Genomic DNA, 57,671 nt, shown 5'->3' with positions numbered 1-57,671 from the left:
CTTGAGCTGCGGGATCGAGGCCGAGATGTTGGGCAGCTTGATGATGTTCGCGCCGGGGGTCTTGGCCAGCTCGCCCAGCTCGGCGAGGGCGTCCTCGATGCGCTGCTCGGCTTCGAGACGCTCGGGGAAGCTCGCGATGATCCGGCCGGCCAGCGAGATGTCCCGCGTCTCCACGCGCACGCCGGCGGTCGAGGCGTACGCCTGGACCACGGGCAGGAACGAATGGGTGGCCAGGGCCGGGGCCTCGTCAGTGTGCGTGTAGATGATGGTCGAGTCAGTCACCGGATGCTCCGCTCCACAGTCTGCGTCTCTCGTCTGCAACATTGCTCGACATCAAGATATCTCGTGATCGGCCCGGCTCCGACAGCCCCCCGCCCCGGCTTCCGCGAGAGACGCGTCACCCCGGCCCCGAGGGGCCCCCGGGAACGGCGAGAGCGCCGCGCCCGACGGGGTACGTCGGACACGGCGCTCTCGGTGTCACCAGTGGTACGGGTGGTGCGGGTGACGGTGGGGGGAGCTCAGACCGCGAGCTTCGGGTTCGGGCCGTACTGGTTCGGCTGCGCGTCGCCCTCGATGGCGAAGAGGACGATCAGCGCGATCCAGCCGAGGAGGGGGATCAGGTACAGCAGCAGGAACAGCGCCGACTTGTTGGTGTCGTGCAGGCGGCGGGCGCCGAGCCCCAGGGCCGGGAGCAGGATCGCGAGGGAGTACAGCCCGGAGAGGATGCTGCCGGCGCCCAGGGCGGTGTCGATGATCCCGACAACGATCGAGACGGCGATGTTGATCAGGGCGAACATCCAGAATTCCTGTCGGCGCGAGCGGCCGGAGAAGTCGATGTAGCGCTTGAGCACGTCGGTGTACCAGTGCATGTGTCCCCCCAGAGGACGGATTTCGGCGGCCCGTCCTGGTGGAGCAAGCCGGGGCAGAACTTATGCCCCCTTTACGTGGCGGTCAAGCCATCACGCAAGACGTCCCAAGAGCTACTTTCCCCGCCCTTCCATGGCCAAAAACCATGTATCCAGGCTCCACTTCCGGGTGACGGAAGTCTTACGGCGGGCGCGGGGAGCCCCGTTCGCGCCCGGACCTCCGTAGCGTCCGGCCCATGCGAGTACTCGTCACAGGCGGAGCCGGGTTCATCGGCTCCCACATCGTCGGGGCGCTGCGGCGCCGTGGACACGATCCGGTCGTGCTGGACGCGCTGCTGCCCGCCGCTCACCCCGGTCCGCCGGAGCTGCCCGACGCGGAGTTCGTACGGGCCGACGTACGGGACGCACAGGCCGTGCGGGAAGCCCTGCGCGGGGTGGACGCGGTCTGCCACCAGGCCGCGATGGTCGGGCTCGGCAAGGACTTCGCGGACGCGCCCGCGTACGTCGGCTGCAACGACCTGGGAACGGCGGTCCTGCTGGCGGAGATGGCCACGGCGGGAGTGCGCGCCCTCGTACTGGCCGGATCGATGGTCGTCTACGGCGAAGGGCGCTACGACTGCCCCGCGCACGGCGTGGTCCACCCGGCCCCGCGCCGGGCGGCGGACCTGACGGCGGGTCGGTTCGAGCCGAACTGCCCGTCTTGTGGTGCGGAGTTGACGCCGGGTCTGGTGGATGAGGACGCCCCGGCGGACCCGCGCAACGTGTACGCGACGACGAAGCTCGCCCAGGAACACCTGGCGGCCTCCTGGGCCCGCTCCGTGGACGGCCGTTCGGTGGCCCTGCGCTACCACAACGTGTACGGGCCGGGCATGCCGCGCGACACCCCGTACGCGGGGGTGGCCTCCTTCTTCCGCTCGTCGCTGGCCCGCGGCGAGGCGCCCCGGGTGTACGAAGACGGCGCCCAGCGGCGGGACTTCGTCCACGTCCGGGACGTCGCGGAGGCGAACGTGACGGCACTGGAGGCGGTCGGCGGCCGCGCGCCGGGCACGGCGGTCGCCTACAACACCGGCAGCGGGGACCCGCACACGGTGGGCGAGATGGCCACGGCCCTGGCCACCGCCCACGGCGGCCCGGCCCCGGTGATCACGGGCGAATTCCGCCTGGGCGACGTCCGCCACATCACCGCCGACTCCCGCCGCCTGCGCCAGGACCTGGGCTGGCACCCCGACATCACCTTCACGGAAGGCATGACGGAATTCGCCCACGCGACCCAACGCACCTCGGCGGGGTGTTCCAGCCCCGCCGGCGTTTGAGGCGCGGGGTCCGGGGCGGAGCCCCGGCACCACCCGACCCCGAGGACCACCTCCAGCCCCGCCGGCGATTGAGGCGCGGGGCCCGGGGCAGCACCCCGGCACCACCCGACCCCGGGGACCACCTCCAGCCCCGCCGGCGTTTGAGGCGCGGGGTCCGGGGCGGAGCCCCGGGAAGGCCGCGCCTAGCGCACCGGCACCGGCACCGGCAAGGTCACCTCGAACCGACAACCCCCCGGCACATTGCGGACCTCGGTCCGCCCCGCATGCGCCTCCACGATCCCCCGCACGATCGCCAGCCCCAGCCCGGCCCCCGCGGGCGGCACCGGCCCGGCCCCGGCGGGAGGCGTCCGCGCCGCCGTGCCCCGCCACCCCGTGTCGAAGACCCGCGACAGGTCCTCCGCGGGAATGCCCCCGCACCCGTCGGTGACCGACAGCACCACCCCGTCCCCGCGCCGCTCCGCGGCGACCGCCACGGTCCCGTCGGCCGGGGTGTGCCGGATCGCGTTGATCAGCAGGTTGGCCAGCACCCGGGTCATCTCCTTGCCGTCGACCTCGACCGGCACCCGCTGCACGCCCTCCCCCACCAGCCGCACCCCGTGTTCCCGCGCCAGCGGGTCCACCCCGGACAGCGCGTCCCCGACCAGGTCGTAGGCCGACATCCGGCTCGGGGTCAGGGCCAGCGCCCCGGCATGGATGCGGGACAGTTCGAAGAGGTCGCCGACCATGGAGTTGAGCCGCTCCACCTCGGTGCGGATCTGCCGGTGGTAGCGCGCCGGGTCGACGGCCATGCCGTCCTCCAGCGCCTCGGACATGGCCCGCAGTCCGGCCAGCGGGGTCCGCAGGTCGTGCGAGATCCAGGCGACCAGCTCGCGCCGGGAGGTCTCCAGGGCGCGTTCCCGTTCCCGCGAGGCAGCCAGTTTGGCGCTCGTCGCCGCCAGCTCGCGCGAAAGTCCGGCCAGTTCGGCGGTGGCCTGGCCGGGCGGCGCCGCGAAGCTGCCGCCGTCTCCGAAGTCCCGTGCAGCCAGCGAGAGTTCACGGCTGCGGGCGACCACCCAGCGGCCCAGGACGAGCGCGGTGGCCAGGGAGACGACGGCGGCCATCGCGGCGACCAGGGTGACCACGCCCAGGTCGTGCCGGGACAGGAACATCGCCTGCGCGACCGCGAGCGTACCGGCGAGCATCGCGGTGACCGTGACGGCGCCGACCACGGTCAGGGACACGGTCACCGAGCGGTGGCGGACCAGCCGCAGCACGGCCGCGCCGACGAGCCCGGCGCAGGCCGCCCCGCCGAGGGCGAAGAGCGCGATGAGCGCCGTGTCCTTCATACCGACCCGTCCTTCATACCGACTCCCGCGGACCGCCGACGGACCCGTCCGGCCCGGCGTCGAAACGGTAGCCCACGCCCCACACGGTCTGGATGAGCCGGGGGCTGCCGGGATCGTCCTCGATCTTCGCCCGCAGCCGCCGTACGTGCACGGTGACCGTGGACAGGTCCCCGAAGTCCCAGCCCCACACCTCCCGCATCAGGTCCTCGCGGCCGATCGCCCGCCCGGGGTGGCGCAGGAAGTGGGCCAGCAGATCGAATTCGCGCAGGGTCAGGGCCAGCTCGGTCCCGTGCTTGGTGGCCCGGTGCGTGGCCGGGTCGAGCGCCAGACCGGCGCCCGTGAGCACCGGCGGGGCGGCGACCGCGGCCGGACCCTGGGCCCGTTCGGCCGCGCGGCTGCGCCGCAGGACGGAGGTGACCCGCAGGACGAGTTCGCGCGGGCTGAAGGGTTTGGTGACGTAGTCGTCCGCGCCGACCTCCAGTCCGGCGATGCGCTCGTCCTCGTCGCCGCGCGCGGTCAGCATGATCACCGGTACGGGCCCGCTCGCGCGCAGCCGCCGGCACACCTCCAGCCCGTCGATCCCCGGCAGCATCAGGTCCAGGACGACCAGGTCGGGCCGGTGGCGCTCGGCGCGGGCCAGGGCGGCGGGGCCGTCGGCGGCCTGCTCCACGGCGTATCCGGCGCGGTGCAGGTAGCCGCTGACGACCTCGGCGACGGTCGGGTCGTCGTCCACGACGAGGATCCGCGGGAGAGGGGGGTCCATGCTCATGCGCCCAGCCTCCCACCGGCGTGCCGCCGGCGGGGCGGCCGGACCGCCCGGTGGGGGTGACGTCCGCGTTTCGTAAGGAGTCGATCGCCCTTTCCCGGCCGTCCGGTTCCTACGGTGAAGCCCGTGACAGCAGACTCATCAGATTCAGCCTCCGGTCCCCCCTCCGTGGACGTCGTCCTTCCCTGTCTGAACGAGGCCGAGGCGCTGCCCTGGGTCCTCGCCCGCATCCCGGCCGGGTGGCGCGCCCTGGTCGTGGACAACGGTTCCACCGACGGCAGCGCCGACATCGCCCGCGCGCTGGGCGCCACGGTGGTGACCGAGTCCCGGCGCGGTTTCGGCGCCGCCTGCCACGCCGGTCTGCTGGCCGCCGAAGCGGACATCGTCTGCTTCTGCGACTGCGACGCCTCCCTCGATCCCGGGCTGCTGACGGGGTTCGTGGCCGCCGTCGCGGCCGGTGGGGCGGACCTGGTGCTCGGGCGGCGCCGCCCGCGCAGCCTGGGCGCCTGGCCGCTGCACGCGCGGGCCGGGAACCTGGCACTGGCCCGGCTGCTGCGCCGCCGGACCGGGCTGGCCCTGCGCGACCTGGGCCCGATGCGGGCCGGGCGGCGCTCCGCGCTCCTGGGTCTGGAGCTGAGCGACCGGCGCAGCGGCTATCCGCTGCAGATGGTGGTCCGGGCGGCCGACGCGGGCTGGCGGGTCCGGGAGGTGGACGTGCCGTACTTGCCGCGCTCGGGGAAGTCGAAGGTGACCGGCACCTGGCGCGGCACCTGGCAGGCCGTGCACGACATGAGCCACGTCCTGGCCGAGCCCCCGCTCGCGCAGCCCCCCGCCGCCGGACCGCCGGACGCCACGCCGGACGCCGAGCCCTCGCGCTCCGCGTCGTCGGCCGCCCCCGCCGGGGGTGCGCTGTGACCACGCTGCTGGTGATCGCCAAGGAGCCCGTGCCGGGCCGGGTGAAGACCCGGCTCACCCCGCCCTTCAGCCCCGCCGAGGCCGCCGCCCTCGCGGAGGCCTCGCTCGCCGACACGCTGGACGCCGTCGCCGCGACCCCGGCCGCGCGGCGGGTGCTGGTGCTGGAGGGGCGGCCCGGGCCCTGGCTGCCGTCCGGCTTCGAGGTGGTGGCGCAGTGCGCCGGGACGCTGGACCAGCGGCTGGCGGCCGCCTTCGCCGGATGCGCCGGGCCCGCGCTGCTGATCGGCATGGACACGCCCCAGGTCACGCCGGAGCTGCTGGGCCGCGCGGCCGATCCGGCGGGCTGGGCGACGTACGACGCCTGGTTCGGGCCGGCGGTCGACGGCGGGTTCTGGGCCCTGGGCCTGGCCGCACCCGACCCCCGGCTGCTGCTCGGCGTACCGATGTCGGTCCCGGAGACGGGCGCCGCGCAGTACGAGCGGCTGCGCGCGGCCGGGCTGCGGGTGGGGCGGCTGCCGCTGCTGCGCGACGTGGACAGCGGCGAGGACGCCCTGCTGGTGGCGCGGCAGGCGCCGCGGGGCCGGTTCGCGGCCGTGTACGGGCGGCTGACCGCTGCCCCGGCGGACGCGGCGGCCCGCCCGTGAGCACCGTCGACACCGTGGGTACGGGCGCCACGGCCACGGACGCCACTGCTACGGGCGCCGCGCCGGCGGCGGCCTGGACGGCCGACCCCTATACCCGCGCCCTGCGCAGCGGCCGCGGCCCGCTGTTCCTGCGGCGCGGCGACGGCTGGCTGCTGCCGCTGGACGTGGAGCGCTGGTGCGAGGCCCCCGACCGGGCGGACCGGACGGTGCTGGACCGCTGCCGCGGCGCGTCCCTGGACATCGGCTGCGGGCCGGGCCGGCTCGTCGCGGCGCTCGCCGTACGGGGCCACCGGGCGCTGGGCATCGATGTGAGCCCGGAGGCGGTGGCCCGTACGACCCGCTCCGGCGGGGCGGCGCTGCACCGGTCGGTCTTCGAGCCGCTGCCCGGGGAGGGCCGCTGGGACACGGCGCTGCTCATCGACGGGAACGTCGGCATCGGCGGGGATCCGGCCGCGCTGCTGGAGCGCCTCGCCCAGCTGACCGCCCCCGGCGGCGCGCTGATCGTCGAGTGCGCATCGGGCGCCGGGCCGCAGAGCGACGCGCTCGACGAGCGGTACGTGGTGCGGGTGGACGACGGCCGGGGCGCGGTCGGAACGCCGTTCCCGTGGGCCCGGGTCGGCGCCACCGCACTGGACGGACACGCCGGGGCGGCGGGCTGGAGCGCGGCGGAGCGGTGGACGGCTGACGGACGGACCTTCGTCCGGCTCGTCCGGCCCGCCCGGCCGTCGCGGGCACCGCGGGCATCGCGGCCCGTACAGCCCGTCCGGCCGGTGCTCCAGGGGCTGGGACGGCCGCAAGTTACTTAGACGTATCTAGTGACTTACCACGCAAGCGACAGTAGAACTTGTTCCCACTCCGCCGAGAGTGAGGAAGATCACATGAGTGACTCCACCATGCCCGACAAGGGATCCAAGGGGTTTTCGCGCCGCGGGTTCATCGCAGGAACAGGTTCCATTCTAGGCGCCATGGCCGTCGCCGGTCGAGCCAACGCGGCGACCGTGCGAAGCGGCGCCGCGTCGAGCGCCGCCACGGCATCCGTCGCCTCCGCGCCGATCACCGACGGGGCCCATGTCCCGGTACTGGTGATCGGCACGGGGTACGGCGGCTCCGTCGCCGCGCTGCGGCTCGCCCAGGCCGGCGTCGACGTACAGATGATCGAGATGGGCATGGCCTGGGACACCCCCGGGCCGGACGGCAAGATCTTCTGCAACACGCTCAACCCCGACCAGCGTTCGTACTGGCTGCGCACCAAGACCAAGGCGCCGCTGAACTACTTCCTCGGGTTCCCGATCGACAGGGACATCCCCAAGTACACCGGCATCCTGGACGCCGAGGACTTCGCGGGCATCACGGTCTACCAGGGCCGCGGCGTCGGCGGCGGTTCGCTGGTCAACGGCGGCATGGCGGTCACGCCCAAGCGCGAGAACTTCGGCGCCGTGCTCCCGTCGGTGGACGCCGACGAGATGTACAACACCTACTACCCGCGGGCCAACGCCGGGCTCGGGGTGGGCCTGATCGACCCGGCCTGGTTCGACACCGTGGACTGCTACCAGTTCGCCCGGGTCGGCCGCAAGCACGCCCAGCGCTCCAACTTCCCCTACGTCTTCGTCCCCGACGTGTACGACTGGGACTACATGAAGCGGGAAGCGGCCGGCACCGCCACCAAGTCGGCGCTGGACGGAGAGATCCTGTACGGCAACAACAACGGCAAGAAGTCCCTCCAGAAGACCTACATCGCGGCCGCGAAGGCCACCGGCAAGGTCTCCATCTCGCCTCTCCACAAGGTCACCACCGTCTCCCCCTCGGCCGGTGGCGGCTACACCGTCGTCATACAGCAGCTCAACACCACCGGTGACCCCGTCGCCACCAAGAGCGTGACCGCGGACAAGGTGTTCTTCGCCGCGGGAAGCGTCGGCACCAGCAAGCTGCTCGTCAAGCTGAAGGCCACCGGCCTGCTGCCGAACCTCAACGACGAGATCGGCAAGGGCTGGGGCGACAACGGCAACGTCATGTGCGGCCGCGCGAACCACATATGGGACCCGACCGGCAAGCTCCAGGCCACCATCCCCTGCGGCGGCATCGACAACTGGGCGGCGGGCGGGGCGTTCGCCGAGGTGGCGCCGCTGCCGACCGGCATCGAGACGTACGCGTCCTTCTACCTGTCGATCACCAAGAACCCCAACCGGGCGCAGTTCACGTACAACGCCGGCACCGGCAATGTGGACCTGGACTGGCAGACGGCTTGGAAGCAGCCGGCCATCGACATGGCCAAGACCATCTTCGACAAGATCAACTCGACGGAGGGGACGATCTACCGGACCGACCTCTTCGGCACCTACAAGATCTGGGGCGACCACCTCACGTACCACCCGCTCGGCGGGGCCATCCTCAACAAGGCCACTGACAACTACGGGCGGCTGCACGGGCACCCGGGCCTGTACGTCATCGACGGAGCGCTGATCCCCGGAAACACCAGCGTCAACCCGTTCGTGACGATCACCGCGCTCGCCGAGCGCAACATCGAGAAGATCATCGCCACGGACCTGTGACCTGGCCGGACGTGGAGAAGGTGCGGGGCCGACCGGACGCCACCGGTCGGCCCCGCACCTTCTCCCCGTTACCGGTCGGCCGGTGGGCCGGGTCACCGACCGGGCAGCATGCAGACGCTGTCGAGGCCGAGCACGTGGTTGAGTCTGCCGAAGGCCAGCCACGAGCCGATGCTCATGCTCAGCTCGACGATCTCGACCTGGGTGTAGCACGCCTTCATCCGCTCCCAGAAGTCCTCGTCGAGACCGTGGTGGTCGAGGGTGTAGCGCTCCGCGTACTCGGCGGCCAGCCGGGTGCGCGCGTCGAAGGCGTCCGTCGTGCGCCACGCGGTGACGGCGTCGGGGAAGTCGTCCTCGACCTTCTCGCCGTCCCGGTCGGTGCGCCAGTCGAGGCAGAAGACGCACCCGTTGATCTGCGCGACGCGCAGCCGGGCGGCCTCGAACTCCCGCAGCCCCAGGGTGGTGTGGGCGTAGACGGAGAGCGAGAAGTTCGCGGCGGCCATGCCGATGCCGGGGACCATGTCGCCCCAGACGTACTCGATCGGGTGCTGCCCCGCGGGGATGTCGATCTGCATGTCGTTCACGGCGGCTTCCTTCGCGGCTGCTTCCTTCGCGGCTGATTGCTGCACGGCTGTTTGCTGCACCGCTGCTTCCTTCACGGCTACTTCCTTCCGAGTTTGCCGACCGCCGGGCGCAGCGGTACGTCGAGCGCGTCGTAGAGGCCGGGCGCGGCGGCCGCGAGCCAGTCGATGGCCCCCACCAGCCGTCCCACGGCGGTGGCGTTGCCGCCCGCCGACCGGTTGTCGCCCTCGTCGGTGCACTCGATGGTGACCTCGATGCGCGGGCGGCCCTCGATGACGACGCGGTGCGCGCCGGAACCGTCGGGGGGCGTGGGCCAGTCGGGGGCGCAGGAGGCGTGGATCCGGGTGACGTGCTCGATGATGATGCGGGGTTCCCCCTCGACGATCCCCTGCACCTGGAAGCGGATGGCGCCCTGGGTGCCGGCCTCGAACTCGCCCATCGTGGCGGTCGTCACCGTCGTGTCGAGCGCGCGCCGCTGCGAGGTCTCGCGGATCTCGTCGAGTTCGACGCCGAGGGCCCGGGCCATCATCCGTATCTGCCCGCCCCACACCATCGTCGGGATCGACGGCATGAGCATCATCGGCTCGAAGTCCATCGGCTGGCCCATGCCGACGAGGAGGCGGACGGAATCCGGCTGGTCGTAGGTGGAGTAGTCGAAGATCTCCTGACAGCGGATCGCGTCGACGGTGGTGCCGAGTCCGCTGATCAGCAGGGGCAGTACGTCGTTGCCCCAGCCGGGGTCGACGCCCGAGGCGAAGAGCGAGCCGCCGCCCTCCGCGACCGCGGCGAGCACCGGATCGCGGAATTCGGGCGGGGCGCTGCGGTGGTCGTAGAGCGGGTAGAGGGCGGGGCTGACGACGACGGCCCCGGACCGGACCGCCCGGACGATGTCGTCGAGGGCGTCGTCGGGGCGGACGTCGCCGGAGGCGGCGTACACGACGGCGCGGTGTCCGGCGGCCAGGACGGCGGCGACGTCGTCGGTCGCCGGGACCCCGAGTGCGTGGGGGAGCCCGGCGAGTTCGCCCGCGTCGCGGCCGACCTTGCCGGGGTTGTGGACGAGTACTGCGGCGAGTGTGAGGGCCGGATGGGCCTCGACGGCACGGATGGCCGCGCGGCCGACGTTGCCGGTACCCCAGACAACCGTGGAAATCATGCGCGGAGGGTAGCGAGCGGGCCTGCAGGTTCCTAGGGCCACGACCCCGAAAACTAGAACCGGATTCAGTCTTGGGGCGTCGCGTCCCCGTTGCCGTTGCCGTTGCGGGTACGGCTACGGGCGCGGCGTCCGGCGGCGAGGGTCGCGCCCGCCACCAGGGTGAGGGCGAGCACCGCGCCGAGCACGAGCAGCAGGTTGCGCCCGTACGGCAGGGGCAGGGCCGACGGGTTGGGCGGCGCGCCGGGGCGCAGCAGCAGCGGGAGGGTGACCATGACGAGCACTCCCCCGGTGAGCAGGGCCCCGCGTACGAGGCCCCGCGCGGCGGCGGACCAGCCCGCGGCCCGGGCCCCGGCGGCCAGGAGCAGGCCGACCCCGAGGACCAGCGGGGCGATGATCCCGTCGTGCAGGACGAGCCCGCCGCCGAGCCAGATCGCCACGTCCAGCGGGTCGGGCAGCGCGATGACCTGCCGGATCCCGACGGCGATCAGCAGCAGTCCGAGCCCCCCGAGCAGGTACCGGGCGGTGCGGGCGGTCATCAGAGCACCTCCAGCAGGGTGACCCACTTGGTCTGGAGCACCCCGGGCCGGTTCGGCGCGATGATCCGGGCCGGGAAGCCGTGGTCGGGCGAGAGTTCCTCGCCGTTCAGGGTCAGGGCGAGCAGGGTCAGCGGGTCCCGGGCGTACTCGCGCCCCATCTCCATCACCCGGTACGCGCCGCCCCGTTCCAGCGAGGTGACCCGGACGGCCGAGCCGGGCGGCGCCCCGGCCCGGTCCAGCAGGTCCCGGATCCGTACGCCGCCCCACTGTGCCTCCACGCTCCAGCCCTCGACGCAGGAGATGGGCAGCCGGGCCACCGTCTGTGGCAGCGCCAGGAGTTGAGCGTGCGTCAGGCTGTACGGCACGGCCCCCCGCACCTCCAGCCGCCAGTCCCGCAGCATCCCGGCATCCACCCCGGCGGCGGCCGCCGTGCGGTTGATGGGCAGGCCCTGCGGCCCGTGCCCGGGGTGGCGGGGAGCGAGCAGGTCGAGGCGCGCGAGCGGGGTGAAGGACTGGCCGACGGTGGTCAGGGTGACGGCGCCGACCGCCGCACCGAGTCCGAGCATCAGCGCCCGCCGGTCCGGCCCGTCCTGGGCGGGAAGTTCAAGGGTGCCCGGCGACCGGCTGCTCCAATGGGCCCTGATCTCGGGTGCTTTGACAGCGATGTGCAGCAGGATCGACCCGGCGGCCACCCAGGCGACGGCGAAGTGCACGGGCACGAAGGAGAACGGCCAGGGATACCACTCGACGATGTTGAGCAGCCCGCTGAACAGCTCGAAGACGGCGGACGCGACGAGCAGCGCCACCGAGAGCCGCTCCAGCGCGTGCCGCACCGACCGCACCGGCGGCCAGACGAACAGCCGCGGATAGACCGCCCACAGTTTGACCAGGAGCAGCACGATGGCGGCGAGCCCGCTGCCCACGTGCAGCCCCTGGCTGAGCCGGTACCCCCACACGGGACGGCTCGGCAGCGAGTTCGCCGCCCAGGAGGGCGGGTGCTGGAGGTAGTGGCTGATCAGCCCGGTCACGAAGCACACGGCGAAGGCGGTGCCGAGCCACCGGCCGACGGCGGTGGCGGTACGGGCGTCGTGCAGGCGGCCGGAGAACGAGGGCGGCTTCGGGCGCGGCAGGGAAACCCGGCGCCGGGTCGGTGCGGTCATGCCTTCCATCAGAGCGGCACGGGCCGCCGGACGGGGGTTTCGACACCTTACGAAACGCGGACACCGGGCCCCGCCGCCCCCGCCCCGGCCCCCCGCGCTGCGAGGCTGGCCCCATGCCCCGCCCCAGCCCCCGCACCGCCCGCACGCCCCTCGCCATCACCCTGATCACCACCCTCCTCATCGCGCTCGTATTCATCCTCACCATCACGATCCGCAAGGACGCCTACTTCACCGACCAGGCGGCCCTGACCTGGGGATACGGCGCCGCCTGGCTCCTCTTCGCGGTGGCCGTGGGGGTCCTGCGCGCGGTGCCCGCCCGGTGGGTCGTCCCCCTGGTGCTGGCCGGCGCGGTCGCCGTGGCCGCCACCGGCCTGGTGGCGCCGCCGCGCACCAGTACCGACTCCTTCCGGTACGCCTGGGACGGGCGGGTACAGGCCGCCGGGATCTCTCCCTACGACCACGCCCCGGCCGATCCCGCACTGCTGCGGCTGCGCGACGACTGGCTGTTCCCGCAGGGGGCCGCCGCCTGCGCCGGCCCGGACCGGGCGGCGGTCTCCGACGGGGTGTGCACCCGTATCAACAGGCCCCGGGTGCACACGATCTACCCGCCCGTGGCGGAGGCCTACTTCCTCCTCGTCCACGCCCTCTCCCCGCCCGGCGTCCGGCACAAGGCCCTCCAGCTCGGCGGGGCCCTGCTCGCGGTGGGCGTGACGTGGTTCCTGCTGCTGATCCTGCGCCGCCGGGGCGGGGACCCGCGCGGCGCCGCCTACTGGGCCTGGTGCCCGGCGGTCCCGGTCGAGGCGGTGAACAACGCGCACGCCGACGTCCTCGCGGTGCTGCTCTCGGTGGCCGCGCTGGGCCTGGTGACCCGCCGACGCGCCCTGGGCGGAGCCCTGTTCGGCCTGGCCGTCGCGGCGAAGATGCTGCCCGCCGTACTGCTCCCGGGCGCCCTGTCCGGCGTACGCCGTTGGCGCGACGCGGCGTCCCTGCTGCTCCCCACGGCCGGGGTGGTGGCCCTGACGTACCTGCCGTACGTCCTGACCTCCAGCTCCTCCGTCTTCGGCTACCTCGGCGGGTACGCCGAGGAGGAGGGCTACGACGACCCCGCCGCCAGTCGGCGCTACGCCCTGCTGCGCCTCGTCCTCCCGGACTCCTGGTGCCTGCCGGCCGTGGCCGTGGTCCTCCTCGCGGTGGTCGTCCACGTCTGGCGCCGCGGCGACCCGGCCCGCCCCTGGCACGGCTCCCTGCTGGTCACGGGCACCGCGTTCCTCCTGCTCACCCCGGGCTACTCCTGGTACGCCCTGCTGCTGATCGCCCTGGTCGCCCTGGACGGCCGCTGGGAATGGCTCCCGACCGCCGCGGCGGGCGCCGCGGCCTACCTCGCCTCCTCCCCCGCCGCCACCGTCCTGTCCCCCACCACCACCGCCACCACGTCCTACGCCATCGCCGCCACCACAGCCCTGACGGCCACGGCGGTGCGGTACCTACGGGCCCGAAGCCGGGCCCGAAGCGGCGGATCCGTCGTCACATCGCCCGACCGCGCTCTCGCAGCGGAGCCTCGGCACTGAACCTCTCGAACAGTTCCGAGAGCCGGTCGAAGGAGGGCCGGGACGCCGTTCCGTCGTCCGGGCCGTCGGGAAGGCGGTCCCAGGGAACGGCGGGAGCGGCATCGGCGTCCGCGATCCAGGCCGCCAGGGCATCGTGATCGACCGGATCCTGGGGTGCGATCACGTCGTACATCAGGGTGCCGGCCGCCGTGTTCACCGCCGTGCACAGCGCGTTGACCCGGTCGCCCAGGCGGGTGGCACCGGAGTCGGCGAGCCCCTTCAACACGCGGACCATCGCCAACGCGGTGGGCTTGTGGTCGATCACGTCCAACCGCAGAGCCGTGTTGATCATGTCCTGGTTTCCGCAGGCGATCTCGACGGGTCGGTAGTCGTGCCCGTCACGGAACATCTCCGCCGCCCACCACAAACGGGCGAAAGCCTGGGTGTGGTGGGGCCCTGCGAACCTCGGAGGGCTGACTTTGGCCACCGATCCGTCCTTCCCCTCACCCCCGGCGAGGTGCCGCCACAGGACGTGGTCCGGCGCGACCGCCAGAGCGAGGAAGTTCCACAGTTCGGGGCGCGCCGCCTCGGCACGCGTCATGCGCAGCGTGGCGTGCAGCCGGGGGGCGAGCCAGGCGTCCGCGGCGGCGCGTTCGTCGGCGAACCGGTGCGCGGCCTCGTCGAAGAGTTCCGTGAGCGGCGCGGTGTCCCAGCGCGCGGACGCGTCGTCGATCGGGACGCTCGCACGCAGGATCGCCACCCGCGGCAGCCTTTCCCGTCCCGCCCGCACTGCGCCGGTCAGGAACCCGGACACCGTCGCGGCCGGCAGCAGGGCCAGACGTTCGGGACCCTCGCTCTCGTACCGGATCATCGGATCGAGCCCTCCTGTGCACGCGAGACGGCACGAATCGCCGACGTCAGGTTCTTGGGCACCTGGCCCCGACGCGAAGCCGCGTACTGGATCCGGGACTGGAGTTCGGCCCAACCGTCGCCTTCCTCACGCCGGTTGTATGCCTCGCTCAGCGCATCCGAGATCGGCATTCCCGGCAGGATCTCGGGGAGCATGACACGGAGCACGGACTCCCGCCACCCACCCGGGAGTTGCGGAGCCCCGTCCTCATCGATCTCCAATTCGCCCAGGGCGGAGTGGAACATCACCGACCAGGCCTCACCGACCAGCTGCGCGGCCACCAGACCGGCCGCGGCCTTCTCCAGCGGGCCGCGCGCGCCCTTGAGCAGCTCCGTGAAACCCTCGAAAGAGGTGTTCAGCAGAACGACGGGCATGTCTCCCGTGGTGTCGATGAACCACGGCGCCTCCTTGTACGGCCGCAGCCACGCGCGGGGGCCGTCGCGGAAGTCCTCCTCCACGATCTCCAACTCGCGCTCGCGGGCCGTCGAGCGGGCGAGGAAGTCGATGATCCACGGTGTGTCTCCGGCCCCGATGACGCGGCCGTCGACACCTCCGTGGGTGCCCACCACGAACACCTCGAGCACGGCGCGCACCAGGTGCGCGGAGCGGCGCACGCGCATCTCACCGCGCCAGTGGGTGTCGTTGCGACTCCGCTGGAGGCGGCTCACCACGCGGGTGTTGGTGGCCCGCTCGGTCAGGACCGCGACACATCCGACCCCTGCCCAGGGACCGTCGGCCAGCTCCTCTTGGGGCAGCGAGACTTCCAGTTCGAGGAAGCCTTCCACCCAGTCGTCGCGTTCGATCTGGTGGAAGGCGACCACCCGTTCCTGCTGGGAGATCAGGGACAGGTGCAGCGACCTCCCGTCGATGGTCGCCTGTCGCACGGACACGTCGACGCTGCCCACGAGGGTCGGGTAGGGGTAGACGGTGTTCACGCGGAGCCCTCCCGTGCCTGCTGGATGTCCACGACCACGCCCGCCATCGTCGCGGAGACCGGATGGCTGCCGACCTCGGTGACCCCACCGAAGCGGACGGTCCGGACATCGGGGGCCACCACGAGGGTGCCGTCCACCACGGCGCAGTTCTCCTTGCCTGTGAGTTCGGCCCATTGGAGCGTGGGGCGACTGCCGGAGCGCACGTCGAACTTGGCCACGGGCACCAGGCGCCACGGGTCGTCCCGCCGCGGGACGGACACGGTCACATCCAGCGTCCAGGCCCCGGCGGCGTCCACTCGCCCGACGACGCGGTCGACGACCGGGTAGCCCTGCATACGGCGGCCCGCGCCCACCGCGGGGGCGTCCAGACGCAGCATGCTCCGCAGGACTTCCGGACCGAGAGCGTCGCCGCGGGCGACACCGCGCCCGACGACACCGCGCAGGGCGGTGTCCATGCGGGTGTTCAGGTCCGTGAGTCGTCGGGGTGCGTTGGGATAGAGGGCGGTGAGTTCCTCCGTCGCCCCCCATCGATCGTGCTCAGGTGGCTCCGCGGCCCTGAGGAACGCCTCGGCCGCACGCGCCTCCGGGCCGTCGTCACCCGTGGCGAACCCCGCGAGCAGCACCGCCTGGAACGGGTCGATCCCGAGCCCGAGGCCCCTCGGGCGTCGGGTCGTGACCGTCATACGGGTGCCTCGCATGCAGACGATCCGGCTGTGCTCCTCGTCCGTGTCCGACGCCGGGGTGACCAGGAGCACCGCACGGTGGGCGGCGGGCGCGGCGCCGCGCCCGGCCGATCGCGGCGCCGGGACGTCGAATCGCACCTCCGCCGCGGCCACCTGATCGGCGGCCGTCAGCTCGGCGACGGTCTCGCCGTCGAGGTGCGCACGGAAGGCGCGGGCCAGCGCCGGGTGGTGATCGTGCGGGTCGACCCGGCGCTCGGCGACGAGGGTCTCCTCGTTGCGCAGGGCCCGTACGGAGGCCTCCAGCATCGGCGGTGTGGATCCGCCCGAGGTCATGGCCGCCCAGAAGTTGTCCGCGAGGGCCGCGCTCAGGACCTGGTGCATGTCCTCCAGGGTGTCGCTGCCGCCGGCCGCGTCGTGGGCACCCACCACGAGGAAAGAGGTGCCGGGGTCGTCGCCGTCACGGTCGAGTCGCAAGGCCGCGACATCGCGCTCGTCGGCCCACCAGGACCGGGAGACGCTCTCGCGTTCCTTCTCCGTGTCCGGTTCCCCCAGCCAGGCGGGTCCGGCGTAGGCGATCCCCTCGACCTCGCGCCACGGCAGGTCCAACCGCCCGATCACACGGCGCGCGGTCCGCCCCTCGTGGTTCTCCGACAGGGTGCTGTTGATCAACACCAGGCCCAGCCGGCTGGCCGCCCAGAGAGTGGCCTTGCCCAGGCCGAACGAGCCACCCGCCCGGTCGTTCCGCTTGTGACTGTCCAGCTGGCGGCGCACCACCGCCGCGAACCGCCCGTCACCGTACTCAGGGCCGGTGAGCCCGGCGGCGTTGTAGTCGTCCACGCGTAGGAGCAGCAACGACGACTCCTCGCGCAGCGCCCGCAGCCCTTCGGTCAGGATCCGCCCGACCTTCTGCCGGGATTCCGCCGCCGCCTCGTAGTGGGGTTTCAACTCGTTCCACTTCAGTGCCGCGAGGAACGTGCTGAGGGTCTCCCCCGTCAGCTCCTGCAAGGTGAAACGGACACGCACCGGGCGCGTGGGGTCCAAACGCTCGTCGAGGGAGTTCTGAACCGCCTCGCGCGCGAGCACGGCCAGACTCGCCTCGAAGGCGAAGGCCGCGGCGTTGCCGTACTCCCGTCCACCGTCCCGGTGGGCGAGACGGTGGTGCCATGTGATCGGCTGTGCGGACCCGGCGTCGGTGTCCCGGTCGACCACGGTGGCGACGTCGGTACGGAGGATCTCCGCGATCCTGGGCATCAGCTCGGCCCGCGGCTGCGCCCGGCCGGTGACCCAGGCGGACACCGCTGCCCGCGTCAGGCCCAGCCGCTTCCCGAACTCGGCCTGCGACAGATCGTTGCGCCGCAACTGGCGCCCGAGCCAGGCGCCGAAATCCTCGCCGTCCTCCATCGTCTCCTCTTCCTTGCGGGTCCTGCGTATACGGGGGACCCTACCAGGGGGATTTGACGTGAGGGCAGTCGTCAAACGGTAAATTTGACGCCGCGTCGGTTGCGCGCCAGCACCTGTCGGGATGGAAAAAACGTCCCGCCCCCTTGGAACCAAGAACCACTGGACGGACCGTCAGAAACTCTGCAAGGCTGTGCAACAGCACATCGCACCGTGCCGAACTCCGGATGCAACGGATCGGCCACAGCTCTGTCTTGAGCCAGGACCAGGCACAACCCTGGCTGTCACGCGGCGTTTTTCAGCACAGACCCGTCCCGCACCACAGGCCTGCTTGCTCTCGGGAGACCCTTCATGTCCATGAACAGCGACGAAGAAGCCCGTTTCATCCAGCTCTATCTGCGTACGTCCGACAACCTGAAGCCCGCCGTCCGTCGCGCGCACCGCATCCGCATCGGACACCTCAACCGCCTGCTGCGCGAGGTGGAGCACCGCACCCCGACCGCGGTCCGGCGGACCACCCGCACCCCCGCCAGCCGTCCGGCGAACCGGCACGACCGCCGTCGTCCCCGCGTCCGCACGGCGCACTCGACGCTCCCGGTGATCAAGACGATCACCGTCACCTTCACCATCGAACTGGGCTGATCCGTACGCACGTCCGCCCGGGCACTCGCACGTTCCGTGGGGCCGGCATGCCCAATCGCCGGCCGGCCCCCACGCACCCGCATGACATCGGTTCGGATCTCCTCGAGACAGGTACTCCATGACTGACCGGCAGTTCGCCGACCCCTCGCACTCCGCCGTGATCGACACCGTGCTGCGCCAGTCCGCAGTTGTGCTGCAGACGTACAAGGTCGACCCCGGCCTGGTACAGGAGCATGCCAACGGCGAACGTCGCATCACGTCGGGCGGGTACGGCGAACGCCAGCTCTTCGAACTCGTCCAGAACGCCGCGGACGAGATCGCCGCGACCCCGGGCGGCAAGCTGCACGTCGTCCTCACGGACCGGTACTTGTACTGCGCGAACGAGGGCTCCCCCGTCACCCCCGACGGCGCCGAGACGATCCTGCGCATGAGCGTCTCCCGCAAGCGCGGTGGTCAGATCGGCCGCTTCGGTGTCGGCGTCAAGTCCGTGCTGTCCGTCAGCGACATGCCACAGTTCTTCAGTCTCAGCGGCAGCTTCGGCTTCGACCGCGACTGGTCGGCAGCGGAGATCGCGCACGCCCTCGGCGTGGACGACGGCGTCGACATGGACACGCCCGTCCTGCGCATGGCCCGCCCCCTGGACGTCGAGCAGGAGCGAGAGGACGACTCCGAACTCGACAGGCTGCTGCGTTGGGCGACGACCGTGGTCCGTCTCCCCCTGCTGCCCGGCGCCGCGGAACGGCTCGCCCGTGACATCAACGGGCACAAGAGCCGGGACGGGCGGGAGACGGACGCGTTCCCCTCCCACTTCCAGCTGTTCTCGTCCCACGTCGGCGAGGTGCTCCTGCACGACGAACGCAAGCGCCCCCCGGTCCGGCGGGAGATCTCCGTCGAGCCCGACGGCGTGAACCGCACCCTGCGCGAGGTGGCCCGCGGTGCCAAGCAGACGGTCGAGCAGTGGAAGGTGTTCTCCGTCGCGCACGCGCCCACCGCCGAGGTCGAGGCCAGCGCGGGCGAGCTGCACAACCGCCCCGAACTCGACATCTCCTGGGCCGTGCCCGAGTACAGCGTCCGCGGCGGACTGCACACCGTACCCGTCGGAAAGGGCGCCTTCTGGGCCTTCTTCCCGACGAAGTACGAGGTGTCGCTGACGGGCATCCTGAACGCGCCGTGGAAGACGAACGAGGACCGCCAGCACCTCCTGGACGGCACCCCGTTCAACCTGGAACTGCTGCGCGTGGCGGCCCGGTTGGTCGTGGACACCCTCCCCGCCCTCGTGCCCGCGGAGGACCCCGCCGCCTACCTTCCGCTGCTCCCGGGCCGTACGAAGGAGAAGCTCAACTGGGCGGACGACTACTTCCTCCGGCAGGTCTGGGCTTTCGCCGCCGAACAGCCCTCCCTGCCGGACCAGGACGGCACGTTGCAACGGCCCAAGGAGTTGTTCGTCCACCCGGCTCAGCTCGACACCGAGTGGCTGGACATCTGGTCGGGCTACCCGGGGCGCCCCGCCGGATGGGTCCATCCCTCGGTCGACGCGGATGCCGGCAAGCTGCGTCGCGGCAAGATGAACCACATCCTGGAAGCCGCGGGCAAGAAGCCGGAGTCCGTCAAGGACTGGCTCGAAGCGCTGGTGTCCGACGGCACCCCCGAGGCGTCGTGCCACGCCATCGAGATCCTGTCCTCCATGGTGATCAAGGACCAGTCCAACCGTCTGCGCACCGACTCGGACATCACCGCCGAGGCCCGCCGGGCCAGGATCGTCCTCACCGCGAACGGCGAGATGATGGCGCCCGTCGCCGGTGAGATCTTCCACCGGACGGCGGCCGACAGTCTGCGCGACGACATGGACTACGTCGACACACGGATCTCCGAGCGTCCGGAGATGGCCCGCCATCTTCACAACATCGGGATCCGTGTCGCCGACGCTCAAGGCCGTTTCGAGGGCGTACTCGACCAGGGGTTCGCCCACTACGACAACGAGGCGTGGTCCAACTTCTGGCTGCTGCTGCGCAGTGCGGGCGGCAACGCCCAGGTCGATCGCATCCGGGCGAAGGTGACGAAGCCGCTGGAGATCCTGCGGGTGCGTACGCTCGACGGGCACTACCGCGCCATGCGCGACTGCCTGCTGCCGGGGCCGGTGGTCCCCGCCGACGGCAGTCGTGACACCTCGATCACCGTGGACCTCGGCTTCCACGACGGTGACCGTCCGGTCTTCCGCGACCTCGGACTGGGCGACCGTCCGACACCCGGCCACCGGCCGGACCGCGAATGGTGGTTCGACGAATACAAGCAGAGCATCCACGAACGTCATCTGCGCCGGTTGGCCCCCAACGCCCCCCGCCCGAACATCTCCCGACTGACCATGGAGGGCGCGGCGACCGCGGGCCCCCTGCACCTGCTCCCCAAGCTGTCCGAAGAAGGTCGTGCGGCCTTCGTCGCGCAGCTGCCGGAGACCGGAGTGGTGGAGAACTGGAGCGGCCGGTACGGCGTGTCGGCCAACTCCCGCGAGGCGATCGTCTCCCCTCTGCGCTGGATGGTCGCCAAGCACGGCCTGGTACGGACGACCCTCGGACTGACCCGCGTCGCGGATGCCGTCGGGCCCCAGCTCAAGGAATACGGCACCATCCTCCCGGTCTCGGAGATCGACCCCGTGGTCGCCAAGAAGCTGCGCATGGCGACCACTCCGGAGGAGGTGCCGGCATCCCGCTGGGGCAAACTCCTCGACCGCGTCCTGGTGAGCGAGGACGACACCTACATCGGTCGCGCGTACGCCCTCCTCCTGCGGGTCTCGTTCGAGTTTCCCGAGGACGTGAGCACGCGCTGCCGGGTGGGAGACGTCTGGGAGACCCGCTCCGACGACGAGATCGCCGTCGCCACCAACATCACGGACTTCAACGAACTCGTCCGCGAGCGACTGCCCGCGATCCTGGTCGCCGACAAGGCGGACGCGGCCGCCGCGAAGGCGATGGTCGACGAATGGGGCATGCTCAAGGTCTCGGACGTGATCTCGAAGGAGATCCGCCACGTCAAGGCCGGTCCGGCCGTACCGCTGTTCGACGAGTTCCCCACCGTCCGCACCCGGATCGGCAACACGGGTACGTCGCTCAAGATCCAGAAGTGCTCGGAACTCGAACAGATCGTGCGCACGACCATGGGTGTCAAGCCGAACCCGCTCAAAGCCACGCGCAAGGGGCAGACTCTCTACGTTCTCGATTCGCTCGACCGCCTCCAGGTCCTGCGCGCCGCGGACGAGGAGTTCAAGTGGGGCTTCGACACGAAGGGGTGCGAGCAGGCGCTCGCGCTCCAGGACCGTCAGGCGCAGGACCAGAAGCTCCAGGCCAAGCTCCGGGCGGTACGGGAGAGCGAGAGCATCATCGACAAGATCGCTCTTCTCATCGGCGAGGAGGCGCTGCGCGGCGAGCTGCCCCCGGGGCTCATGGCGAGCGAGCTCAACGAGCAGGGAACCGAGCCCGACGCGCGTCGCGTCGCGGAGATGGCCTTCAACGCACACGGCGAGTCCATCCTCCGCGTGCACGCCCGCGACCTCTCCCTTGAGTTCCCGACCCGGGCCCCCAGCAGCTTCACCGGGAACGACAAAGCGCTCAGGTTCGTCACCGACCTCGGCTTCCCCGACTCCTTCGCCGGCGCCCGGGTCCCGGCGCTGGAACCCCGCTTCGAGGTCGACGGCCCGTCCGAGTTCCCCGCCCTGCACCCGTACCAGGAACAGCTGGCCCAGACCCTGCTCGCTCTGCTGGAAAACCCGGTGCCCCAGCGTGGCATGCTCAGTCTGCCCACCGGCAGCGGCAAGACACGGGTGACGGCGGAGGGCGTCATCCGCTGGATCCGTGACCGCGAGACGCTGCCCGGTCCCGTGCTGTGGATCGCGCAGACCGAGGAGCTGTGCGAACAGGCCGTGCAGAGCTGGCGGTTCGTGTGGGCCAAGGTCGGCCCCCAACTTCCCCTCGTCATCACCCGGTTGTGGTCGTCGAACGAGGCGACCCCGGTGAACGGCCGCCCTCATCTGATCGTCGCCACCGACGCCAAGCTCGAACGGTGCCTCGGTTCGGAGGAATACACCTGGCTGCGCGAGAGTGCCTCCCTCGTCATCGTCGACGAGGCGCACACCGCGATGTCGCCCCGCTACACGGAACTGCTCTCCCATCTGGATCTGACCCATCACAAGACGAGCCGGCATCTCATCGGACTGACCGCCACCCCGTACCGCAACGACAAGGAACTGACGCGGCTGCTCGTGCAGCGCTTCGGCAGTCGACTCGACACGGGCGTGTTCGAGGGGGATCTCTCGGACGCCATCCGCCAGTTGCAGGACATCGGCGTCCTGGCCCGGGTCCGCCACCGGGAGCTGGATGGTGGTCGGCTCGTCCTGACGCCCGACGAACTCGCCCGGTCCGAACGGTTCTCCACCCTGCCCAAGGGCGCGGAACAGCGACTCGCCGACGACCACGACCGCAACCAACGGATCATCGACGAGATCACCGGCATGCCCGCGGACTGGCCCGTGCTCGTCTTCGCCACGTCGGTCGCCCACGCCAAGTTCCTCGCGGCGAAACTCGGTGACCGCGACATCAAGGCCGCCGCGATCGACGCGGCCACACCGACCGCCGAGCGTCGCAAGCGGATCGAGGACTTCCGGAAAGGTCGGATCCAGGTGCTCACGAACTACGGCGTGCTCACCCAGGGCTTCGACGCACCGGCCACCCGCGCGGTCGTCGTCACCCGCCCGACGTACAGCCCGAACATCTACCAGCAGATGATCGGGCGTGGCCTGCGCGGACCGAGGAACGGCGGCAAGGACACCTGCCTGATCCTCAACGTCCGTGACAACATCACCAACTTCGGCGAGAGCCTCGCCTTCACCGAGTTCGAGTACCTGTGGGGTGAGGACCGATGACCTCACCCGTTCTGGCTGAACACCGCCTCACCACCGAACAGCGGTCCGTGGTGGACCAGCCGTGGGACGCCCGTGTGCTCGTCACCGCCGGCGCCGGCGCCGGCAAGACCCACACGCTGGTGCGACGGCTCGATGCCCTCGTCGGGCGGGAGGAGTTGGAGGCCGGAGAGATCCTCGTGCTCAGCTTCTCGCGTGCCGCGGTGCGCGAGCTGACCGAGCGGATCGAACGGTACGCCGGCGCCGCACGCCGGGTCCGGGCCCAGACCTTCGACTCGTGGGCCTCGTCCCTGCTGAACCGCGCTTATCCCGACACGGACTGGAGCGCGTACACCTTCGACGAGCGCATCGAATCCGCCACCGACGCCATCGACCGGGGTGCGGTCGAGGTGGGTGAGCAGGGCGCGCCGGCCCATGTGGTCATCGACGAGGTCCAGGACCTCGTCGGGGTCCGCCGGGACATGGTCGAGTCGCTGCTCGACCGGTTCCAGGAGAACAGCGGCTTCACCGTCGTCGGTGACGCGGCGCAGGCGGTCTACGGGTTCCAGGTGTCCGACCCGGATCAGCGCGCGGAGGAGACGAACAGGTTCCTCGACTGGGTACGGGCGAGTTTCGGCGAGGACCTGATCGAACTGCACCTGGAGGACAACTTCCGCGCCCGCACCGAGGCGGCCCGGGTCGCCCTGCCGTTCGGTGTGCCCCTTCAGCGTCTGCCCCGTGACCCGGCCGAGGCTGCGAGCGAGGCGGAGCGGATCCACGGCGACCTGCGGGCGCGGCTCCTGGATGCGCCGAACTTCGGCAGCCTGGAGGACGAGTACGTACGTGCCTCACTACGGGACTACCCCGGCAGTACCGCCGTGTTGTGCCGGGACAACGGCCAGGCCCTGACGCTCTCCGGACTGCTTTCCGACGCCGAGGTCCCGCACACGTTGCAACGCTCCGCGAGGGAACGCTCGGCGCCTCCGTGGATGACGGGCCTGCTCGCCTCGACGGACGCCTCTGTGCTGGGCCGGGAGCGCTTCGACGAACTGCTGACGGACCTGCGCCTGCCGGCCGACGTCTCGCCCGAGTCACTGTGGCGCTCCATCCGGAAGGTCGCCCGCGGACCCCGCGCCTCGATCGACGTCACTGCCTTGCACCGCGCCGTGGCCGAAGGCCGGCTGCCCGACGAACTGACCGCACCGCAGGCCTCGCCCCTGGTCGTCTCCACCGTGCACCGCGCGAAGGGCCTCGAATTCGACCGGGTGCTGCTGGTCGAACCGAGCCTGCTCAAGGAGCCTCGACGGGTGGTGAAGAAGCGGTACGACTACGATCCCGCCGCCGAGGCCCGCCTGCTCTACGTGGCCATGACCCGTGCCCGGGACGATCTGTACCTGTTCGACGCGCCCAATTGCTGGATGGTGCGCAAGGACCGCCGGCTCGATCGCTGGTACCTCGGCGGGCGCAGCACGTGGGCCCGCAACGGGATCGAGTCGCTCGCCCGGGACGTGTGCCACGAGCAACCTCCGGGGGTGGAGGACGTCGGGACGGACCCGGCTGCGTTGCTGACACATCTGCGGGACGGCGTCACTCCTGGTGCCCCGGCCGAATTGCTGCTCCTCCACGGCATCCCGGTCGCGGCCGACCAGTCACCGCCGTACGCGGTGGTGGTCGACGGGCGTCGGGTCGCCGTGGTGTCGGAGCGGTTCCGCACCGATCTGCACCGCTTGCTGCGACGCACGGTCCACTCCCCGGTGGACCGGTGGCCGCCGTTGATCACAGGGCTGCGCATCGACGGGGTGGAGAGCGTCGCGGGCACCCCGGCGGCGACGGAGCGGGCCGGTCTCGGCCCGCACGGAGTGTGGTTGGCGCCGCGGCTGTGCGGCCTGGGGCGATTCGACTGGAACGAGCACGAGGCATCCGGCCACGCCGGGAGCGAGGGGGAGGAAGCATGAACGATTCACGCCACGCGGCCCACTATCGGGTTCGGGATTCCCTCGTGGAATCACTGCGCACGGACCTCTTGGGACCTGTGGGGGGCGAAGAGGAGATCCTCCAGGACGACGCGCCGATCACCGTGTATCCGGTCGGTGTGCTGTTCCCCCGCCCGAAGCCACAGGACGAGGCGGCGGAGCTGCCGGAGCCCCAGGCCGCACAGGACGGACAGGACACCCCGTCCGTACCCGCTCGGGGCGGTCGTGAGGAGGATGTCACCGATCTCGGGGTCTCCCTGGCCCACGTACGCATGCCGTCCTCGCTCGGACTGACCTTCGCCGTCGATCCCACCGTGTCCCGTCGCATCCGCTTCACCGTCCGGGCCGCCGTCTACCTTCCGCAGGATCCGGCCGGAAACCCGGTGGCCGCGCGACGCACCGAGGCGCGCAGCACCAAGGCCCAGGACGAGCACTGGCGTCGTGTGCCGCTCCGCCCGGAACCCGTCGTCGTGGACGTGACCGTGCCGGGCTCCCTCCCTCCCGTCACACTGCACGAACCTGGCCTGGAATTGCGGGTGTTGGTCCGCCCCCCGACAGCGTCGGACGGTTCGGTCTCCGTGACGGCCACCGTCGTCAACAGCCTCCAGGTCGGCATGTACGACCTGCGGGACGCCCACTGCTTCTACCAGCCGGTGATGGAGGTGACCGCGGAGGAGTCGGGCCTGGCGCCCTTCGTGGCACGCCGCACCGGCTCTCGCGCGGTCGATCCGGAGCAGGCCCTCAGTCGCCTGCTGCACCGGCACGCGCCGAGCTTCGCCACGGGTCACGGCTGCGCCGCGGCCTGGGACTGGACCCCGTCCGCTCTGGGCGCAACGAGCGTCGACCGGGCGGCCGTGGCAGCCCTGCGGACCGAGTTCGTACCGTCGCACGAGGTGCTCCTGACCGATTCCAACCCCGGAATCGAGGATGACGCCCTCACCATGCGCGAACTGGGCAGCGCCCCGGCCGAGCGGGTGGTGGAAGCCCTGAGCCGCCTGCTGGACGGCTACCAGGAGTGGATCACCGCGCGGGAGGCGCAAGCGGCCGGACTCGCGGGCACGGAGCACGAGGAGACGGCCCGGGAGCAGCTGCGGTTGTGTGCGCGTGCGCTGACCCGGATGCGGGCGGGGGTGGCACTGTTGGCGGACCGCGACCGGCCGGAGATCCTCCGGGCATTCCAGCTGGCGAACAGCGCCATGGCCGACCAGCGGGCCAGGACCTCGTGGATCAAGGCCGGGAAGCCGGACGCACCCGATCCGGGCGCGGGGAGGTGGCGTCCGTTCCAGGTGTCGTTCGTCCTGTTGTGCCTGGCGGGGATCGTGGATCCCGGGCACGAGGACCGCGAGGTGTCGGACCTGTTGTGGTTCCCGACCGGTGGCGGCAAGACGGAGGCCTACCTGGGCCTGATCGCCTTCACCACCTTCTTGCGGCGTCTGCGTGACGGAGCGGCAGGGGCGGGGGTGACCGTGCTCATGCGCTACACCCTGCGTCTCCTCACCCTCCAGCAGTTCGAGCGCGCCGCGGCCCTGATCTGTGCCATGGAGCGCCTGCGTGCGGCGGATCCCGACGCTCTAGGACAGGAGGAGATCTCCATCGGCATGTGGGTGGGACGGTCGGCGACGCCCAACACACTGGAGGTCGCCGCGGCCAAGCTCGTCGAACTCCAGGCGAATCCGCTGAAGTCGATCCAGACGGAGAATCCCGTACAGCTGCGCAACTGTCCGTGGTGCGGCGAGTCGTTGACGCCGTCCGACTACGCCGTCGATCCGGACGCGGTACGGATGCGCATCCGCTGCCCCGCACCCTCCTGCGATTTCCATTCCGGCCTGCCGGTGCACCTCGTCGACGAGGCCGTCTACCACGCCCGCCCCACCTTGGTCATCGCCACCGTCGACAAGTTCGCGTCCATGCCCTGGCGTCCCGCGACGGCCGCACTGTTCAACCGGGACCGTTTCGACGGCACCCGTCCCCCCGAACTGATCGTGCAGGACGAACTGCACCTGATCTCGGGACCGCTCGGCACACTGACGGGTCTCTACGAGACGGCCGTGGACGCCCTCGCGGGCCGTCCGAAGGTCATCGCCTCGACGGCGACCATCCGCCGGGCCGACGAGCAGGGAACCCGACTCTTCGCGCGCGACGTGCACCAGTTCCCGCCCGCGGGGCTGGACTCCCGCGACACGTGGTTCTCGGTGGAGACTCCCCGTGAGGGCAAGGCGACGCGTCGCTACGTCGGCCTGCTCACGTCGAGCACCAGCCAGTCGACCCTGCTGATCCGCGTGTACGCGTCCCTCCTGCACCGCGCCATGGCCTGTGACGCACCACCGGAGGTGAAGGACGCCTACTGGACCCTGGTCGGGTACTTCAACAGCCTGCGCCTGCTGTCCTCGGCGGAACTCCAGGTGCTCGACGACGTCCACGACCGCCTGGAGCACCTGGCGGCCCGCGACGGCGTCAAGTCACGACGCGCCGACGCGGTGCGGGAGTTGAGCAGCCGGGTGAATGCCGGTGACATCTCCAAGCGACTCAAGGAGATGGAGCGCTCCCTGCCTTCCGGCGACGTCCTGGACGTCCTCCTCGCCACCAACATGATCTCCGTCGGCGTGGACGTCGACCGTCTCGGATTGATGGCGGTCATGGGCCAGCCACAGACGACCGCCGAGTACATCCAGGCGACGAGCCGCGTCGGCCGTCAACACCCGGGGCTGGTCGCCGTGATGCTCAACTCCACCCGCTCACGCGACCGTTCGCACTACGAGGACTTCCAACACTTCCACTCCGCCCTCTACCGCGAGGTCGAGTCCACGAGCGTGACGCCCTTCTCGCTGCGGGCACGCGACCGGGGCCTGCACGGCGTGATCGTGGCGTTGGCCCGGCTCCTGCTCCCCGCCGCCCGTCCGAACGAGGCGGCCGCGGACATCGAGGACTTCGTGGACGAACTGGAGTCACGCGTACGCCCGATCCTTCTGGACCGTGTCCGCGGTGTCGAACCCGACGAACTCGACGCCACCACTCGCGCCTTCGACGGGTTCGTCACCGAGTGGCGGGACCAGGCCGCGGTCCGGCCGAACCTCGTCTACGAGGCGGGACGCGCCAGCCGGGCCCCCGCCCTCCTGCACGGCTACGACGAGGCCTCGTTGGGCACCCCCGGGCGGGCGACCCTGTGGAGCCTGCGCGACGTCGACGCCTCGTCCACCTTCTTCGAGGAGCGCTGATCCATGACTCTCCCCACTCCCCGCACCCGACGTCGCGGAGTCCCCGCCGACCCGATCGCCACGGCGCGCCGCATCGGCGAGGTGCGACGCGCGCAGCTCGTCACCACCTACGGCGTGGGCGCCGTGATCGCGGTGGACAACGAGTCGTTCCTCATCCGCGGCATCGACTCGTGGAACATCGATGATGCCCCTGTTGTCCAAGAGCGCCGACTGGCCCGGAAGTTGAAGGTCAAGAACTTCCGACTTCCACCGGCCACCGATCCCGACATGGCGAGGGACGGCGTGCGGGCGACCCGCTTCCCTCTCATGTACTCGTGCCCCGATTGCCGCACTCTCCAGCCGTTCCGCAAGTTCAATCCACCCGCCGGCAAGGCCGAGTGCTCGACCTGCCAGGAGAGCCTCGTCCCGTCCCGTTTTGTCATGGCCTGCGCCCGCGGCCATCTTGAGGACTTCCCGTACTGGAAGTGGGTGCACCGCAGCACCGATCGCACCGGTGGCGCGAGTTGTGGCGGCGAACTCCGTTTTCACTCCGACGGGACGACCGCCTCGCTGCGCGCCGTGCGCGTCGGGTGCAGCTGCGGCGCTCCCGAGGTGTCCATGGAGGGGTCGTTCCGGCGGCAGGCCCTCAGGGAACTCGGCATCGGCTGCGGTGGCCGCCGCCCGTGGCTGAAGGACGCGCCGGCCGAGAGCTGCACCGAACCGCCGCGGACGCTCCAGCGCGGTTCCTCCTCCGTGTGGTTCCCCGTCATGCACTCGGCCCTGTCGATCCCGCCGTGGAGCGAAGGCATCTACAAGATCACCGCGGATGTCTATGAGGATCTCAAGGACGAGACCCCGGAGGACATCCGCACCTATCTGCGGATGGCCAAGACCCTCGCGTCCCACCCCCAGTACACCGCCGACGAGGTGATCGCCTGCATCGAGCACTGGCGGACGCAGGATTCGGAGCCGGAGACGGACGACTTCCACGCCGAGCTGTACCGGGACGAATACGACAGCCTGCGCCGACCGTACCCCGAGCGGAGCGACGCCCTCGATCAGGATTTCGTCTGCGAGGCCCCCACCGAGTCCATCGAGCCGTTGCGCGACGCGCACGGTCTGGCACAGGTCATGCTGCTCAAGCGGTTGCGCGAGGTGCGCGCCCTCCAGTCGTTCCGCCGGGTGGAGGAACCGAGTCCGGCGGACTCCCACCTTCGCCGTTCGGCGATCTCGCTGACCAAGCCGACCTGGCTTCCCGCCTTCCAGGTGCGCGGTGAAGGCGTGTTCATCCGCTTGGACGACGAGCGACTGCGGGCGTGGGAGGAACACCCCGGGCAGATCGCCCGAGCCGGCCGGATCCGGCTGAACCACGAACAGCTGCTGCGCCGCCGCATCGGCGACTCGGGCAAGCCCGTTCCCCGGTCGCAGGCCACACCGCGCTTCGTACTCCTGCACACCCTCGCCCACGTTCTGATCAACGAGTGGAGTCTGGACGGTGGATATCCGGCGGCCGCCCTCCGAGAGCGGCTCTACTCGGACGACGAGATGGCGGGCATTTTGATCTACACGGCCACGAGCGACTCGGCCGGCAGCCTCGGCGGCATCGTCGCCCAAGGCGATCCGGGACGCCTCGACGCCACCCTGCGGTCGGCCCTGCACCGGGCCGGTTGGTGCTCCAACGATCCGCTGTGCATGGAGTCCGAGGCGAGCGGCGCCGACGGCCTGAACCTCGCCGCCTGCCACACCTGCGTCCTGCTTCCGGAGACCAGCTGCGAGAACAACAACATTCTGCTGGACCGCGCCACCCTGCTCGGTTCACCGGACGCGCGGGTGCCCGGTTTCTTCACCCTGTGACACCCACGCTCAGAGCCAGCCGTTGCGGCGGAAGCCTCGGTGGATGGCGAAGCAGGACGCGGCCATGAGCAGCAGGACGGCCGGGTAGCCGTAGGTCCAGTGCAGTTCCGGCATGTGGTCGAAGTTCATGCCGTAGATGCCGCAGACCATGGTGGGGACGGCGACGATCGCCGCCCAGGCCGTGATCTTGCGCATGTCCTCGTTCTGGGCGACGGTCACCTGGGCCAGGTGGGCCTGCAGGATCGAGTCGAGCAGGGCCTCGTAGGCGGCGATCTGGTCGGTGGTCCGGGACAGGTTGTCGGCCACGTCGCGGAAGTACGGGCGGATGTCTGCGGGGACGGCCGGCATCGGCTCGGTGCCGAGGCGGTGGAGCGGGCGGTCCAGCGGGGCCACCGCCCGGCGCAGTTCCAGGAGTTCGCGCTTGAGCTGGTAGATGCGGCCCGCGTCGCCCCGGCCGCTGTATTCGCTGAACACGGTGCTCTCGACGGAGTCGATGTCGCTCTGGACCGAGTCGGTGACGCAGAGGTACTCCTCGACCGCGTGGTCCACCATGGCGTGCAGGACCGCCGCCGGGCCCTTGGCGAGCTGCTCGGGGTCGTGTTCCAGGGCCTCGCGCAGCGGGCCGAGGGAGCCGTGGCCCCCGTGCCGGACGGTGATCACGAAGTCGGTGCCGACGAAGGCCATCAGTTCGCCGGTGTCGACCACCTCGCTGCTCTCGGTCAGCCGCTCGTGCTCGACGTAGCGGACCGTCTTGAGGACGGCGAAGAGGGTGTCGTCGTAGCGCTGCACCTTGGGCCGCTGGTGCGCGTGGACGGCGTCCTCCACGGCCAGCGGGTGCAGGCCGAAGAGCGTGGCGAGGCCGGCGAGTTCCCGCTGGTCCGGCTCGTGCAGGCCGATCCAGACGAAGCCCTCGCCGTTCTTGCGGACCCGGCGCAGCGCCTCCCCGGCGTCGGCGCAGTCCTCCTGGCGCAGGCCGCCCCGGTAGACCACGCAGTTGACCACCGCGCTGCCCAGCGGGGACCTGGCCGGGTGGCTGAGGTCCACGGTGCGCCGGTAGCCACGGCGCACGGCCTTGCGCAGGCTGCTCATGCGCAGGCTGCTGAACATCGACACGGTTCGTACTCCTCTTCGGCGGATCGCCAGACAGTGTCGCACCGCCGCTGCCCCCGTCGCCGCACTGGTGGGCCCCCGGCCGGCGCGCGCAGGAGGCCGCGTACCGTTGCGCCGCGTACGACGACCGCGCCGCGCAGGACGGCGCGGCGGGACGGACGAGCCCGAGGAGACGGTTGTGGCGACAGCACCGGAAGTGGGATCCGTGGTGGGCGACTTCACGCTGCCCGGCGGCGAGCTGGTGGGCGATGCCTTCGAGCGCCGCGATTTCACGCTGAGCGCGCAGCGCGGCAAGCCGGTGGTCGTGGCCTTCTACCCGGGCGACAACACGGCCGTGTGCACGAAGCAGCTGTGCTCCTACTCCAGCGGCTTCGAGGAGTTCGCCGGACTCGGCGCCACCGTGTGGGGGATCAGCCCGCAGGACGTCGACAGCCACGAGGGCTTCGCCCGGCGGCACGGGCTGCGGATGCCGCTGCTCGCGGACACCGGGCGCGAGGTCGCGCGCGCCTTCGGGGTGAGCGCCCCGGGGATCGGCCTGCGCCGGTCGGTCTTCCTCATCGCGCCCGACGGCACCCTGCACTGGAAGCACGTCGCGCTGCTGGGCGCGACCTTCCAGAGCGTCTCGACGCTCGCCCGGCAGCTGGCCGCGTTCGCGTAGCCGACGCCGGAGGTTGCGCCGGGCCGGGGGTGAAGATCTCCGGTCCCGGCGGACCGGCCCGCGGCCGGGCGGTAGCGTGCCCGTGCGTGATGGTCACCGACCGTGGGGGATGGATCCGCCGTGCCTGCTGTGCCCGCCCTGCCCGCCGTGCCCCGTCCGGCCGCCGTGATGGGCCCGCTGCTGCCCGGTGATCCGACGCGGATCGCCTCGTACCGCCTCGTGGGCCGGCTCGGCGCGGGCGGGATGGGTGTCGTCTACGGGGCCCTGGACGGCGGCGGCCACAGGGTCGCGCTCAAGACGGTGCATCCGCAGCTCGCCGCCGATCCGCAGTTCCGGGCCCGGTTCCACCGCGAGGTGGGGGTGCTGCGGCGGGTCACCGGGCCGTGCCTGGTCCCCTTCATCGACGCGGACCCGGACGCGCTCGCGCCGTGGCTGGTCACGACGTACGTACCCGGCCCCACCCTGCACCGGTACGTCGCCGCGCACGGGCCGCTGACGGGGGCCCGGCTGCACCTCCTGGCGGCCGGTACGGCGGCCGCGCTGGCCGCCGTACACGCGGCGGGGGTGGTCCACCGGGACCTCAAACCGGCCAATGTGATCCTGTCGCCGGACGGGCCCCGGGTGCTGGACTTCGGCATCGCGCACGTCACGGACGGCACCGCGGTGACCCGTACCGGCGTCATGACCGGCACACCCGGCTGGATCAGCCCGGAGCAGTACCGCGACGGGACGGCGGACGGCCGCGGCGACGTCTTCGCCTGGGGCGCGCTCATCGCCGCGGCGGCCACCGGCAGGCCCGTCTTCGGGACCGGGGCGCCGGACGCGGTGGCGTACCGGGTGCTGCGCGAGGAACCCGACCTGGACGGCGTGCCCGAGGAACTGCACGGCGTCCTGGCCGCCTGCCTGGCCAAGGAACCCGGCGAGCGGCCGATGTCCCGGGCCCTGGCGATCGTCACCGCCCGGCTGCTGGGCGGCGCGGACACCGAGGTGCTGCCCGTGGGCCCGGCCGCCGTACCGGCCACCGCACCGGCCGCCCCGGCCGGGCAGGCGCCGGACGCGGGTGCGGGCGTACCCGTCAACGACGCCCAGATCGCCGCACGTTGGGACATCCCCTCGATCGAGGACCCCTCCTGGGGCGGTGTACCGCTCCCGGGGACCGGGACCACCGCCGCGCCGGCTCCCACCCGCCGCGGGGTGTGGGTGCGCCGGGGGCTGTTCATCGCGGCGGCCGCGGCCCTGGGCGGCGCCGTCGGACTGGGCCTGAGCCTGCTCCCGTCGGGGCACGACGGGCGCGGCGCCGGGGCGGCGGCCTCGTCGTCGCGGTCCCCCGACAACCGGGGCGGTACGTCGTCACGCGCCCCGCAGGGCCTCTCCGCGCCGTCCCGGAGCCCGGGCTCCCAGCCGTCCGCGAGCGGCCCGCCCCCCACGGCCACCGCGAGCGAACCGGCGCTCACCCGGACCACCGTCCACACCATCGCCCCCTGGTCCATGGCCGGCGGGGAACCGGCCGTGGGCATCACGATCACCGGGGAGGCCGCCGGATCCTGCTGGACGGTCTCCAGCAAGACCCCGCGCTCCGACGCCTGGCGGTGCAAGCAGGAGAGCACCATCCTCGATCCCTGCTTCGCCCCCGGCGAGGGACCGTCGGACGTCGTCCTGTGCATGGACGGCACCGCGCGCCGCATGCTGCGCCTGACCCTGACCGAGCCGCTCCCGCAGGACGCCTTCCGCTCCCCCGGCGAACCGGCCCCGACCAGTCTGCTCATCGAACTGGCCAACGGCGAGACCTGCGGCTTCGCCTCCGGCGCCACCTCCGTGCTGGCCGGTCAGCGCCTCAACTACTTCTGCGACGGCGGGGGCACCGTGTACGGCGACCCGGACCGGTCCCACCCGGTCTGGACCGCCGACTACCGCAAGGGCCAGAGCCCCACGACGGAGAGCGTCCCGGTCAGGGCCGCGTACCAGTAGCCCGGACCGGGACGCTCGCGCGCCGCACCGCTCCTCAGTGGTTCTCGACTCCTCAGTGGTTCTCGGTCGGCTGCAGATCGCGCGGGATCAGGGTCCACGTGGTGACCGCCGCGATCACCACGAGGCCTCCGGCCAGCAGGAACGCCGGGGTGATGGCCAGGGTGTAGGCGTGCGAGGCGGCGTCGAGCAGGCTCTGCCCCGCGCTGCCGCCGATCCGCTCGGCGGTGTGCGCGGCCTCGCCCACGGAGTCCCGTACGGCGCTCAGCGTCGGGCCGTCCAGGTCGAGCGCCGGGAGACCCGTCCGGTAAAGCGCGGCGGCCGTGGAGCCGAGGATCGCCACGCCCATGGCCGAGCCGAGTTCGTAGCAGGTCTCCTCGATGGCGGCCGCGCTGGAGACCTCGTCGGCGGGCGCCGTGGAGATCAGGGTCACCGAGGCGACCGTGGTGGCGAGTCCCGCGCCCAGGCCCATGACGGTCAGGGCCACGGCGAAGGCGGGGTAGCCGAGTTCCGCGAACCGCTGGACCGTCCAGGGCAGGGCCATGCCCGCGGCCAGCACCACCAGCCCCGCGCCGAGCACGTGCCGGATCGCGAAGCGCTGCATGAGGGTGGGGGCCACCATCGAGGCGCAGATCAGGGCGAGCGGCGCGGGCAGCAGGCGCAGGCCCGCTTCCAGCGGGGTGTAGCCCTGGCCGTACTGGAACCACTGGGTGACCAGGAACAGGATGGCGCCCATGCCCACCATCGGCAGGAAGATCGCGGTGGCGGCCACGCTGAAGGCGGGCTTGGCGAAGAGCCGGACCTGGAGCAGCGGGTTGTCCAGGCGGAGCTGGCGGCGTACGAACACGGTCAGCAGGACGGCGGCGAGGGCGAGCAGCGCCCAGGGCAGCGGGTCCGCGACTCCGCTCTTGCCCAGCTGCTTGATGCCGCCCGCGAGGGCGAGCATGCCGACGATCGACTGGCCGACGCCCCACCAGTCCCAGCGTCCGGCGGCCCGGGGCGAGCGCGATTCGGGGAGGTAGCGCAGTCCGGCCGCGACGATGACCGCGGTGACGGGGAGGTTGAGGAGGAAGGCGGAGTGCCAGCCGAAGTCCTGGACGAGCAGGCCGCCGACGACCGGCCCGAAGGCCATGCCGCCGCCGAAGACGGCCGCCCAGACGGCGAGGGCGAAGGCCCGTTCCTTGGCGTCGGTGAAGACGCTGCGCAGGATGGACAGGGTGGACGGCATGATCGCCGCGCCGCCGACACCGAGGAGGGCGCGGGCGGCGATGACGTGCCAGGCCTCGGTGGAGAACACGGCGATGAGCGAGGCGACGGCGAAGATGCCGAAACCCGCCATCAGCAGCCGCTTGCGGCCCCAGCGGTCACCGAGGGCGCCCGCGGTGACCAGCAGGCCGGACAGGGCGAGCGCGTAGATGTCGATGATCCACAGCTGCTGCACGGCGCCCGGCTGGAGGTCGCCGACGAGCGAGGGGAACGCCACGTTGAGGATCGTGGTGTCCATCGAGATGAGCAGGAGGCTGCCGGACAGGATCGCGAGCACGATCCAGCGGCGCGGGTCCTGCGGGGTGGTGCGCATGGGGATTCCGTTCGCGGTGGTGCGGGGGCGATTCCTCGGCGCGCCCTCGTCGTGCGGGAACACAGTCGAGGACACTGTGAGATTCGAGCCTCAGTCGTCCCAAACGATACAAAGATGTCTCAGATGAAGCAACTTCGACTCATCCCGACCCCCCTCCATTCCCCTCCATTCCCCTCGGTAAAGATTCAACCAAGTCCAATTTACCCGGGGAGGGCCCTTTAAAAGTTAGGTTAGCCTTCCCTTTATGCAGCTCCTACACCTGGCCGCCTCAGCCGGCTACACCACGCCTCCCCTGTGGCGCGTCCTCACCAAGGCCGGCTACTTCATCGGCCTGACGGGAGCCATCGGCACCACCCTCACCTACGTCACCTCCGGACGCCCTGCGCTCCGCGCACCCGCGAGCCACAGCGGCGACGTGGAGGTCATCAGGCGAAGAACCGCCGGATACCTCGCCTGGGCCGGAGTCGTCCTGCTCGTCGCGGGCTACTTCCAGCTCGCCGCGCGCGTCGCCCGCGCCGGAAAGGGCATGCCGTTCGGTGACGCCCTCGCGCCCGCGCGGATCTCGGACTTCCTGGCCGCCCCGGCGGCCAAGGGCGCCTGGGTCGCCCAGGGCACGCTCTACATCGTGCAGAACGTCGCGCTGGTCATCACCGCCGCCGCGCTGATCGCCCTGTTCCTCCCGTCGGCACGCCGGCACCTGAACGCCGTCGCGCTGACCGCCCTGCCCCTGAGCCTCGCCGTGACGCTCATCGCGGCAGTACCGGCCACCGCGCCCAAGGACTCGGACAAGGTGCTGGACCTCGTGTTCGCCCAGGTCCACATCATCAGCGGTGTGGTCTGGGTCGGCGGCCTGGCCTTCCTCGCCGCCCTCGCCACGGCCCGCGGCCGCCTCGGTGACGGCGCGGGCCTGCTCTGGGCGGACATCTGGCGCCGCTTCTCCCTCGTCGCCCTCGTCTGCGTCGGCGCCGTGCTGACGTCCGGGCTGTGGCTGAGCTGGAAGCACGTCGGCTCGGTCAGCCAGCTGTGGACGACGACGTACGGCCTCTTCGTCCTGATCAAGATCCTGCTGGTCCTGGCCATGGTGGCGGCCGGCGGCGTCAACCAGTTCTGGCTGATGCCCCGCATCGCCCGGGCCCGCGCCGCGGACGACACGTCCTCGCTCCTGCACCTGACCCTGCGGCACTTCCCGAAGATCGTCTGGGGCGAGGTCGCCCTGGGGATCGCCGTCCTGGTCGTCGTCCCGTTCCTCAGCGGCTCCGCCCGCAGCGAGGCGGGCAGCCCGCCCGCCGTCTCGAACGGCAGCGTCTTCGCGGTGGGCGCGGTCCTCGCCCTCACCCTGGTGGCGTCCCTCTACATCACCGTGCGCACCTCCGACGCACTGGCCCGGCGCACGCCCCCGGCGCCCGCACCCACCCCCGCCCCCTCCTCCACTCCCGCATCCGCCTGATCCACACCCCCCCCTGCTCACCCCCCTCACCCCCCTCACCCCCCTCACCCGAAGGTGAGCCTCAGCTAACTCGTCAGGCCCCGACCCCCTCAAGGGGGCCGGGGCCTGATCTCGTTCCAGGGCCTGACGACGTCACCAGGACGACTTGGTCACTCCCGGCAGGAAGCCCGCGTGCGCCTGCTCCCGCATCCTGACCCGGGAGAGTCCGAACTTCCGCAGGTGGCCGCGGGGGCGGCCGTCGACACTGTCGCGGTTGCGGACCCTGGTGGCGCTGGCGTTGCGCGGCTGCCGCCGCAACTCCGCCAGGGCCGCGGCCCGTTCCGGTTCGCCGGAGGCCGGACTGCGCAGGACCTCCTTCAGTTCGGCGCGCCGGGCGGCGTACCGCTCGACCATCGCCTTGCGCTTCTCGTTCTGCGCGATCTTGCTCTTCTTGGCCATCAGACCTTCACCCCGCGCGCCCGGATCCTCGCCACGGCGGCCTCGACGCCGATCACGTCGACGGTCTTGATCGCCCTCGCACTCAAGACCAGGCGGACATGGCGGCCCTCGCTCGCGAGCCAGTACCGCTTGCGCTGGACGTTGGGGTCGAATCGGCGCGGGGTGCGCCGGTGCGAGTGGGAGATGGCGTTGCCGAAGCCCGGCTGGGCGCCGGTCAGCTGACAGTGGGCGGACAAGGGTGTTACCTGCCTCTCGCAAAAGCTAGATGGAAACGATTTCCATTGTCGTATACTAGCCTCATGGCACGCAACGAAGTACGCCCGATCGTCAAGCTCCGCTCCACCGCGGGCACCGGCTACACGTACGTCACCCGCAAGAACCGGCGTAACGACCCGGACCGGATGGTGCTGCGCAAGTTCGACCCCGTCGTCCGGCGGCACGTCGACTTCCGCGAAGAGCGCTGACCCCTCCCCACCCGAGAGCCCGATAGCCCCCGAGAGCCCTCCGAGAGCCCGCGAGAGTCTGAGAGAGAGACACCTCCATGAAGCCTGGAATCCACCCCGCCCACGGGGGACGCAAGTGACCCTGCCCGTCGTCATCGTCGGCGGCATGCACGCCGAGGCCCGCAGGGAGACGGTCGAGCACCTGCTGCGCGGCGTGCCGGACAGCGTCGCCCTGCACCACGACCTGTCGTCGGCCGCCGAGGGGGAGGTGATCCGGACCCTGCGCGACGCCTCGGGCGTCCTCTCCAGCGACCGGACGCCGCTGGTCAACGACTGCGCCTGCTGTGCGCTGCGGGAGGATCTGGTCCCCGAGCTGGAGCGGCTGGCCGCGAGCGGTCTGACGCGCCTGGCCGTCGTCGAGCTGTGGGACTCGGTCGAGCCGAAGGCGATGGCCGAGGTCATCGCCTCCCACGGGGGCCGGGTCCTCGAACTCTCCAACGTCATCACGGCGGTTGACCCCGCGCTCGTCCTGCCCTGCCTCGGCAACGGCGACGACCTCGCCGAGGCGGGGCTCGCCGCCGCCGCCACCGACCGGCGCACCATCGGGGACACCTGGGCCCGGCAGCTGGAGTACGCGCCCGTGCTCGCGCTCGCCGACAGCGAGGAGGCCGACGAGGAGGACCGCGCGCTGCTCTCCCAGCTCCACCCGACGGCCCGTCAGGTACCGGTGGGATCAGTGGAACTGACGCGGCTGGCCTTCGCCGGCTTCGACGTGGAGAGCGCCGCCGCCGCCCAGCATCCCGCCTGCGCGCTCCTCCCGCAGGAGGCCGACGAGGCCGGGGTCGCCACCCTGGTGTGGCACCGCCGCCGGCCCTTCCACCCGGAGCGGCTGTACGAAGCCCTGGAGGACCTCTGCTGCGCGGCGGCCCGCAGCCGCGGCCGGTTCTGGCTCGCCGACCGGCCCGACACGCTGCTCGCCTGGGACGCGGCGGGCGGCGCCCTCTGCGTGGAGGGCGCCGGACCCTGGCTCGCCTCGCTCCCGGACGCCGCCTGGGAACTCGTACCCGCGGTGCGCCGGGCCGCCGCCGCCCTCGACTGGCATCCCAAGCACGGCGACTGCTGCCAGCACCTGGTCTTCACCTCCCCCGGCCTCGACCGCGACGGCCTCGCAGAACTCCTCGACTCCTGCCTGCTGACCGACACCGAGTACGCGGCGGGTCCCGAGGCCTGGAAGCGGCTCCCGGCCGCCTTCGCCCAGCTCCTGGACCCCGTCTCCTGAAGTCCGGTCAGCCAACCGGAGATCCCTGCCTCAGCCGGTGACCGGTCCCGCCGCGCGCTGCCGCGCCCTGCGGTACTCCGTGCGCGCGAGCAGGGAGAAGACGACCGTGGCGCAGAGCGCGACCGCGACGACGACCCACTCCAGTGCTCCGCTGTGCTGGTCGGGGTCGACTCCGAAGGCCGACTCGATCCAGTCGGGCCAGACCAGGGTCAGGAGGAACAGCAGTCCGCTGAGGGAGGCCGCGATCGCCTCGATCCAGCCCCGCAGGCGTACGTTGCGCATCATCGTGCTCACCTTCACCATCGGGGCCGTCAGACCGAAGAGAGGTCGATCCGGAACATGCCGCGGCCGTGGGTGACGCAGACCAGGGTCTCGTCCATCCAGAACAGGTCGTCGACCGAGCAGTTGGCCGGACCCTCGTTCGTCGGCGACCAGGTCGTCCCGGTGTCCTCGCTCGCGAACAGGCCGACCTCGGTACCGCAGTAGAGGAACGCGTGGCGCCGCGGATGTACGGCGAGGGCCCGTACGGGGGCGTCGGGCAGCGTGGGGGAAAGATCGGTCCACTGTGCGCCGCCGTCCCGCGTCACCCACAGGTTGCCCGGCTCGAACCCGCCGAAGGCGACGTAGGCGGTCTTCGCGTCCGCCGGGTGGGCGGTGATGCAGGTGCAGTACCGCTGCGGCCGCAGCGGACTCGGGCCGGTCACTCCCACGCGATCCCAAGTCGGCGTCGCCGCCGTGCCGTTGGCGGTGTGGAAGAGCATGCCGTTGCGGTGGCCCACCCAGACCACGTCGGAGGCGGTCGGGGCCACCGCGAGCGCGCTGATCAGCGATCCCGCGCTGGGCTTGACCGCCTGCCAAGTGGGCCCCGAGGTCGGCGTGTTCGGCGCCTTCGCGTTGTCCGTCCGCCACAGGGACAGCCCGCCGGCCAGCAGCCTCTGCGGATTGCCCGGATCCATGACGAACGGCGCGATGAAGAGCGCCTGCTGGTTCTTGGCGTCGGGAATCCGGAACGGCGGCGGCTTCCAGTCCCAGCCGGGAATCGCGGGGTTCCAGAACTGGCCGCTGATGTACCGGTCCGGGTCATCGGTGGCGCCGCCGTCGTCGTTGCGGTGGATGTTCAGGAAGACGTACTCGCCGTAGAGGACCTGGGGGTCGGTCGGATCGCAGGCGCACCAGCCGCCGTCGCCGCCCTGGAACTCCTTCCATCCCTCGGTCCCGGCCGCGGGGTCGAAGCAGAGCGTGCCGTTGTCCTGCGCACCGCCGATGATCTTTCCGCTGACGGTGTTGCCGGAGCCTCCGAAGAACTGCGTGACGCCGTAGTTGTTGACCAGCTCGGTCCAGCCGTCGACGAACGGCGCCTTCGGCTCCGTCCCCACCACCGCGAGGTCCGCCGCCTTGAACACCCCGCCGTCATTGCCGAAGAACACCGTTCTGTTGTGCGACCCGTCGTAGGAGGGGTGCGAGACGATGGCGTGGTGGTCGGCGTGCGCCGATTCCGGGTCCCACCAGGTGCTGATCTCGGCCAGGTGATCGCCGCCGTCCGTGCTCCGCCACAAGTTGACGCCACCCGTGACGAGTAGGTCCGCGTTCGTCGGGTCTCCCGCCCAGATCGCGTTGCTGTACCAGCCCTGGTCGCCCAGGTAATCGGCCACCTTGCCGCCCGGGCCCCGGGTCTTCCTGCTCTGGTACGTCCTGCCGCCGTCGGCCGACCGCCAGATCTGGCCGGTCTGCGCCTGTACCGAGGCGTAGACCACCGTGGGATCCTTCACCGCGTAGGCCAGTTCGACCCGGCCCGACCACGGGCCGTGGGCAGCGGCCTGCCAGGTGAGCCCGCCGTCAGCGCTGAACCAGGCCTCGCCCGCGTTGAGTGCGCCCGCCACCGCCCGGGCGTCGTCACCCGGATCGAACGCGACCTGGCCGGGCGGGATGTCCAGGACCCGGGTCCAGGTCGCCCGGGCCGGATCGGCACTGCGGAAGAGCCCGGTATCGGTGGCCGCGAGGACCACTTCGCCCGATGCGGACACCGCGATCCGGTTCACCGCACGGAAATCCTCGGTCTGCGTCGCCGGCAAGGGGGTCCACGTGGTCGCGTCGGTGGTGCGGAAGATGCCGTTGCCGCGGAGGGCGTCTCCGTTCGAGAAGCCCTCGCCTGTGCCGACGTAGATCGTCGACGGGTCCGAGGGGTCCATCGCCATGCACGCGCAGGCGAGGTTGCCGAGGAAGTCGTCCACCGGCGCCCACTTCGCGCCGCCGTTACGGGTGACCCACACGCCACCGCCTGCGCTCGCGGCCCACATCTTGTTCGGGTGGCCCGGGTCGACCACGATGGCCCGGGTGCGGCCGCCGATGTTCCCGGGGCCGAGCCACTCCCACTGGGTGAGCGCCATCCCCGCGGTCGGCGCCGGCCTGTCCGCCCGCGCGCCGCGGTGATGGCCGGTCGGCACACCCGCGGTCTGCGGAGCCTGGGCGGTGCTCCGCGCCAGGGAGCGCATCCGGGCGCGTGCCGTCCCCTGCGCGTGCTGCGGCACCCGGCCGTCATCGCCGCGTTCCTGTTCGAGCCGGAACAGCACCCGTGCGTTGGGCAGGTCGGGATAGTCGAGGCGGCGCAGGGCCCGGCGCACCGCCGTGACGGGAAGGCCCTCCAGCGTCTCGTTGGTGGCACCCCGGCTCTTGCGGAGCAACCGCACCTGCTCGACGCTGATGTCCTTGGCTGTGGCGACCTGTTCGTCCGAGACGGTCATGATGCACCTCTGATTGCGAGGGGATCCTGGTCGGTGTGGCCGTGGCAGCGTGTGCCCACGGCTCGGTGTGGGCTACGGGCGGAGCTTGCGGGGACGGCTCCCGGCCGTCTCGTCGAGCACCACCTCCCAGACGGGCGAGGCGCTGTCCTCCCGCACCGCCCGCAGTACTACGGCGTCCTCGGCGCCGGAGCCCGGGCGGACGGTGAGCTCCACCCGCAGGCCGCCGACCCGCCCGTAGTCCAGCACGTCGGCGGCGAGCGGCGGGTGGGGCGGTTGCTGCGGCGCCGCCGGGACCTCCGATTCCGGTTCCGGTTCCCTCTCCGGATCCGGCTCCGGCTCCGGCTCCGTCCCGGTCAGTGCCTCCACCGAGGGAGTCGCTACGCCGACCCGCAGGGCGCCGTGCGCCTCGCGGGGCTGACTCCCCGCCACCTCGGGACCGGGTGGCGCCCCGCCTCCGTACAGGGCCCGGGCGGTCCACCGGATCACGAGCGGGTCCTGGTCCGCCGTCGCGGCGTCCACGGTGTCGACCGTGAACTCGGGCGAGTCGTGCAGTGTCGGCCGAGCCCACGCCGGCAGCCCGATCGGAGGCGATGTCCAGCGCTCGGTTCCCTCGTCCGCGTCGAGCAGTTCGACGTCCAGCACGGGCACGGGCGAGGTACCGACGCGCAGCGCCACCACGTTCCCGTCCACGATCGCGCAGGGGCGCAGATCGCGGCCATGACGCCACATCACCGCGCCGGTTTCCAGGTCCAGCGCAATGAGAGTTCCCTGCCGGTCGTGGACCACGGCCCGTCCCGCGGGTCCGTCGGCCACGCCGCGCGGGATCCTGGGCACCTGGCCCCCAATCGGTCACGCGCCGGCCACGAGCCGCGGTTGTTGTATCGCTGTCGCCTTATATCACTGTCGCCCCGTGCCCACCGAGCGGCAACCGGAGCACACCGCGCTCAGGCCAGCAGAAAGGCCCCCGGCCGGGGACCCGGCCGGGGGCGGACGCCGCGACGTGCCGTCAGGAGACGCTGATGAAGCGGGCGATGCTCGGCACCCCCTGGGCATCCAGGGCGAAGAGCATGTAGGTGCCCGGCAGGACCACGCCCTTGTCGGCCGGGATGGACACCGTGTACGTACCGGTCCCCGCGGCCGTGGACACCAGCGGCACCCGCCGCTGGTCGTTGTCCGTGGAGTGGGTCGCGGCCGCGGCCCGCATCAGGACGAAGGAGGCCACCGGCCCCTCCGTGGCGATGGTGAGCGTGGTGCCGGCGGCGGCCTGGGGCGGCACGCCGCTCGTGATGACGGGACGCGGCTTGGCCGAGCCGTCCGCGTTGAGCAGGTACGGCGGCGTGAACACGGCCCCGTCGGCGTGGTTGGTGGCGCAGTCGCCGCACAGGCCGCCGCCGCCGGAGAAGATCCGCCCGTCGGGCAGCAGGTTCGCCACGCTGTGGTAGTTGCGCGGGATGGCCATGGTGGCGAGCTGGGTGAAGCTTCCGGTCGCCGGGTCCCACAGCTCGGGGGTCAGCACGGACGTGGCGTCGCTGAACGGCACGGGGTACGCCTGCCCGCCGAACACGGCGACCTTGCCGTCGGGCAGGACGACGCTGTTGCCGAAGGCGCGGGCGTAGCCCATGTCGCCCGTGCGCGCGGCGTGGACCTGGTTGCCGTCGATGCTCACCGTGTACGCGCGCCGGGTGGCGGGCGTCTTCTCGTACGCGGGCGAGCCGCCCAGGGTGAGCAGCTTGCCGATGTCGTACGCGACGGCGTTGCCGGTCATGGCGTCCTGGCTGTCGGCCCGGGTCCCGGCGGAGGTGATGCTCCCGTTCCCGCCGGTGGTGATCCAGTTCATCTGCTTGCTCGGTCCCAGCTGGAGCACCTTGCCGCCCGAGACGGCGTGCAGCCACATGTGGTTGTCCGCGCGGTAGGCGCCGGCCGGGTCGGCCGTCATCGCCGGGGCGGCGGGGACGCCGGGGAGCGTGCGCCACGTACGGGTGTCCGGAGACCAGACCTCGCCCGCCTTGTCGCCCGTAACCCCGCTCCAGGATCCGCCGAGGACGAAGGCCTCGCCGGTGGAGAGCAGGGTCATGGCCTGGTAACCGCGGGCGATGTTCATGCTGGTCGTCGCGGACCAGGCATCGGTGGCCGGGTCGTAGATGCTCGCCTTCTCCGCGTTGCTGCCGCCGGTGACCAGGACCCGGCCGTCGGCGAGCATCACTATGCCCGGGCAGAACATGTCATGGCCGGTGTTGTCGATGCGGCGCTGAGTGACCTTGCCCGTCTTCAGGTCCAGGATCGCGGTCTGGGTGTAGCCGTTGCTGCCGCCGAAGCGGTCGACCGCGTACGCCGACCAGGCCAGGAGCTTGTCGCCCGGCAGGACGGCGGTGGCCACCGGCACCAGGGGAAAGCCGGTGATCCGGTCCCAGGAGCCGTGGACGGCCGGGTTGGCCGGGCCGCTCAGGCGTATCTCGGCGGCGGAGGTCCAGGGGCCGCGGTTGCCGGCCTCGCTGGTCACGGTCAGGCGTACGTAGCGGGCGTTCTCGGTGCGGGTGAAGGTGGCGGTCTTGACGGTGTCGTCGTCGCGCCAGGTCCCCGCGGCGACCGGTGCGCCGAAGGTGGTGCCGTCCGTGCTGGTGGTGATGGTGTACGCGCCCGCACGCCCGTTGGGGCCGTCGTTGCGGGGCTGGTAGACGAGGGCGGAGACGGCCGTCGTGCGGTGCATGTCGATGGTGATGCGGTGCGGCGGCGGGACGGGGGTACCGCCCGTCCACTTGCTGTGCCACATGGTGGCGGCGTCACCGTCGAGGACATTGGCTGCGCGGAAGTTCCCGGCGGCGGTCTCCTCGTCGCTCGCCGTGGCCGTCCATCCGGTCCGGGGCAGGTCGACGGTGGCGGCCGGGGTTCCGGGGTCGCCGAGCAGGTTGAGCTCCGCGGCGGAGGTCCAGGGGCCGCGGTTGCCGGCCTCGGTGGCAGCGGTGAGCCGGACGAACCGGGCGCCCTGCGGGGCGAATCCGAGGGTCTTGGCGCTGGCATCGTCCGCGAGGGTGCCGGTGGCGACCGGACTGCCCCAGTTCTGGCCGTCCGCGCTCACACTGATGCTGTACTCACCGACGCGCCCGTTGGACCAGCCGTCGGTGCGGGGCTGGTAAACGAGCGCCGAGACCACCGCCGTGCGGTGCATGTCGATGGTGATGCTGTGCGGAAGCGGGGCGGGGGTGCCCGTCCACTTGCTGTGCCAGATGGTGGCGGTGTTGCCGTCGAGGACGTTGGCCGCGCGGCCGTTCTCCCCGGTGGTCTCCTCGTCGCTCGCGGTGGCGGTCCATCCGGTCCGGTCGAGGACGGGAGCCGTCGGCTCCATGGCGTTCGCCGGGGCCACGCCGTGGTGCGGCGACTGCTTCGCCGTCTGCTGGTCGAAGGGTACGGGCGCCGGCCGGGGTGTCGGGCCGTGGCCGCCCGGCCCCGTACTCGCCACGCCGAGCCAGGGAGTGACCCCGACGAGCAGCGAACCGAGGGCGAGGGCGATGAGCAGATGGGAGCGGCGTAGCGCACGGAACAGGGCGCGGGTGCGTCTGGGCTGCAATCGGACCTCCTGGGCGAACCGTGAACCGCTGCGGGCCCCTAGAAGATAGGTCAACGCACGTCAACTCGACTGTGGAACACACCAGTTGACGCGCTCCGGCGTCGCCGCACGCGGAGCCGTCCCCGCCGCCGTACGCGGAGCCGTCCCCGCCGCTGGACCGGCTCCGGACCGGAGGTGGAGCGACCCGCCACCTTCGAGTGGTGTCGCCCACACCCGGCATGCGCGGTTTCCAAGGCGCAGACGCGAGACGCCACTTCGATCCCCAGGACAAAGCGGTACGCCCACCTTGAGGCACCAAGTAGAAGCCCTCCCCCACGAGTTGACGCGAGCGGAACTCACGGGACGTTGTCGGAGGCAGATGGCACCATCTGGGCCGGTGGTCCATCAGCTACAGGGGGTAGGCATGGAGAGCACGACTGCATACGCATGGCCACGCGGGGCGGAGACGGCGGACAGCGAGGCGCTGGAGCGCTGGCTGGCCCGCCACGGCTGGGAGGTCGACCCGACGGTGTTCATGGCCGGCGGCCTGGGCCCGGCGGTCCAGGTCCGGCGGATCGGCTCCGGCCCGGACGGCGAGGCGGGACTGCTGATCCTGCCGGGCGAGACGGTGGAGTTCGCCGGGGCCCGGATGCGCTTGCGCGCCCTCGGCGAACGCGCCACCACTGGGTCAGGGGCAGCGAGGGCCTGACCCGCCGGGCGACGACAACCCCGGAGACCGGCGCGACGACCACGTCACCGTGGCCAAGGTCGCCGGGCGAAGCCGGCGGGGCCGGCTGATCACCAAGGAACTCGGCTCCTGGCTGCTCGACAACCTGAGTCAGTCAGGCCGCGGACAACGCGGTGCCCGGCGGCAGCACCGCCGGGCACCGCGCCCGCCCCTTGCTTGGGGCGCAAGTTGCGCACAGGAGGCTCGATCGTGCGCCATCGGGTTACGGGAAGTTGACCAGCGTCCAGCGGCCGGATTCGAAGTCGAAGTTGGCGACGCCATGGATGGGACTGCCGCTTGCGTCAGTTCCCTCTTGCAGGGTGACGTTGAAGTCGCGGGAGACTGTACCGGGGGTGTCCTCGGATGCGTTGGCTGTGAGGCTGAACTGCATGCAGTGAGGGAAGCCTTGCAGAAGTCCAGCACCATGGTAGGCGTAGAAGGAATCACTGCCGCCGACCCAACTCCAGAGGAAACCACGCTCAGTTCGAGGTGCGTGGCCCGCGGACTGGAATGCACAGGCCTGGTTCCAGGCCGTGTTGAAGGCTGCCAGGATCTGGGTCCGGGAAGCGTTGACCGTCAGGTTCCTGCCCGGCACGGCCAGGCCGTGTTCGGCCCAGAATTCGTCACCCATCTGCACCCGCAGGGGTGAGTTTGCGTACGTGACGAAGGTGTCGTAGGAGCCGCCCAGGCCCCCGCCGTTGACGTCGTCCGGAATACTCGGCAACGCCTGGCCGGTTCTGGTGACCGACTGAGTGGCGGCGAGTTGGTGGGGTGCGGCAGGAGCGGAGCCGCAGCCCTGGGCGAGAAAGCCGGATGCGACCAGCAGGGCGGCCACAATCCTGGCCTGCGACTTGGAGGTGGTCATGGGGGGCTTCCTCCCTGCCAAGGCACCACGATGCGCGGCCCTGTGACGGGTCCGCACATCGCACCTTCACTGGTGTGGGTCAGTAGCCGCCGTGGTCGTGTCCTCCATGGCCATAGCCCGAGTCATCGTCATCGTCCCAGCCACTGTTGTGACCCCAGCCGCTTTGGTGGCCGCCCCAGCCGTGGTCGCTGTCACCGCAGTCGCCGCCCCTGGCGTGGCTGACGGTCTGCGTCGGAGTTGCGGCCGAAGCCGTACCTGCTGTACCGAGTGCGGCGCCACCCGCCATCAGCAGGCCGGCCGCGGAAACCGCAAAGAGACGCTTCGCCCTCTGTCCTTGCATACGCATGTCAGTTCCTTCCACCCGCGCCGATCCGTAGGGGCGCGGGAAAATGGGCCGCGTCCGCAGAAGAAGTCGTGCGGCGCGGGTCGCATGAGCCGCCGGGTGACTCCGGGAAGCACAAGCACGCACCCACCGTGTACGCGGCCCTGCGGCGTACGTCCCCCGGGGTGGTCACGTGTGGCACCTGAGCCGCTGACGTGCTTCGGCCGCCTAGGGCGGCCCGCAGTTGCGGCGCTCACCTTTCAAGGCTAGTCGCGCATGTGCCCTGCAGCACCTTGAGGCTTACGTGCTCGTCGGCCATCGGCCGGGGCTCCCTTGGCGCCGGCCCCGAATGGCCGTGCTCCGCCGCGGCCCTGACGATGGCCGGAGCGCCTGCCGTGCCGTGTGCTCGGCAGGCCCGACCGGCGGGAGGGGTGCTGTGGGCATCGGCACACAGTTGATCTTTGTCCGGCACGGTGAGGCCAGGTGCAACGTCGCGGGGCTCCTCGGCGGGCCCGCGACCTGCACCGGTCTGACCGTGCGGGGCGTGGAGCAGGTGCGTCTCGCCGCGGCCCGCCTGGTGGTGGAGCATCACACCGAGCGGCCGGTCCAGTACCTGTATGCCGGGCCCCGGCGGCGCCTGCAGGAGACAGGAGCTGTGCTCTCCGCCGTGCTCGGCCTGCCCCTGGTCACGGACGAGGGCCTCGACGGGCTGCACCACGGCAGCGCCGATGGCCTGTCCTGGCGGGATGTCGAGGCCGCCTTCGGGGGCGCGCCGGCCGCTCATCCGGAGCGGGCCTGGGCTCCCGGATCCGACACGTGGGCCGGCTTCCTGCGCCGTGCCGGAGCCGGTCTGGCCCGCCTGGTCGAGCGGCACGAGGGTCAGACCGTCCTGATCGCCGCCCACGGGGAGACGGTCGTCGCCGCATGCCATCTTTTCCTCGGCATCCCGTTGTCGGCCGCCCCCGGCATCGGCTTCGGCGCCGATCATGCCGGGATCACCCGCTTCGAGTACCGCGTCGATCGCTTCGGCCGCCGCAGCTGGACCCTGGCCCTCCTCAACGACACCGCCCACCTGCGCACCTGCCCGTAAGGGTGCGTCGGAGCCGGTACGCCGGGGCCGCGTGGTCAGGCGGCGGCCTCCACGGAATCTCCGCTCGGCGCACTGCGTCCGTATGCCCGCCCCAGGATGCCGCCCGAGCAGACCCGGCGCAGGCTGTATTCGGTCCATGGCAGGGAGTGAGGCGGGCGGGTGCGGCCGCTACTGGGGCTGCGGTCCGCTGATCGTCCGCTCCGTGCCCCGGCTACCCGAAAGGAGTCACCATGCCCATGCTCCTCATCCAGGGTGTCTACCGGATCGCCGGGACGCGCCCGGACGGTGACACGGTCCGCTTCGTCCCGGACGATCCCGCCGACTGGGACCTGGTGCCCGGCCCCCACCACGTGCGCCGCAACGCCACCGGTGGTGCGAATCTCCGGCTGGAGGCGATCGACGCACTGGAGACCCATTACCGGCCCCCGACCGGCGGACCGGTGCTGCACCAGCCGGCCCCGTTCGCCGACGAGGCCTCCGACGAGCTGCTGAACTGGCTGGGCTTCCAGGACGTACAGCGCAAGCCCGACAAGACCGTCAAGGCGCCCACCACCCCGCCCGATGCCCCCGGGTTCATCCTGACCAGGGGCGCGGACAAGTACGGCCGCTGCGTGGCCCTGGCCGGACGCGGTGCCGGCCCGGCCGCCAGCGGCACGCAGGTCGGCGTCACCACGGCGATGCTGAAGAAGACCGCCAACCACCACATGCTCGCCACCGGCCTGGCCTTCCCGACGTACTACCGCAGCTTCTTCCCCGAGCTGCGCACCGAGCTGACCAAGGCCGTCACGGCAGCCCGGCAGGCCGGCAAGAAGATCTGGTCGGTGGACAGGACGACCTCGGGGGCGGAGGTGGTCGCACCGCCGACGATCAGTCAGGACGTCGTGCTGCCCAAGCTGTTCCGCCGCCTGGCCGAGTACCTCGTCCTCAACGACGGCGATCCGGCGCTCGGCGGGTTCCGTGACTTCCTGGCACAGAAGGCCGACAGGTTCACCATCATCTCGACCACCCACTTCACCACCGGCCTCGACCTGGTCGTCGAGGTCAACACCACCAAGGTCAAGATGACCGAGCCCCCCGAGAACCTGCTCTTCGACGAGGGCTGAAGGAGACGGTCACCATGACCCACGCAGCCGACTTCCGCGCCCTGTCCGAACTGCTCACCGGCGAGAGCTCTCTGGACCAGGCTCTGGCCGACGCGTACCGCGAACGCCTCGACCGCGCCTTCCCCGCTGACCTCGACCGCCTCATCGACGCCTGGCGCACCGCCTCCACCCAGGCCGACCCCGGCCAGGCCCTGGCCGCCGCGCTCGACGCCGACACCGCGCTGGCCCGCACCGCCAAGGAAACGATCATGGTGTGGTTCACCGCCCAGTTCAAGCGGCCCGACGGGACCCAGGACCCTCCCGGCACCCCGGAGCAGTACCGGGCCGGGCTGGTCTGGCAGGTCATCAAGGCCCACCCCCTGTCCGCCGCACCCGCCGCGCCCGCCGGCGGATACGGCTACTGGGCCGACCAGCCCGACCAGCCCTGAGCGAGAGGAGAACCGACATGTCCTTCGACTACGACGTCGTCATCGTCGGCGCAGGTGTGGCCGGCTCCCTGGCCGCTTGCCGGATCAAGGCGGCCAAGCCCCAGGCCCGGGTGCTGCTCCTAGAGGCCGGCGACAACGGCCTCGACGCTGCCCAGCGCACCACGTTCGTCGAGGCCTATCAGGTCTCCCCGACGAAGAACGTGCCCACCCCGTACGCGGCACTGCCCAACAATGCCCAGGCCTACGCCCCCTCCTCGGACGGCGTCGGCGATCCGCTGCTCATGAACAGTTACTACGTCGAAGCGGGCCCGGATCTGTTCAAGAGCGGCTTCCAGCGGATGGCCGGCGGCAGCACCTGGGCCTGGCGCGGCAACTGCCCGCGCTTCCTGCCCGCCGACTTCCAGCTCAAGAAGCTGTACAACGTCGGGGTCGACTGGCCGATCACGTACGACCAGCTGGAGCCGTACTACGTGCAGGCCGAGGCAGAGCTCGGCGTCTCGGGCAACCACGACGAGTGGGACGGCCTGTACGGGGCCCACCGCAGCGCCCCCTTCCCCATGCCCGGGATCGTCGCCGGCTACGGCGACACCCGGGTGCGCGCGGCCCTGGCCACCATCGGGCCGCTCGACGGCATCCCGGTCACCGTCGTCACCACGCCCCAGGCCCGCAACTCCGAGGAGTACCAAGGACGCAGCGCCTGCCAGGGCAATTCCAGCTGCATCCCCATCTGCCCCTCCGGCGCCAAGTACGACGCCTCGGTGCACGTCAAGCGTGCCCGCGACGAGCTGGACGTGGAGGTCCGCACCCGCAGCGTGGTCACCCGGCTGATCGCCGACCCCGGCCCCGGCCCCGGCCCCGGCCCGGAGGTGCACACCGTCGTCTACCGGAGCCATCCGGACACCGCCACCGAGCACAAGGTGACCGGCGCCCACATCGTGCTGGCCCTCAACGCGATCGAGACGCCCAAACTGTGGCTGGCCTCCGAGCTGAAGAACAACAGCGACCAGGTCGGACGGAACCTCATGGACCACCTCGCCGAGGAGGTCGTCGGACACTTCGGCGAACCCGTCTACCCCTTCCGCGGACCCCAGTCCATCCTCAGCATCGAGACGTTCCGCGACGGGACGTTCCGCAAGACGAACGGCGCGTTCCGCATCACCATCGGCAACGACGGCTGGGGCCGCACCGAAAGCCCCGGCGCCGCCGTGGAACGTCTGATGTGGGACGCCACCACCGGCAAGGTCAAGCAGTTCGGCAAGCCCCTCCAGCAGAAGGTGGCCGCGCGGGTCACCCACATGCTGCGCTTCGGCTACTCCACCGAGCAGCTGCCCGACCCCGCCAACCGCGTCACGCTCTCGGACGAGACGGACGCGCTCGGGGTGCGCCGGCCGAAGATCACCTACAAGATCGACGACTACTCCAAGCGCGCCCTGGCCTACGGCCACAGCGTCACCCGCCGCATGTGGCAACACCTCGAACAGACCTCGGGCGCCACCGACGTCGACCCCCAGCAGCCACTCTTGCGCTACAACGGCGCCGGCCACCTCATGGGCACCATGCGCATGGGCGACAGCAACGCCACCAACGTCGTCCACCCCGACGGGAACGCCCACGACCACCCCAACGTGTGGGTCGTCGGCTCCGCCGTCTTCCCCACCAGCGGCACCGCCAACCCCACCCTCACCCTCGCCGCCACCACCCTGCGCACCGCCGACATCCTCGTCGCCCGCCTCTGAACTCGGCCGTCCGCCCTGTGCTCCTCAGCCCTCGGTGAAGACGATGTCCTCGGGCGAGATGGTCATCCGCACCGCCGTGCCGCCGTTGACGATCTCGACCAGGGGCTTGAGGCTCAGCTCGGGCGTGCCGGCCGGCTCGATCCTGAGTTCGTCCCCGCCGCCGGCCAGGAAGGTGGGGAAGCCGTTCAGGGACGGCTCCACCAGGTTGAAGTGGTCCACCAGCCGCCGGAACAGCTTCGGCAGGATGACCACGTCGCCGGTGAGGGAGGACATGCCGGTGATGACCGCCCCGTCGGGGGCGGTGGTGACGTCCGAAGGCCAGAGCCCGAGGCCGGCCGTGCGGGCCTGCTGGGCGACGGCGGCCATCTCGGCCCGCAGCTCGGGGAGGAACTTGGCGTAGAAGGTCGGGTAGGCCAGGCCGGTGGACAGCATGTGGTGGTTGGCGGTGGTGCGCAGCAGCGCCACGTCGACGTCGACCTGGCTGCCGTCGGTGCCCGGCGGCGTGCCGACGCCGAGCAGCGCGATGCAGCGGCCGAACTTGTCGGCGCCCTGGGTGAGGATGAAGCCGGGCGTCTCTTTGGGGGTGGCGGCGGTGACCGTCTCGCCGTTGTGCCGGACGTCGGTGAAGCCGAGGAAGGCGAGCAGTTCCTCGGCCGCCTTGTGGGCGAACTCCAGCGGCTGGTGGGCGCCCGGCCCTGTCCGGCTGTAGTGCGTTTCCAGGGCGTCGATGGCGTCGAGCCGCAGCCGGACGGTGTTCTTGCCATCGACCTTGACCGGACAGCCCTCAACCTTCTGGAAGACTTTCGGGTCGGTCGGCTTGAAGGCGACGGTGTCGCCGTCCGGCTGGAGGTTGAGCACCTGGTACGAACCCTGGACCAGCAGCATCGACATGGCAGCCCCTCGGGGGAGGTGGGCGGAGCCGCCTGCTCCGTCGGCGTGTGCCGGTGCGCGCCAGCATGCGACGTGACTGTCGGTGACGCCATCGTCACTGGGCGGCGAAGGCGTCGCCACCCTACGTTCGCGCCCGGCCGACTTCAATCACCCTCGGCCGCGTGCCGCAGGAGCGGGGGGGGAAGGCTGGCGTCGGGTGACGCGACGGCTGCTGATTCGAGCCGAAACTCGTGGCACGACGCAAGGCGCCCCGCCAGGAAGACCGCGGCCGAAGCCACGGAATGGCTCAGAGGCGTCGTGTCCGTCCGCGTTCGGCTGCGCTAGCGTCGCCCTCCCAACACCAAGGGGAGGTCTCGTGCGCGCTCTCGTCTATCTGCGTCCAGGCACCGCCGAACTGCAGGACCGGCCCACCGCACGCGTCGTGAACGGTGATGACGTCGTGGTGGAGATCGTGGGTACGGGGGTCTGCGGAACGGACCGCAAGATCCTGCTCGGGCGGTTCCCGGCCCGGCCGGGCGTGGTGCTCGGACACGAGTCGGTGGGTGTGGTGCGGGAGACCGGGCCCCAGGTGCGTTCGGTCGGGGTGGGGGACCGGGTGGTGGTCAACCCGACGCTGTACTGCGGCTGGTGCACCCCGTGCCGCCGGGGAGCGACCAACTTCTGCCGTCACAAGGCCGGGACCGAGGTCGGCGTCGACCGGGACGGCACGTACGCGGAGAGCGTGACCTTGCCGGAACGTTTCCTCGAACGGGTTCCCGCCGGGCTGCCCTTCCGCAGCGCGGTACTGATCGAGCCGCTCGCATGCGTCCTGAGCAACGTCCGGGCAGCGTCCGTCACTTTCGACGACACCGTGGTGGTGCTCGGCGCCGGCCCGATCGGGATGCTGACCGCATGGGTCGCCGCCCGCCAGGCACGTCGAGTCACCGTCGCCGAACCGGACGGGTACCGGCTGGAGCGGGCCCGCGAACAGTTCGCGAACGTGGTGGACGTGGCCGGAACGGACACGGCCGAGGCCGTGGTGAAGGCATCGGGTGGCGAGCGTCCCTCCGTCGTCTTCGACACCACGGGGACCGGCCTGGACACGGCACTACGGCTGATCGACGACGGCGGCCGGATCGTGGTGATGGGCTTCGACGACACCTACACCGTGCCCCTGCGCCCGCTCCAGCTCACGAACCGGGGCATCCAGCTGATCGGCGCCGGGGACTACCGGGCCGACATCTTCCCGGTCGCCGTGGACCTGGCCGCCGAACTCGGCGACCCGCAGCGACCCGGCAGCGGCACCGGACAGGTCCTGGAGCGGCTGGTGACGCACGAGTTCCCTCTCGAACGGTACGCGGAGGCCTTCACCGCGCTCGGCGGGCTCACCGCGGGCGACGGGAACCACGACACCGGACGGCCGCCGCGCTACGACGCGCTCAAGGTCGTCATCCGCTCGCACTCCGGCCCGGTCGGCGCCGACGGCTGGCCGGTGGGCGTGTGAGGGCGCCGCGACTCGGCGCGATCGAGTCCGGCGGGACCAAGTTCGTCTGCCTGGTCGGCTCGGCCCCCGACCGGATCGAGGCCGAGATCCGGTTCCCGACCGGTGAACCCGGCCCCACCCTGGCGCGGGCCATCGCGTTCTTCCAGGAGACGGCCGCCGAAATCGGACCGTTGGACGCGATCGGCATCGCCTCCTTCGGGCCCCTCGAACTGCGCCCGGGCCATGCGAGGTTCGGCCATCTCACCGCCACGCCCAAACCCGGCTGGTCCGGGGTGGACGTCGCCGGCCCGGTCGCCGCCGCGCTGGGCGTGCCCGTGGGCATCGACACCGACGTGAACGGCGCGGCCCTCGGCGAGGGCCGCTGGGGCGCGGCGCGCGGCCTGGACACCTACGTCTACCTCACCGTCGGCACCGGCATCGGCGGCGGCGCGGTGATCGGGGGTGAGGTGGTCAGCGGCCTGGTCCACACCGAGATGGGCCACCTCGCGGTGCCCCGCATCGCCGGTGATGACTTTCCCGGCTCCTGCCCCTTCCACGGCGACTGCTGGGAGGGGCTGGCGGGCGGCGAGGCCATGGGTGCCCGCTGGGGGACCCCGGCCGAAGAACTGACCGGCGACGTCCTGCACCAGGCGCTGCAGCTGGAGGCGGCCTACCTGGCCGCGGGGCTGCGCAACATCGTCTACACGACCGCACCCCAGCGGATCGTGATCGGCGGCGGTGTCGCGGAACTCCCCGGGCTCTTCCCGCTGCTCCACGCCGAACTGACCCGGACACTGGCCGGCTACCCGGGGCTGCCCGAGCACGCGGCCGAGGACTTCGTGGTCCCGGCACGACTCGGCCGGCTCGCCGGTCCGGCGGGCGGTCTGGTGCTGGCGGCCGGGGCGGCCGCCGCCGCCCGGCCCCGGCCCGGCACTGGTCCATCGGGGGGACCGCGCGAGTGAGGGCGGCCCCGGTCCGGGCAGGCTGGGCGGTATGACGCGCCCCGATCCGGTGGGTCTCCTGGACCCGGCCACCCACGCCTGGCTGACCTGGCACGCCCTGCCCGGGGCCCGGCTGCGCGAGGTGGACCCGCTGCCCGGCGGGTTCACCAACGACATGGCCATGCTCACCGCCCAGCGCGCCGACCCGGTGGGCGCGGAGCGCTACGTGCTGCGCCGCTACCGACCGAGCGGCAGCCGGGTTCCGCGCAATACCTGTGCGGTGGAGATCGCCGTCCTCGACCGGGCGGCGGCCCGTAGCGTCCCGGTCACCGCGGTGGTCGCGGCCGATCCGCACGGCCGCGCCACCGGCCGCCCCACCCTGCTCTACCGGTTCGTGGACGGGACCCCGCTCAGCCAGGTACTCGCGGACGGTCCGGCGAGCAGTGACGCGCGGACCCTGGGCCGGGCCGTCGGCGCGGTGCTGGCGCGGATCGGCCGGGTCAGGCTGCCCCGCCCGGGCGTATTCGGCGACTCCTCGCTGGTACCGGACCCGGACGGCGCGGCCCCGCTGGGAGACCTGCCCGGTTTCGTCGACCGTTGTCTGGTCACCGCGGCCGCGAACGGGCCGCTGAGCGGGACGGACTCGGCCGTACTACGCGCCCTGGCTCGTCGCGGGCCCCGGGCGGGCACTCACCGCCGTGGCCAGTGAACGCAGCCTGGTGCACGGTGACTTCAATCCGAAGAACGTACTGGTCCAACGGCACGCCGGGCAGTGGGCGGTGGCCGCCGTGCTCGACTGGGAGCTGGCCTTCAGCGGCTCCCCCCTCTTCGACGTCGGGAACATGCTGCGCTTCAGCCACGAGTACCCGTCGGCCTTCACCACGGGCTTCGTCGAGGGCTTCCGAGGCGGGAACGGCCAACTGCCGGCGGACTGGACACGACTGAGCCGGATGCTGGACCTCTTCGCGCTCGCGGACATCCTCACCGCCCCGCCCGACCCGGCCTACTTCGCCCGCGCGCGCCGTGCTGCACCGGTCCGCCACCGACTCGTACTGACCAGGGCTGACCGGGGCTGACCGCAGCCGGACAAGCGCGCTTCCGTCCGACCGCCCCTCCACTTCCCCACCAGGCCCGTACGTCGCTCCGTTCCCAGAAGACAACTGCTGTCCGCGGAAGTCCCGGAAGCCTGGCGAAAAGCATCGGATAAATGGCCAGGAGGTGACACATGGCCTTCTTCTCAGCATCGGGAATGGCCGTTAGTCTGCCTGGACCGAAGCGAAATATCTTTGACTGAGGGAGAATTCCGCCGTGGAGAACGGAAGTCCGGAAAATGTCCTCACGACGCTCACGCCGACCGTTCGCTGCAACGGAACGCCGCCCACACCCGCCCTGCGCGAGGGGCAGTGGAGGCTGGAAACGGTGCTGCCCGCCGTATACCCGGGGCGGACGCGGCACGTGCACGTGAAGGTGCAGCCCCCCGGCGGATCCGTACTGACGACGATGCTCTATTTTCCCGGCGAACGACGAAACCACCTCGACAAATATTTCCGGCCAGAATGTTTAATGAATGCGCGGGAGACACCCGAGGGCTGGGACGCCGAGTTCACCTTCGTTCTTGACGTGTAAACTCCCCCGCCCGCAGCGCCGGCGGGAATCTTTCCTTCCACTGCCCGGAGATATCGATATTCGCCGTCCGACATGTCTGCGGACGGGAGTCGACAGGAGTCATATGGCCGACCTCATGCGTGCCCAGCGCGGTGCCCGGAGTGACGCACGAAGCGATGCTCGCAGCGACGTCCGCGGCGATGCCCTGAGCTACGCACAGAACCACTTGTACTACCCGGTCAGCGCGTACGAGATGGACCACGGCGAGGGCGTCCACCTGTACGACACCGACGGCAACGAGTACCTGGACTGCGCGTCCGGCACCTTCAACCTGAGCCTCGGCTACGGGCACCCCGAAGTGGTCAAGGCCATGCGCGACCAGGCCGAACGACTGGTGCACACCACCTCGACCTTCCAGACCGCCCCCGTCAACGAGCTCGTCCGGCGATTGGTCGAGGTCACGCCACCCAACCTGACCAAGGTGCACCTCAAGGTGTCGGGCGGCTCCACCGCCAACGAGGGCGCGGTCAAGATGGCGCAGCTCGCCACCGGCCGCCGCGACGTCATCACCTTGTTCCGCAGCCACCACGGCCAGACCATGATGACGACGACCATGTCGGGCGAGTCCTTCCGCAAGGCCCCCTTCCCGCACCTGATGCCCGGCGTGCTCCAGGTTCCCGACCCGTACTGCCTGCGTTGCTTCTACCGCCAGGCGGGCCCCGAGAGCTGCGGCATGCTCTGCGTCGAGCGCATCAACGACTTCCTCGACCACGCCAGTTCCGGCAGCGTCGCCTGCGTGGTCGTGGAACCGGTCTCCGGCAGCGGCGGCAACATCGTGCCTCCCGACGGCTACCTGCCCGCGCTGCGCGCCCTGTGCGACGAACGGGACATCGTCCTCATTTTCGACGAGATCCAGACCGGCATAGGCCGGGTGGGCCGAATGTTCGCCGCCGAGCACTACGGGGTCCGGCCCGACATCCTGACCACCGCCAAGGGCCTCGGCGGTTCCGGCGCCCAGATCGCGGCCATCGTCGCCGACGAGCGGATGTCCGGGCTCAGCAGCGACCACCACTCCTTCACCTACGGCGGCAACGTCCTCGCCGCCGCGGCGGCGGCCACCACCCTCGACGTGATCGGGCGCCCCGGTTTCCTGGAGAACGTCCGGGAAGTCGGCGCCCACGTCATGGAACGGCTGCGCGCGCTGGCCGCAGGCCATCCCGCCGTCGTGGACGTGCGCGGCCTCGGCCTGATGATCGGGATCGAGATCGGCGACGACCAGGGACGCCCGCACAGCGACCGGGCCCAGGCCCTGGCCCGGCGCGGGATGGACCACGGCCTGATCCTGCGCACTTCCCGCTACGGCCGGGGAAACGTGATCAAGATCCGCCCGCCACTGATCCTCACCCGCGCCGAGGCCGATCTGCTCTGCGACCGGCTCGAAGCCCTCTTCGCCGCCGAGGCCGCCGC

At 71.5% G+C, this 57,671-nt stretch carries 48 protein-coding genes (2 of these 48 running past the window's edge); 27 read left to right on the top strand and 21 right to left on the bottom strand.

The genetic code is table 11. From position 1 onward, the window contains the following. Both OHS33_RS30820 and OHS33_RS30815 read right to left on the bottom strand, forming a co-directional pair. On the bottom strand, window positions 1-282 hold the start of the coding sequence (locus tag OHS33_RS30820) for an NADP-dependent isocitrate dehydrogenase (RefSeq protein ID WP_330333681.1). The gene continues 1,938 nt to the left of window position 1, outside the view; 282 of the gene's 2,220 nt are visible here — the first part of the coding sequence; the start codon lies at window positions 280-282; its stop codon lies beyond the left edge, outside the window. A 236-nt stretch (window positions 283-518) separates the two neighbouring features. Further along, the gene (locus OHS33_RS30815) at window positions 519-869 is read right to left on the bottom strand and encodes a DUF805 domain-containing protein (RefSeq protein ID WP_330333680.1); all 351 of its coding nucleotides are present in this window, start codon (window positions 867-869) and stop codon (window positions 519-521) included. 233 nt (window positions 870-1,102) lie between these two features. Between OHS33_RS30815 and OHS33_RS30810 the strand changes: the two genes are divergently transcribed. Beyond that, window positions 1,103-2,179, top strand: a complete 1,077-nt coding sequence (locus OHS33_RS30810; RefSeq protein ID WP_330333679.1) for an NAD-dependent epimerase/dehydratase family protein — start codon at window positions 1,103-1,105, stop codon at window positions 2,177-2,179. A gap of 182 nt (window positions 2,180-2,361) precedes the next feature. Here the strand turns inward: OHS33_RS30810 and OHS33_RS30805 are convergent, their stop codons facing one another. Next, window positions 2,362-3,504, bottom strand: coding sequence for a sensor histidine kinase (locus tag OHS33_RS30805; protein WP_330333678.1), 1,143 nt, complete (start codon window positions 3,502-3,504; stop codon window positions 2,362-2,364). A 13-nt stretch (window positions 3,505-3,517) separates the two neighbouring features. After that, window positions 3,518-4,273, bottom strand: a complete 756-nt coding sequence (locus OHS33_RS30800) for a response regulator transcription factor (protein WP_330333677.1) — start codon at window positions 4,271-4,273, stop codon at window positions 3,518-3,520. 114 nt (window positions 4,274-4,387) lie between these two features. Here OHS33_RS30800 and OHS33_RS30795 point away from each other — a divergent pair, with 114 nt between their 5' ends. From OHS33_RS30795 to OHS33_RS30780, 4 genes are all read left to right on the top strand, one after another. Beyond that, the gene (locus tag OHS33_RS30795) at window positions 4,388-5,185 is read left to right on the top strand and encodes a glycosyltransferase family 2 protein (RefSeq protein ID WP_443065373.1); all 798 of its coding nucleotides are present in this window, start codon (window positions 4,388-4,390) and stop codon (window positions 5,183-5,185) included. Continuing rightward, a complete protein-coding gene (locus OHS33_RS30790) occupies window positions 5,182-5,829 on the top strand; it encodes a TIGR04282 family arsenosugar biosynthesis glycosyltransferase (protein ID WP_330333675.1) in 648 nt (215 codons plus the stop codon). Before OHS33_RS30795 ends, OHS33_RS30790 begins: the two co-directional genes overlap by 4 nt. Beyond that, window positions 5,826-6,635: a class I SAM-dependent methyltransferase gene (locus tag OHS33_RS30785; protein ID WP_443065372.1), complete on the top strand. Its 810-nt coding sequence runs from the start codon at window positions 5,826-5,828 to the stop codon at window positions 6,633-6,635. Before OHS33_RS30790 ends, OHS33_RS30785 begins: the two co-directional genes overlap by 4 nt. A 72-nt stretch (window positions 6,636-6,707) precedes the next feature. After that, window positions 6,708-8,378 (top strand): GMC oxidoreductase, encoded by a 1,671-nt coding sequence (locus OHS33_RS30780; protein WP_330333674.1) that lies wholly within the window; start codon window positions 6,708-6,710, stop codon window positions 8,376-8,378. 92 nt (window positions 8,379-8,470) lie between these two features. On the opposite strand, the gene OHS33_RS30775 is transcribed toward OHS33_RS30780, so the two are convergent. The 4 genes from OHS33_RS30775 to OHS33_RS30760 all read right to left on the bottom strand — a co-directional run bounded on the left by OHS33_RS30775 (window position 8,471) and on the right by OHS33_RS30760 (window position 11,806). Beyond that, the gene (locus tag OHS33_RS30775; RefSeq protein ID WP_330335272.1) at window positions 8,471-8,950 is read right to left on the bottom strand and encodes a carboxymuconolactone decarboxylase family protein; all 480 of its coding nucleotides are present in this window, start codon (window positions 8,948-8,950) and stop codon (window positions 8,471-8,473) included. An 86-nt stretch (window positions 8,951-9,036) separates the two neighbouring features. Next, a complete protein-coding gene (locus tag OHS33_RS30770) occupies window positions 9,037-10,110 on the bottom strand; it encodes an NAD(P)H-dependent amine dehydrogenase family protein (protein ID WP_330333673.1) in 1,074 nt (357 codons plus the stop codon). Window positions 10,111-10,175: 65 nt separating this feature from the next. Beyond that, complete coding sequence (locus OHS33_RS30765; protein ID WP_330333672.1) at window positions 10,176-10,646, bottom strand: hypothetical protein; 471 nt, start codon at window positions 10,644-10,646, stop codon at window positions 10,176-10,178. Next, on the bottom strand, window positions 10,646-11,806 hold the full coding sequence (locus tag OHS33_RS30760; RefSeq protein WP_330333671.1) for a molybdopterin-dependent oxidoreductase: 1,161 nt from the start codon (window positions 11,804-11,806) through the stop codon (window positions 10,646-10,648). The genes OHS33_RS30765 and OHS33_RS30760 overlap by 1 nt, the downstream gene beginning before the upstream one ends. 113 nt (window positions 11,807-11,919) lie before the next feature. On the opposite strand from OHS33_RS30760, the gene OHS33_RS30755 reads away from it, so the two are divergent. Continuing rightward, a complete protein-coding gene (locus tag OHS33_RS30755; RefSeq protein WP_330333670.1) occupies window positions 11,920-13,374 on the top strand; it encodes a glycosyltransferase family 87 protein in 1,455 nt (484 codons plus the stop codon). Here the strand turns inward: OHS33_RS30755 and OHS33_RS30750 are convergent. Genes OHS33_RS30750 through OHS33_RS30740 form a run of 3 tightly spaced genes read right to left on the bottom strand, consistent with a single transcriptional unit; the run spans window position 13,331 to window position 17,282 of the window. Beyond that, entirely contained in the window at window positions 13,331-14,224 is an 894-nt protein-coding gene (locus OHS33_RS30750; protein WP_330333669.1) for a DUF6339 family protein, read from the bottom strand. The genes OHS33_RS30755 and OHS33_RS30750 overlap by 44 nt on opposite strands. After that, window positions 14,221-15,198, bottom strand: a complete 978-nt coding sequence (locus OHS33_RS30745; RefSeq protein ID WP_330333668.1) for a hypothetical protein — start codon at window positions 15,196-15,198, stop codon at window positions 14,221-14,223. Before OHS33_RS30745 ends, OHS33_RS30750 begins: the two co-directional genes overlap by 4 nt. Next, window positions 15,195-17,282 (bottom strand): helix-turn-helix transcriptional regulator, encoded by a 2,088-nt coding sequence (locus tag OHS33_RS30740; protein ID WP_330333667.1) that lies wholly within the window; start codon window positions 17,280-17,282, stop codon window positions 15,195-15,197. Before OHS33_RS30740 ends, OHS33_RS30745 begins: the two co-directional genes overlap by 4 nt. A gap of 348 nt (window positions 17,283-17,630) precedes the next feature. Here OHS33_RS30740 and OHS33_RS30735 point away from each other — a divergent pair, with 348 nt between their 5' ends. From OHS33_RS30735 to OHS33_RS30715, 5 genes are all read left to right on the top strand, one after another. Next, complete coding sequence (locus OHS33_RS30735) at window positions 17,631-17,921, top strand: hypothetical protein (protein ID WP_330333666.1); 291 nt, start codon at window positions 17,631-17,633, stop codon at window positions 17,919-17,921. A 118-nt stretch (window positions 17,922-18,039) separates the two neighbouring features. After that, entirely contained in the window at window positions 18,040-22,833 is a 4,794-nt protein-coding gene (locus tag OHS33_RS30730; protein WP_330333665.1) for a DEAD/DEAH box helicase, read from the top strand. After that, entirely contained in the window at window positions 22,830-24,764 is a 1,935-nt protein-coding gene (locus tag OHS33_RS30725; protein ID WP_330333664.1) for a UvrD-helicase domain-containing protein, read from the top strand. Before OHS33_RS30730 ends, OHS33_RS30725 begins: the two co-directional genes overlap by 4 nt. Next, a complete protein-coding gene (locus tag OHS33_RS30720; RefSeq protein ID WP_330333663.1) occupies window positions 24,761-27,997 on the top strand; it encodes a helicase-related protein in 3,237 nt (1,078 codons plus the stop codon). Before OHS33_RS30725 ends, OHS33_RS30720 begins: the two co-directional genes overlap by 4 nt. A gap of 3 nt (window positions 27,998-28,000) precedes the next feature. Beyond that, entirely contained in the window at window positions 28,001-29,830 is a 1,830-nt protein-coding gene (locus tag OHS33_RS30715; RefSeq protein ID WP_330333662.1) for a DUF1998 domain-containing protein, read from the top strand. A gap of 9 nt (window positions 29,831-29,839) precedes the next feature. On the opposite strand, the gene OHS33_RS30710 is transcribed toward OHS33_RS30715, so the two are convergent. Continuing rightward, on the bottom strand, window positions 29,840-30,937 hold the full coding sequence (locus OHS33_RS30710; protein ID WP_330335271.1) for a magnesium and cobalt transport protein CorA: 1,098 nt from the start codon (window positions 30,935-30,937) through the stop codon (window positions 29,840-29,842). 181 nt (window positions 30,938-31,118) lie between these two features. Here OHS33_RS30710 and OHS33_RS30705 point away from each other — a divergent pair, with 181 nt between their 5' ends. Together OHS33_RS30705 and OHS33_RS30700 are read left to right on the top strand one after the other, a co-directional pair. Then, a complete protein-coding gene (locus OHS33_RS30705; protein WP_330333661.1) occupies window positions 31,119-31,598 on the top strand; it encodes a peroxiredoxin in 480 nt (159 codons plus the stop codon). 120 nt (window positions 31,599-31,718) lie between these two features. Then, window positions 31,719-33,566 carry a serine/threonine-protein kinase gene (locus OHS33_RS30700; RefSeq protein ID WP_330333660.1) on the top strand — a complete coding sequence of 616 codons (1,848 nt, stop codon included), beginning with the start codon at window positions 31,719-31,721 and terminating at the stop codon, window positions 33,564-33,566. Window positions 33,567-33,618: 52 nt separating this feature from the next. Here OHS33_RS30700 and OHS33_RS30695 read toward each other — a convergent pair whose 3' ends face one another. After that, window positions 33,619-35,142, bottom strand: a complete 1,524-nt coding sequence (locus OHS33_RS30695) for an MFS transporter (protein ID WP_443065371.1) — start codon at window positions 35,140-35,142, stop codon at window positions 33,619-33,621. A 244-nt stretch (window positions 35,143-35,386) separates the two neighbouring features. Between OHS33_RS30695 and OHS33_RS30690 the strand changes: the two genes are divergently transcribed. Next, window positions 35,387-36,589, top strand: coding sequence for a copper resistance D family protein (locus OHS33_RS30690; protein ID WP_330333659.1), 1,203 nt, complete (start codon window positions 35,387-35,389; stop codon window positions 36,587-36,589). A 132-nt stretch (window positions 36,590-36,721) separates the two neighbouring features. Here OHS33_RS30690 and rpsN read toward each other — a convergent pair whose 3' ends face one another. Both rpsN and rpmB read right to left on the bottom strand, forming a co-directional pair. After that, complete coding sequence (gene rpsN, locus OHS33_RS30685; RefSeq protein WP_330333658.1) at window positions 36,722-37,027, bottom strand: 30S ribosomal protein S14; 306 nt, start codon at window positions 37,025-37,027, stop codon at window positions 36,722-36,724. Then, complete coding sequence (rpmB, locus tag OHS33_RS30680) at window positions 37,027-37,263, bottom strand: 50S ribosomal protein L28 (RefSeq protein ID WP_330333657.1); 237 nt, start codon at window positions 37,261-37,263, stop codon at window positions 37,027-37,029. Before rpmB ends, rpsN begins: the two co-directional genes overlap by 1 nt. Window positions 37,264-37,326: 63 nt before the next feature. Between rpmB and rpmG the strand changes: the two genes are divergently transcribed. Both rpmG and OHS33_RS30670 read left to right on the top strand, forming a co-directional pair. Next, complete coding sequence (gene rpmG / locus OHS33_RS30675) at window positions 37,327-37,491, top strand: 50S ribosomal protein L33 (RefSeq protein ID WP_030162346.1); 165 nt, start codon at window positions 37,327-37,329, stop codon at window positions 37,489-37,491. A 145-nt stretch (window positions 37,492-37,636) separates the two neighbouring features. Further along, window positions 37,637-38,749, top strand: coding sequence for a CobW family GTP-binding protein (locus OHS33_RS30670; protein WP_330335269.1), 1,113 nt, complete (start codon window positions 37,637-37,639; stop codon window positions 38,747-38,749). A 30-nt stretch (window positions 38,750-38,779) separates the two neighbouring features. On the opposite strand, the gene OHS33_RS30665 is transcribed toward OHS33_RS30670, so the two are convergent. The 4 genes from OHS33_RS30665 to OHS33_RS30650 form a co-directional block, all read right to left on the bottom strand. Next, complete coding sequence (locus OHS33_RS30665; protein ID WP_330333656.1) at window positions 38,780-39,034, bottom strand: ABC transporter permease; 255 nt, start codon at window positions 39,032-39,034, stop codon at window positions 38,780-38,782. 26 nt (window positions 39,035-39,060) lie between these two features. Beyond that, complete coding sequence (locus OHS33_RS30660; RefSeq protein ID WP_330333655.1) at window positions 39,061-41,490, bottom strand: WD40/YVTN/BNR-like repeat-containing protein; 2,430 nt, start codon at window positions 41,488-41,490, stop codon at window positions 39,061-39,063. Window positions 41,491-41,562: 72 nt separating this feature from the next. Beyond that, window positions 41,563-42,303, bottom strand: coding sequence for a hypothetical protein (locus OHS33_RS30655; RefSeq protein ID WP_330333654.1), 741 nt, complete (start codon window positions 42,301-42,303; stop codon window positions 41,563-41,565). Window positions 42,304-42,496: 193 nt separating this feature from the next. Continuing rightward, complete coding sequence (locus OHS33_RS30650; RefSeq protein ID WP_330333653.1) at window positions 42,497-45,055, bottom strand: discoidin domain-containing protein; 2,559 nt, start codon at window positions 45,053-45,055, stop codon at window positions 42,497-42,499. Window positions 45,056-45,458: 403 nt separating this feature from the next. Here OHS33_RS30650 and OHS33_RS30645 point away from each other — a divergent pair, with 403 nt between their 5' ends. Beyond that, window positions 45,459-45,743, top strand: a complete 285-nt coding sequence (locus OHS33_RS30645; RefSeq protein ID WP_330333652.1) for a hypothetical protein — start codon at window positions 45,459-45,461, stop codon at window positions 45,741-45,743. Between the two features lie 241 nt (window positions 45,744-45,984). Here OHS33_RS30645 and OHS33_RS30640 read toward each other — a convergent pair whose 3' ends face one another. Then, window positions 45,985-46,626, bottom strand: coding sequence for a hypothetical protein (locus OHS33_RS30640; RefSeq protein WP_330333651.1), 642 nt, complete (start codon window positions 46,624-46,626; stop codon window positions 45,985-45,987). Window positions 46,627-47,384: 758 nt separating this feature from the next. Here OHS33_RS30640 and OHS33_RS30635 point away from each other — a divergent pair. The 4 genes from OHS33_RS30635 (at window position 47,385) to OHS33_RS30620 (ending at window position 51,305) form a co-directional block, all read left to right on the top strand. Then, window positions 47,385-48,038 carry a histidine phosphatase family protein gene (locus OHS33_RS30635; RefSeq protein ID WP_330333650.1) on the top strand — a complete coding sequence of 218 codons (654 nt, stop codon included), beginning with the start codon at window positions 47,385-47,387 and terminating at the stop codon, window positions 48,036-48,038. Window positions 48,039-48,268: 230 nt separating this feature from the next. Beyond that, complete coding sequence (locus OHS33_RS30630; protein ID WP_330333649.1) at window positions 48,269-49,141, top strand: thermonuclease family protein; 873 nt, start codon at window positions 48,269-48,271, stop codon at window positions 49,139-49,141. Window positions 49,142-49,155: 14 nt separating this feature from the next. After that, complete coding sequence (locus tag OHS33_RS30625; protein ID WP_330333648.1) at window positions 49,156-49,569, top strand: sugar dehydrogenase complex small subunit; 414 nt, start codon at window positions 49,156-49,158, stop codon at window positions 49,567-49,569. A gap of 17 nt (window positions 49,570-49,586) precedes the next feature. Beyond that, window positions 49,587-51,305, top strand: a complete 1,719-nt coding sequence (locus OHS33_RS30620) for a GMC family oxidoreductase (protein WP_330333647.1) — start codon at window positions 49,587-49,589, stop codon at window positions 51,303-51,305. Between the two features lie 24 nt (window positions 51,306-51,329). Here OHS33_RS30620 and OHS33_RS30615 read toward each other — a convergent pair whose 3' ends face one another. Beyond that, window positions 51,330-52,196 (bottom strand): thermonuclease family protein, encoded by an 867-nt coding sequence (locus OHS33_RS30615; protein ID WP_330333646.1) that lies wholly within the window; start codon window positions 52,194-52,196, stop codon window positions 51,330-51,332. 355 nt (window positions 52,197-52,551) lie between these two features. On the opposite strand from OHS33_RS30615, the gene OHS33_RS30610 reads away from it, so the two are divergent. The 6 genes from OHS33_RS30610 to OHS33_RS30585 all read left to right on the top strand — a co-directional run. Next, window positions 52,552-53,679: a zinc-dependent alcohol dehydrogenase gene (locus OHS33_RS30610; protein ID WP_330333645.1), complete on the top strand. Its 1,128-nt coding sequence runs from the start codon at window positions 52,552-52,554 to the stop codon at window positions 53,677-53,679. Beyond that, window positions 53,676-54,620: an ROK family protein gene (locus tag OHS33_RS30605; RefSeq protein WP_330333644.1), complete on the top strand. Its 945-nt coding sequence runs from the start codon at window positions 53,676-53,678 to the stop codon at window positions 54,618-54,620. The genes OHS33_RS30610 and OHS33_RS30605 overlap by 4 nt, the downstream gene beginning before the upstream one ends. A gap of 31 nt (window positions 54,621-54,651) precedes the next feature. Continuing rightward, complete coding sequence (locus OHS33_RS30600) at window positions 54,652-55,308, top strand: phosphotransferase (protein ID WP_330333643.1); 657 nt, start codon at window positions 54,652-54,654, stop codon at window positions 55,306-55,308. Then, entirely contained in the window at window positions 55,298-55,675 is a 378-nt protein-coding gene (locus OHS33_RS30595; protein ID WP_330333642.1) for a phosphotransferase, read from the top strand. The genes OHS33_RS30600 and OHS33_RS30595 overlap by 11 nt, the downstream gene beginning before the upstream one ends. A gap of 232 nt (window positions 55,676-55,907) precedes the next feature. Then, window positions 55,908-56,225 carry a hypothetical protein gene (locus OHS33_RS30590; protein WP_330333641.1) on the top strand — a complete coding sequence of 106 codons (318 nt, stop codon included), beginning with the start codon at window positions 55,908-55,910 and terminating at the stop codon, window positions 56,223-56,225. A 103-nt stretch (window positions 56,226-56,328) separates the two neighbouring features. Further along, window positions 56,329-57,671, top strand: the 5' portion of a protein-coding gene (locus OHS33_RS30585) for an aspartate aminotransferase family protein (protein ID WP_330333640.1). It continues 4 nt past the right edge of the window; 1,343 of the gene's 1,347 nt are visible here — the first part of the coding sequence; the start codon lies at window positions 56,329-56,331; the stop codon falls past the right edge of the window.

It is taken from the genome of Streptomyces sp. NBC_00536 (genome assembly GCF_036346295.1).
Lineage (GTDB): Bacteria > Actinomycetota > Actinomycetes > Streptomycetales > Streptomycetaceae > Streptomyces.
This window is presented reverse-complemented; position numbering and strand designations above follow the sequence as displayed.

What these genes read in the sequence shown, in the direction of transcription:
- OHS33_RS30815 (WP_330333680.1), bottom strand. Translation starts at nt 869, where the DNA reads ATGCACTGGTACACCGACGTGCTCAAGCGCTACATCGACTTCTCCGGC.
- OHS33_RS30810 (WP_330333679.1), top strand. Translation starts at nt 1,103, where the DNA reads ATGCGAGTACTCGTCACAGGCGGAGCCGGGTTCATCGGCTCCCACATC.
- OHS33_RS30805 (WP_330333678.1), bottom strand. Translation starts at nt 3,504, where the DNA reads ATGAAGGACACGGCGCTCATCGCGCTCTTCGCCCTCGGCGGGGCGGCC.
- OHS33_RS30800 (WP_330333677.1), bottom strand. Translation starts at nt 4,273, where the DNA reads ATGAGCATGGACCCCCCTCTCCCGCGGATCCTCGTCGTGGACGACGAC.
- OHS33_RS30780 (WP_330333674.1), top strand. Translation starts at nt 6,708, where the DNA reads ATGAGTGACTCCACCATGCCCGACAAGGGATCCAAGGGGTTTTCGCGC.
- OHS33_RS30775 (WP_330335272.1), bottom strand. Translation starts at nt 8,950, where the DNA reads ATGCAGATCGACATCCCCGCGGGGCAGCACCCGATCGAGTACGTCTGG.
- OHS33_RS30770 (WP_330333673.1), bottom strand. Translation starts at nt 10,110, where the DNA reads ATGATTTCCACGGTTGTCTGGGGTACCGGCAACGTCGGCCGCGCGGCC.
- OHS33_RS30765 (WP_330333672.1), bottom strand. Translation starts at nt 10,646, where the DNA reads ATGACCGCCCGCACCGCCCGGTACCTGCTCGGGGGGCTCGGACTGCTG.
- OHS33_RS30760 (WP_330333671.1), bottom strand. Translation starts at nt 11,806, where the DNA reads ATGACCGCACCGACCCGGCGCCGGGTTTCCCTGCCGCGCCCGAAGCCG.
- OHS33_RS30755 (WP_330333670.1), top strand. Translation starts at nt 11,920, where the DNA reads ATGCCCCGCCCCAGCCCCCGCACCGCCCGCACGCCCCTCGCCATCACC.
- OHS33_RS30750 (WP_330333669.1), bottom strand. Translation starts at nt 14,224, where the DNA reads ATGATCCGGTACGAGAGCGAGGGTCCCGAACGTCTGGCCCTGCTGCCG.
- OHS33_RS30740 (WP_330333667.1), bottom strand. Translation starts at nt 17,282, where the DNA reads ATGGAGGACGGCGAGGATTTCGGCGCCTGGCTCGGGCGCCAGTTGCGG.
- OHS33_RS30735 (WP_330333666.1), top strand. Translation starts at nt 17,631, where the DNA reads ATGTCCATGAACAGCGACGAAGAAGCCCGTTTCATCCAGCTCTATCTG.
- OHS33_RS30730 (WP_330333665.1), top strand. Translation starts at nt 18,040, where the DNA reads ATGACTGACCGGCAGTTCGCCGACCCCTCGCACTCCGCCGTGATCGAC.
- OHS33_RS30725 (WP_330333664.1), top strand. Translation starts at nt 22,830, where the DNA reads ATGACCTCACCCGTTCTGGCTGAACACCGCCTCACCACCGAACAGCGG.
- OHS33_RS30720 (WP_330333663.1), top strand. Translation starts at nt 24,761, where the DNA reads ATGAACGATTCACGCCACGCGGCCCACTATCGGGTTCGGGATTCCCTC.
- OHS33_RS30715 (WP_330333662.1), top strand. Translation starts at nt 28,001, where the DNA reads ATGACTCTCCCCACTCCCCGCACCCGACGTCGCGGAGTCCCCGCCGAC.
- OHS33_RS30710 (WP_330335271.1), bottom strand. Translation starts at nt 30,937, where the DNA reads ATGTTCAGCAGCCTGCGCATGAGCAGCCTGCGCAAGGCCGTGCGCCGT.
- OHS33_RS30695 (WP_443065371.1), bottom strand. Translation starts at nt 35,142, where the DNA reads ATGCGCACCACCCCGCAGGACCCGCGCCGCTGGATCGTGCTCGCGATC.
- OHS33_RS30690 (WP_330333659.1), top strand. Translation starts at nt 35,387, where the DNA reads ATGCAGCTCCTACACCTGGCCGCCTCAGCCGGCTACACCACGCCTCCC.
- rpsN (WP_330333658.1), bottom strand. Translation starts at nt 37,027, where the DNA reads ATGGCCAAGAAGAGCAAGATCGCGCAGAACGAGAAGCGCAAGGCGATG.
- rpmG (WP_030162346.1), top strand. Translation starts at nt 37,327, where the DNA reads ATGGCACGCAACGAAGTACGCCCGATCGTCAAGCTCCGCTCCACCGCG.
- OHS33_RS30670 (WP_330335269.1), top strand. Translation starts at nt 37,637, where the DNA reads ATGCACGCCGAGGCCCGCAGGGAGACGGTCGAGCACCTGCTGCGCGGC.
- OHS33_RS30665 (WP_330333656.1), bottom strand. Translation starts at nt 39,034, where the DNA reads ATGATGCGCAACGTACGCCTGCGGGGCTGGATCGAGGCGATCGCGGCC.
- OHS33_RS30660 (WP_330333655.1), bottom strand. Translation starts at nt 41,490, where the DNA reads ATGACCGTCTCGGACGAACAGGTCGCCACAGCCAAGGACATCAGCGTC.
- OHS33_RS30645 (WP_330333652.1), top strand. Translation starts at nt 45,459, where the DNA reads ATGGAGAGCACGACTGCATACGCATGGCCACGCGGGGCGGAGACGGCG.
- OHS33_RS30640 (WP_330333651.1), bottom strand. Translation starts at nt 46,626, where the DNA reads ATGACCACCTCCAAGTCGCAGGCCAGGATTGTGGCCGCCCTGCTGGTC.
- OHS33_RS30630 (WP_330333649.1), top strand. Translation starts at nt 48,269, where the DNA reads ATGCCCATGCTCCTCATCCAGGGTGTCTACCGGATCGCCGGGACGCGC.
- OHS33_RS30625 (WP_330333648.1), top strand. Translation starts at nt 49,156, where the DNA reads ATGACCCACGCAGCCGACTTCCGCGCCCTGTCCGAACTGCTCACCGGC.
- OHS33_RS30620 (WP_330333647.1), top strand. Translation starts at nt 49,587, where the DNA reads ATGTCCTTCGACTACGACGTCGTCATCGTCGGCGCAGGTGTGGCCGGC.
- OHS33_RS30615 (WP_330333646.1), bottom strand. Translation starts at nt 52,196, where the DNA reads ATGTCGATGCTGCTGGTCCAGGGTTCGTACCAGGTGCTCAACCTCCAG.
- OHS33_RS30600 (WP_330333643.1), top strand. Translation starts at nt 54,652, where the DNA reads ATGACGCGCCCCGATCCGGTGGGTCTCCTGGACCCGGCCACCCACGCC.